The organism is Rhodovulum sp. PH10 (assembly GCF_000293785.1).
Lineage (GTDB): Bacteria > Pseudomonadota > Alphaproteobacteria > Rhizobiales > Xanthobacteraceae > Rhodoplanes.
In genome coordinates, this window is the sequence record NZ_AKZI01000045.1 from 1 (window position 1) to 55304 (window position 55304).

The window sequence follows — 55304 nt, forward strand, 5'->3', positions numbered from 1 at the left end:
CCGTGCCGATGATGCCGAAGCCCTCAAAAAGACGCAACGGTAGTACTAGTCGTGCAAGTCTTCCATTGGCAACGAAATCCGGCAGACCAGCCCTTCCGGCTCGAACACGACTTCCGCCCCACCCGTGTACGAGTATTGGAGGCTCCGCGCGATGACGGTTTGTCCGAAGCCTTGGCGGAGCGGAGGTTCGACGCGAGGGCCACCGCGCTCGCGCCATTCCACGACGAAGCGATCTTCGTCGTCGGGCTGCGCGACCCGCTGCACGAAAACCTTCCCGCCAGTGACGGACAGCGCGCCATACTTCGCGGCGTTGGTGGCGAGCTCGTGGATGACGAGCCCGAAGGCGATCGCCGCCCGCGGAGCCATGAGGCGCCCGAGATCGCGGGTGACGAGCCGACCCGTGACGCCGCCGGTGAAGGGCGCGAGCTCGCTCTGCACGACGTCTTCGATCTTCAGGCTGGTCCAGGAGTTTTCCGCCAGGAGGTTGTGCGTCGCGGCCAGCGCCTCGATGCGTCCGGTGAAGGCCTTGTGAAAGCCTTCCAGCGTGTCTTCGTGGTGCAGCGTCCGGCTCGCGATCGAGAGGACGAGGGTGAGCGTGTTCTTCACCCGGTGGTCGAGCTCGCGCATCAGGAGGAGCTGCCGCTTCTCGGCCTCCTTGCGCTGCGACAGATCCACCATCGTGACGACGCAGCCGCTGATCGCGTCGTTGCCGATCCGAAGCGGTGCCGCGCTCACGAGGAAGTCCTTCACCTTCGGAGCGTTCGGCGCGTAGGCCTCGACGCCCTGCACGGCGGTGCCTCGCGTCGCCATGTACACGATGTCCTCGGCCTGCATGAGCCCCGTCGCATTGGGAAGCTTCAGCGGGACCGCTTCGGCGAATTCCATGCCGAGCGGATCGCCATCGAACACGGCGTGGGCGGCGGCGTTCGCATGGGTGATGACGCCGTCCTTGTCGCAGACCAGCACCGCCTCGTTCGCCGATGCGATGACGGCTCTGGCGGCGCGCTCGCTCTGCTCGGCCGCCTCGGCGCGCACGCGTTCGGTCACGTCGGTGAAGGTGATCGCCACAGCCGGCGTGGTCGAAAGCTGGAAGGTGTTGGCGGCGAGGATGTAGTGAACCGTCTCGCCGTTCCGCTCGAAGTCGACCTGCTTCGAGAGCGCGCCCTGGAACGGCGGCACCAGGAGATGGTCGACGGCCTCCGCGACCTCCACCGGCGCCACGTCCGAGATCAGGCTCCCCCGCACGGAGTTCTGCGTCAGGCCGAGCGCCGAGGTCAGGTTGGCGTTTGCATACAAAATCCTGCCGGACTGGTCGATTGCCGCCGCACCGACATTCATCACCTCCATGAAGGCGTGATAGGCGTCGGCGCCACCGCCGATGTCGAACACCTGCTGGTCGCCCTGCTGGCCGACCACCAGCGCGTCGACATCGCCCTGCCGGATCGCGCGGATCGTGTCCTCGGCTTCCGCCAGGCGCCGCCGGAGCTCGGCGATCTCGTCCAGGCTCATTCGCCCTGAACCTTCAGTGAGACCAGCACTTTTTCGACATCGGAGAGATCCCCTATGATCTTGCGGATGGGAACCGGCAGCTCGCGCACCAGGGTGGGGATCGCAACGATGCTGTGTTCCTTGGCGAGCTTGGGGTTCTGCCTGAGATCGACGACCTCGACCTCGTACTGCCCGGCCAAGCGCTCCTCGGTGATCTTCCGGAGGTTGGCGATGGCGGCGAGAGACTTGGGCGTCTGCCCGGCCACGTAGAGGATGAGCTTCTTCGGAGATGCGGTGTCGGTCATTTCAGTCTCGATCGGTTACCGCCGCTCCGGCTGACGTCCATCTCGTATGCGTCCGTAGCGGCCTGTCGAAGGTAATCGGTTTCGGCCTTGGAGACCCTTGCCAATTCCTTTTCGTCTGCGTCCAGTTCGGCCTGCAGCGCCTCGATCTGCGCCTGGGCCTTGCGCCGGCGCGTTTCGATCATGGCCTTGCTGCGCTCGACCTCGGCAAGCCGCGCGACCTCGGCGCGTCTGGTCTTCGCTTCCTCGAAGCGTCGCGCCGACCCGGTGAGAGCGCCCGTTTCGCCGAGATAGGGCGGCAGGAGCCGAATGCCCGAACTGCTCATGACGAATTCGCGCACCTGGTTGGAATGCGCCGTGCCTCGCGCCTTGAGGAGGTAGAGCTCCCGGTTGAACTCCCCGTTCGCCTCCCGGTTGAGCATCAGGATCCAGCCGTCCATCAGCGAGGAGAGGCCGGCATCGGTGACGATCGCGCCTTCCTGGGAGTGCATCAGGTGGGTGAACATGCTGGAGATCCCACTGGTCTTGAGGAAGTCGACCATTCTCAGAAGCATGGACTGGACCTCTAGCCGGTCGCCACTTTCCATGAAGGCCGAGATCGGGTCGAGGACCACCAGCTGCGGATCGAATTTCTGCACCTCGCGAAGCATGATCGCCAGGTGCATCTCGAGGCTGTAGAATGTCGGGCGCGCCGAGACGAAGCGGATGAGCCCTCTGTCGACGTAGGGTGCGAAGTCCAGCCCGATGGACGCCATGTTGCGAACGATTTGCCCCGGGGCTTCCTCGAACGAGAAATAGATCGCCCGCTCGCCTCGCACCGCAGCGGCGTGGACGAAGCTCGCGGAGAGCGAGGATTTCCCCGACCCCGCGACGCCCGAAACGAGGATCGACGATCCCCTGTGAAAGCCGCCTCCGACAATCATGTCGTCGAGATCGGCGACCCCCGACGGCACACGCTCGTCGAACACCCGATGGTCGAGCCCGAGCGAGCTGACAGGCAGCACCGAAAAGCCGTCCTGGTCGATCAGAAAGGGGTATTCGTTCGTCCCGTGCGCTGTCCCGCGATACTTCACGATGCGCATCCGCCGGGTCGAGATCTGATTGTGCACCCGGTGGTCGAGCAGGATCACGCAGTCGGAGACGTATTCCTCCAGCCCCTGCCGGGTGAGGGTGCCGTCGCCCCGCTCGGCGGTGATGACGGTCGTCATCCCCTTGTTCTTGAGCCAGTCGAACAGGCGGCGGATTTCCGCGCGCAGCACGGCCTGGTTGGTGAATGCGGAAAAGAGGCTTTCGATCGTGTCGAGGACCACCCGCTTCGCGCCGATCGCGTCGATCGCGAGCTCGAGGCGCAGGAAAATGCCTTCGAGGTCGAAGTCGCCGATCTCGGCCACCTCCGACGGATCGATGGCGATGTGCTCCATCGCGAGCAGGTCTCGGTCGATCAGCCCGCCCACGTCGAAGCCGAGCGACGCGACGTTTGCGGCGATGTCGGCCGGCTGTTCCTCGAACGTCACGAAGACACCCGGCTCGTCGTAGTCCCGCGCGCCGTGGACCAGGAAGGTCGTCGCGAAAAGGGTTTTTCCGCAGCCGGCCGATCCGCAGACGAGGGTGGGGCGTCCGCTGGGAACGCCGCCCAGCGTCAGATCGTCGAACCCTTCGATACCGGTGAGCGATTTCGCAATGCCTGAAGAGGAATCCATCTTGTTTCCAAACGAGCCGAGTGACTGCGTCCTACGGCACTGTCGGCACAGCCGCCGGCGTCGAGTGACGGTCGCAGGTCGCGGCCGATTGCGACAGTCGGCTTTTGGCTGTGCTTAAAGGATAACTACCCTCGTTGTCCATGTCGAGATTTCGCCCCCGAGCGGCCACCGACGCAGATGGACGGGCGCGGCGGGGCAGGCACTTTCCCGGCATCACATCGAGATCGCGCTCGATGGAGTCCATCGGCCGATCGTTCGGGATCTCGTCCGCGTGATCACGACGAAGGTCGGATTATGCAGTTCGGAGTAAGCAGTATCGCATAGCGCATGGTCGGCTCGATTGGACCGACAAAGGCGACCGGACCGCCTGGTCTTCGCAAGCGGGTCGGCCGGATGGCTGGCGAATACCATCGAACACCTCGGCATCCAGCCGACGAGCGGCCTCGGTCCCGCCGCTCATCGCTCGAATACCGATGACCACTCATGCGTTCAGAGAGGTGCGTCGGCCAAGCGACGCATCCTGATGGATGCGCCGGGACGGCGATCCGCGATCCAACATATTCGGGCGATCGCCCCCCAAGATGGCTCGATCGTTCATATGCACCGTCACAAATCACCAACCCTTTACGGGAACCCCATTCATTCGTGCTCGAAGATGGCTTTCACAAAAACCCTTTTTTCGCCGGTTCGACGGCGGATGGCTTCGAGTCGGAGCCCTTGTCGGCGTGCAGATGCGGGCGTCCGCCAGCGCCCGAAGCGCATCGGGGCTCGCAGCGACACCGCCGCCACGCGCCGGCAGCGACCTCGATGCCTCCTCGGTGGCGGTCAGCCGCGCCTCGGGCTTCGCGACGTCCTTGCCGCCCTTCCTCGGAATTTCGACGACATGCACCGCCGAGCACCGGTGCATGGACGCCGCGACAGCCCCGTCGCTTCGGCCGCGAACGAGCGATCTCCGCACGGCGCCCGCCAGAGAAAATCATCGTCGCATTCGACCGCCCGACCAACGCGGTGTCGTTTTCTCCGCGCGCGTCTTGAACCGCGGCCGCGGTCGCGCCATCGATGAGGATCGGAGCCGCCGGGACGGCCGGGGATTGCGGAGCGACGGGCTCGGACCGGGCCCCGGGCCCGCGGAAAACGCATTCGAAGCGACAGGAGCCGATCACGATGCAGGGGGCGACCGTCATCGATCTTTCCGCCTACCGGGAGCACCGGCGCGCGACGGCCGCCGCGAAGACTTTCGCCGGCGCGGCACCGACCACGCCGCTGTTCGGCTGGACGATGGTCCCGATCGCTTTCATGGTGATGTGGACGCCGGTCTTGCTGGTGCCGCGCCGCGGTGCCATCGACGATGAATAGGCACGTGCCGTCGGACAGCTGCGACCGCGATCCGCCTGCCGACGACCACGACTCCGCGGCCGAGCTGCCGGCGATCGTCGGTCGCAATCTGCGCCGCCTGCGCACCCGTCGCGGCCATTCGCTCGAGCGCCTCGCGAAGCTCTCGGGCGTCAGCCGCGCCATGCTGGGGCAGATCGAGACCGGCAAGAGCGCCCCGACCATCAGCCTGTTGTGGAAGGTCGCCACCGCGCTCGGCGTGCCGTTCGCCAATCTTCTGGCGCACCAGAACGAGTCCGGCACGATCGTGCTGCGGCGCGACCGCGCGAAAGTCCTCGCATCGAGCGACGGACGGTTCACCTCGCGCGCGCTGTTTCCGTTCGAGAGCGAGCGGCAGGTCGAGTTCTACGAGATCCGGATCGCGCCCTATCACCGCGAGGACGCCCGCGAGCACGCCCCCGGAACTCACGAAAATCTCATCGTGGCGAAGGGCGCCATCGAGATTTTGATCGGCACCGAGCCGCCGCACGCGCTGGCCGAGGGCGATGCCATCCTGTTCGAGGCGGACGTGCCGCACGGCTACCGGAATTTCGGCTCCACCGAGGCGGTGCTGTACCTCGTCATGACCTATGTCGAGACGGTCGGCTGAGAGACCGTTTGGTCCACCGTCCGGTGTCCAGCACCGACAGCGGGAGGCCGGCAGCGTCGGCCTCGCCGTCCGTTCGTTCCGACCGCGCGATCACTTCGCCATCGGCATGCAGCACATCGTCATGCCGCCGCACGCCATCATCATCGGCATGCCGTTGCCCATCATGGTGCACATGGTCTGGCAGCACTGCATGAACATGTCTTTCATGGACGGGTCCATCGGCATCATCTCGCAGGTCATGCCGGTCGGCGTCATCGTGCAGGTCGTCCTGCACATCATCATCGGCATCATGCCGCCCATGCCCGTCATCGGGTTCATCATGGGATTCATTCCCGACATCATGCCCATCGGCATCATCGAGTTCATCATCGGATTCATCATCGGCATCATGCCCATCATCGGCATGTTCATCATCGGCATCGCAGTCGGCATCGTCGGCATCGTCGGCATCGTCATGGTGGCAGTCATCGTCTTGCTCCGGTCGTGTGACGGACCATCTCCGTCGTTCGATCGGAGCCTAGGCCGACGGTACGATGCTGCAAGCGACAAGCCGTGACACCGAACGCTTTCCTCCACTCCACCGACGCATCCGCGAGAGAAACGGACGAGACGCTCGAGATCGCGGAGATCCGTCCGCCATATCGGACGATCGCCTGCCCCATTCCGCCCTTCGACGACGCTCGCAGCGTCGTGCCCGGACGCGAGCCCGCGTCCGGGATACAGCGGCGGCCGGCGTGACGACCAGATTCACCGGAGGCGCGCCCTGCCCCGCGGCACGTATCGTCGCCTGCAGCGCGTCTCGTCGCCGAGTCAGCCCGCCGACGTCGGCCGCGCATCGGTGCGCGCCGGCCCGGCTGCCGACGGATGGCGCGCCGCACGGACCAGATGGAACAACAGCGCCGTCGCGGCGACGTGGATCAGGTCGCGGTCGGCGGCGGCGATCGTCGCGGGCTTGCGCGCGTGGCGGGACGTGGATTCGAAGGTGGTGTCGAGCATCGTCTTGCTCCGGCGCGGGTGGATCGTCTCGGCAACGCCACGACGCGGAGCAAGTTCGGTGCCAATTTCCACGTCGTCCACCGGATGCGATCGTCGATCAGAGGCCCCCGAGCGCAAAATCGAGATCGTCGATCAGATCGTCGGCGTCCTCGAGGCCGATCGAGAGGCGGATCAGCGAAGGGCGAATGCCGCGCGCGAGACGGTTCGACGAATCCCTGGTCGGCCATCCAGGTGTCGTTGAACATCTTCGAGAGATACTTGTTGCCGCTGTCCGGAAACAGCGTGACCACCCGCTTCGGCCGGGTCTGCTCGCGGCAGTAACGCAGCGCGGCGGCGAGCGCCGTGCCGGACGACGAGCCGGCCAGAATGCCCTCGCGTTTCAGAAGCTCGCGCGCGGCGAGGAACGCCTCCCGGTCGGTCACCGTGTAGCCACGCTGCACGCGAGAAAGGTCCGCGTTGGGCGGCACGAAATCCTCGCCGATGCCTTCGACCAGCCAAGCGCCCGGCGTTCGTGGCGTGCGCCCCTCGACCACGTCGATCAGGATCGAGCCGTCGGGATCGGCGAGCACGATCTCGGTCGCCGGCGACGTGCGGGCGAAGAAACGCGACAGGCCGGTGAGCGTCCCGCCCGAGCCGACGCCGCACACCACCGCGTCGAGACGGTGGTCCATCTGCTCGAAGATTTCCGGCGCCGTTCCGGTCTCGTGCGCGAGCGGATTGGCCGGGTTGGCGAACTGGTTCACGTACACGGCGCCGGGCGTCTCGGCGGTGATGCGCTCGGCGAGATCCTGATAATACTCCGGATGCCCCTTGCCGACGTCGGAGCGGGTCATCACCACCTCGGCGCCCAGCGCCTTCAGATGCAGCACCTTCTCGCGGCTCATCTTGTCGGGAATGACCAGGATCAGCCGATAACCTTTCAGCGCGGCGACCAGCGCGAGGCCGAGGCCGGTGTTGCCGGCGGTCGCCTCGACCAGCGTGCCGCCGGCGGTCAGCCGGCCGTCGCGCTCGAACGCTCGGATCATCGCGAGCGCCGGCCGATCCTTGATCGAGCCGCCCGGGTTCTGGCCCTCGAGCTTCGCGAACAGGCGGCACGGACCGGTGTCGAGCCGGGTCAGCTCGACGAGCGGCGTGTCGCCGATCAGCGCGAGCAGTCCCCCGCTCGCCCTGTCGGCGGGTCCGATGCGGACGGCCTCGTTCATCTCGACCTCGGCTGGTTTCTCACGTGATCTGCTTTGCGCGTCCGCAAGCGGCGTGGTCGACGCGATCCCGACCGACGGGTCGTGACGTCGTGACGTCGTGATACCGTGACGTAGCGACATCGAACGTCGCATTCGGCGATCGAGACTGCGGCCACCGCGGACCAGACCAGATACGCTCGCTCGTCCGGATCCTCCGATCCAAAAGCGTTCGATCCGAAATCGTCCGATCATTGAAACGTCTGACCGCCGCGACGGACACGGTCAAGACGCCCTCCTGCATTCGCAACAATGCGTGATCACGCAGGCCGCGCGGTGGCACGATCTACCAAGGCTCGTGCCGAAGACGGAAAGTTTCACCTTTCAGAAAGGCGTCGGTGATGCGCGCTGAAAGCCGCGGTCGATCGCGTCGGCGATGATGTCGCCGCGCAGCGCGCCGCCCGCGCCGGAGACCCGCTCAATCCCGCGAAACAGATTGTCGGCCCGCCGTCGCACGACGGCGGGTCGGCCGCGCCCGCTCTCACGCCAGCGCCAGGAGCCGCACCGGGGCGCCGGTGGCGTCCTTCACCTTGGGCAGCCCGACCACCAGCGTCGCGCCGGAGGCCGGCGCCTGGTCGAGATTGGCGACGTTCTCGAGCCCCCAGCGGCCGGCCGGCAGCCAAATCTTGTGGGTCGGAAAGTCCTGCGACGCACCCTTGTCGAGCGACAGCGTGTCGACCGCGAGGCCGGCGACGTCGCGCTCCTTCAGGAGCCACAGGGCGGCCTCCGGGGCGATGCCGGGGAAATGCATGGTGCCGTCGATGTCGCGGCCGAGAAAGCGGCCGGTATCGCTGGTGGCGAGCTTGCCCCAGCCGGAATGCATCGCGACGCAGCAACCCGCCGGCAGCTTTCCGTGCGCGGCCTCGAAGGCGTCGAGATCGGCGCGCGAGAGGAGATGGTCGGGATCGGCGTCGGCGGCCGCCGTCACGTCGATCACCGCGAGCGGCACCACCAGCGTCTCGACAGGAATCGCCTCCACCGCCGCCGCGTTCTCGGAGAAATGCACCGGCGCGTCGAGATGGGTGCCGGTGTGCTCCACCAGCGTCCAGGTCTTCATGTTGTAGCCGTCCTTGTCGAAGACGGCGCGATCCTCGAACGTGATCGCCGGATCGCCGAGAAAGGTCGGGAAATCGGCCGTCAGCGTGTGGGTGAGGTCGATCACCCGCCGCCCCTCGCCGAGCATCGCCGCCGCCGGCCCCGGCGCCGGCCCGGCGAGCGCGCGACCGGCCGGCGCCACCGCGGTCGCGGCGAACGCCACCGTCCCCGCCCCGGTGCCGCGAAAGAAGCCGCGGCGCGAGACGCCCTCGCGCCGCACCGCTGCCCGCACCGCATCCATGCATCCGGCGACGCACATGCCGTCCTCCCGTGGCCGCTTCACTCGTGTCGATCTGCCTATACTCGAAGTCGTCGGCGGCCACACGAAGGCGGGCATGAAAAACCGGCAGCGGTGCCCTGCGACCGCCGCTGCCGAGCAGCCGGCGAACGGGCGGAGGAACGAACCGGCGGCGACGGCGTTTGCTTTCGGTTTTCCCGAGCACCCGTGCATTCCCGATGATCGACGCGCTCACCACCGCCTCGCCGCCCCTCGCCCCGGACGCACTGCCGAACGCACGAATCGGGGCGAAACGCCGCTGGCACCTGGTGCTGAACGCCCGCTCGGGGGCGAGCGCCGACGGCGCCCTGACCGCTTCCGACCTCGTGACGCGGCTGCGCGCCGCCGGCCTCGATGCCGACACCGGCGACGACCCCGAGGCGACGCTCGCCCAAAAGGTCGAGGCGGCGATCGAAAGCGGGGCGGAGGTGATCGTCGCGGCGGGCGGCGACGGCACCATCACCGCGGTCGCGAGCGCCTTGGTCGGCACCGACCGCACGCTGGCGCTGCTGCCGCTCGGCACCGCCAACCTGCTCGCCCGCGATCTCGGCGTGCCGCTCGACCTCGACGCGGCGATCGCCGCGCTCGCCACGATGGCGCCGAAAAGGATCGATGTCGGCGAGGTGAACGGCACCGTCTTCCTGCACAAGATCGTGCTCGGCTTCGTGCCCGGCCTCGCCGCCGCCCGCGAGCGTCTGCGCGGCCGCGGCTTTTGGGCGTCCTTCGCCTTCCTCCGCCATTTCGTCCGAAGAGTCCGGCGGACGAGGCGGATCAGCGCCCACCTCACCACCGGCGACGGGCGCCGCCGGGTGGTGCGGGCGGCGGCGATCGCGGTGTCGAACAACGCCTACGACGAAGGCGTCGGCCGCTTCTTCTGCCGCTCGCGGCTCGACGGCGGCAGCCTCGGCCTCTACGTGCTGCGGCGACCGGGGCTGTTCACGATGGTGAAGCTCGCCGCCGGCATGCTGGTCGGCCGCTGGCGGCGGAGCGAGGAGCTTTGGGTGGGCGCGGCGAAAAGCGTCGTGCTGCGCAGCCGGCGACGCCGGCTGATGCTGATGATCGACGGTGAGGTTTCGGGCTTCTCGACGCCGCTGAAAGTGCGGATCAGGCCGCAGGCGCTGTCGGTGCTGGCGCCTGCCGCCGGGCCGGATGCGAGCGGATAGCGGCCGTGCGGATCGTCCACCTCTCCGACCTCCATTTCGGCCGGCACGACGCGGAGATCGCCGCCGGGCTCGCCGCCGAGGTGGCCGAGCACGCCCCCGATCTCGTGGTGGTGAGCGGCGACTTCACCCAGATCGGCAGCGCCGCCGAGTTTTCCATGGCGAGCGACTTCCTCCGCACGCTGGGGGCGCCGGTGTTCGCCGTGCCGGGCAACCACGACCTGCCGGCGCGCGACCTGGTGCAGCGCTTCCTCGATCCTTACGCGCGCTATCGCCGCTACATCGCCGAGGAGATCGAGCCGACGCTGGTGCGCGACGGCGTGGCGCTGGTCGGCATCAACACGGCGCGCCGGCTGCGGCTCGGGCTCAACTGGGCGGAAGGCTCGATCGGCCGCGAGCAGCTGCGCCGGGTCGCCGCCCGCTTCGAGGCGGCGCCCAAGCACGCCGTCCGGGTCGTGGTGGCGCACCACCCGCTGCTACAGCCGGACGTCGCGATCTCGATGAAGACGGTGAAGCGTGCCGACCTCGCGCTGAAGACGTTTGCCGCGCTCGGCGTGCGGCTGGTGCTGTCCGGCCACTTCCACCTGTCCTATGTGCGCCGCCACGCGCCGGGCGAGATCGCCACCGCAGTGCCCGCCGGGCCGCGCCGCGCCGCGTGCGGCGAGCTTCTGGTTGTGCAGGCCGCCACCACCATCTCCACCCGCACCCGGCAGGAGCCGAACGCCTTCAACGTGATCGATGTCGGCCGGAGCGTCTCGGTGCGGGTGCGGGAATGGGCCGAGGGCGACTGGCGCACCCGCGAGGCCGGAGTGATGGCCACCGCCTGAGCGCGCGGCAGGTGCGCAGCGCCGGGTTTGCACCGCCGCCGGAGCGTCCCACCCCGTCTCAGGCCGCCCGGACGGTGGCGAGGAAGCGGCCGACCTCGAGCTTGAGCCGATTGCTCTCGCCGGCCAGCGCCTGCGCCGAGACGAGCACCTGCGCCGAGGCCGAGCCGGTCTCGCGGGCGCCGTGATGGACCTCCTCGATGGTGCTCGCCAGCGCCGCGGTGCCGTGCGAGGCCTGCTGGATGTTGCGGGCGATCTCGCCGGTGGCGGCGCCCTGCTGGGCGACCGCCGCGGCGATCGCCGAGGAGATCTCGGCGATGCGGCCGATGGTGGTGCCGATCGCCTCGATCGCCACCACCGAGTCCTGGGTCGCGGACTGCATGCCGGCGATCTGCGCGGCGATGTCGCCGGTCGCCTTGCCGGTCTGCGAGGCGAGCTGCTTAACCTCCTGGGCCACCACCGCAAAACCCTTGCCGGCCTCGCCGGCCCGGGCCGCCTCGATGGTCGCGTTGAGCGCCAACAAGTTGGTCTGCTCGGCGATCGCCTTGATGAGCTGGACGACGTCGCCGATGCGGCCCGCCGCCTCCGAGAGCTGGTCGATCTTGGCGTCGGTCGACCTCGCCTGCTCGACGGCGTCGTGGGCGATCCGGGCCGATTCCTGCACCTGCCGGCCGATCTCGTCGATCGAGGCGGTCATCTCCGTGGTGGCCGAGGCAACGCTCTGGACGTTGGCGGAGGCCTGGCCGGAGGTTTCGGCCGCGCTCGCGACGTGATCCTGCGTCGCCTCCGCCGTGCGGGTCAGCGTGCCGGCGGAGGCCTCGAGCTCGGTCGAGGCGGACGACACCGTCTCGATGATCTCGCCCACCGCCCCCTCGAAGGCGTCGGCGAGCCGCTGCATCTCGCGCCGACGCTCGGCGGCTGCCGCCATGTCGGCGGCCGCCTTGGCCTCCACCTCCTGACGGGCCTTCTCGGCCGCCTTGATCTTGAACGCCTCGACCGCACCGGCGATCTCGCCGACCTCGTCGCCGCGGCCGAGCCCGGCCAGCACCACGTCGAAATTACCGTCCGCCAGCTCGCGCATGCTGCTGGTGAGCCGGCCGAGCGGCCGCGCGATGCGTCGCCACGCCACCAGGAAGCCGGCCGCGCCGACCACGAGCGCGAGCGCGAGCCCGCCGATCGAGAGGCCGAGCGCGAGGCGTGCGTCCGCGGCGAGCGCGTCGGAATGGCGGATGATCTCGGCCAGCGCCGCCGTGCAGACCGCGACCAGCGCATCGAGCGAGGCGTTGGCGGCGTTCAAGAAGTCGAGCTCGGGGACCGGCGAGGCACGCCCCTCGGCCGCCGCCTTCTCGATCTCGGTGCGGATCGCCGCATAGGTCTCGAACCGGCTGCGCTGGGCCTCGCCGATGGCCGCGACCACGGACGGTGCGACGCCGGGACGGGCCGCCAGCGTCCGGGCGACGTTCCAGGCGACGTTGGTCTCGCCGCCGAGCGCCGCACGCTGCTCGCGCGCCTCGGCCGAGAACGCCCGCGCCGTCCTGATCTGCTGGGTGAGGGTGCGCTCCTTGCCGGCATATGCCCGCACGGTCCAGGCCGCTTCCTTGATCTGGACCAGCTCGGCGATCACCGGGTCGAACATCCGGATCTTGTCGGTCAGCGCCGACGACACCCGCTCCAGCTCGGAGCTGAACGCGAGATGCGTCGCGAAATACTCCTTGGCGAGACCGGGCGGGCGCTCGGCGAGCGGCCGGGTGATGGCCGCATCGGCCGTCTTGCGGATGGCTTCGAGATCCGCCGCGCGGCGCCGCAGCTCGCCGACCACGTCGCCGTCGGCACATTTCAGGCTGCCGCAGGCGACGAGCAGCGCCTGCAGTGCCGGGGCCGCCTTGGCGCGCGCCGCCGAGAACTGCGCCGCGAGCTTGGGATCGGCCAGCTTGTCCGCCTGCAGCGCATTGAACATCGTTCCACGCTCGCCGAGCGTGTACTGAATGACGTCGAACAGCTCGCGATTGGCGACCGCGATGTCCTCGATCTGATCGGTGGCGCGGACCTTCTTCCACGCCTCGACCAGCGTCAGCGACGACTGAACGCCCATCACCACGGCGCACAGGCCGAACAACAGGTAGAGAGACGTGGAAATCCTGATGCCACGGCGAGGCGCGGCTGCCGACCTGCTCATCGAGGAAGCTCGCAATGGGCTCCCGGCGCTCCGGCCGAGCGGATCGGCCGACGGGACCGCCGGCGAGCGGATTCGGAAAGGACGACGACTGCGACGCGGCCGTCCATGTCCGGATACATGCCCCCGCTTAACAACAGGTTTTTTCATCGTTTGCCGATGTCCGCGAAAATGCCGTGGCATCGGCCGATGTCGGCGTGAAACGGAGGCCGGCGGGGGTTCGCGCATGGCGACTACGCACGACTACGGAAAGGGGAACCACGACCGCGCCCGATGGGCGCCGGGTCTGGGGGACCGGCGTCGGTGGATCGGCGTTCCCGCGCGGCTTTCCCGGATCGCCTTTCCCGGATCGCCTTTCCTGGACGGCCTTCCTGGACGGCCTTCCTGGACCGGCGGCGATTCCGTGTATAAGGCCGCATGCTCGTGCTCACCGACCTGACCGTCCGCATCGCCGGCCGCCTTTTGATCGACCACGCCTCGGTCCAGATTCCGACCGGCGCGCGGGTCGGGCTCGTGGGCCGCAACGGCACCGGGAAATCGACCCTGTTCCGCACCATCACCGGGGTGCACCCGTCCGAATCCGGCACCGTCTCGACGCCGTCGCGCTCGGTGATCGGCACGCTTCCCCAAGAGGCGCCGAACGGTCCGGAGCCGCTGATCGACCTCGTGCTCGCCGCCCATGTCGAGCGCACCGCGCTGCTCGCCGAGGCCGAGACCGCGACCGACCCGCACAGGATCGCCGAGCTGCACACGCGGCTCGCCGACATCGACGCGCATTCGGCCCCGGCGCGTGCCGCCGCCATCCTGCACGGCCTCGGCTTCTCGCACGACGACCAGCAGCGCCCCGTGTCGGAGTTTTCCGGCGGCTGGCGGATGCGCGTCGCCCTCGCCGCGGTGCTGTTTCGCGAGCCGGAGATCCTGCTGCTCGACGAGCCGACCAACTATCTCGACCTCGAAGGCACGCTGTGGCTGCAGGATCACGTCGCGCGCTATCCGCACACCGTGGTGGTGATCAGCCACGATCGTGATCTGCTCGACCAGGCGGTCGACCAGATTCTCCATCTCGAGAACGGCAAGCTCACGCTCTATCGCGGCAACTACGCGACCTTCGAGCGCACTCGCCGCGAGCGGCTGCTGCTCGACCAGAAGCTCGCCAAGAAGCAGGAGGCGCAGCGCGCCCGGCTCGAGGCGTTCGTCGAGCGGTTCCGCGCCAAGGCGACGAAAGCGCGCCAGGCACAGTCGCGGCTGAAGATGCTGGCGAAGCTCGCGCCGCCGGCGGCCCGCGTCACCGACGAGGTGCGCGAGATCGTGATTCCGACGCCGCAGAAGATGCTGTCGCCGCCGATTCTGGCGCTCGACGACGTGTCGGTCGGCTACGAGGCGGACAAGCCGGTGCTGCGCCGGGTGACGCTGCGGATCGACACCGACGACCGCATCGCGCTTCTGGGCTCCAACGGCAACGGCAAGTCGACGCTGGTGAAACTGATCGCCGGCAAGATCGGCACCATGGGCGGCCGCGTCACCCGTGCCGACAAGCTGTCGATCGGCTATTTCGCCCAGCACCAGCTCGACGAGCTGATCCCCGAGCAGAGCGTCTATCAGCACGTCCGCCGGCTGATGCCGGACGCCCCGGAAGCGGCGGTGCGGGCCAAGGCCGGCGCGATCGGCTTCTCGGCGGCGGCGGCCGACACGGCGGTGGAAAAGCTGTCGGGCGGCGAGAAGGCGCGTCTGCTGCTCGGCCTCGCGACCTTCACCGCGCCGCATCTGGTGCTGCTCGACGAGCCGACCAACCATCTCGACATCGACAGCCGCGCCGCGCTGATCGAGGCGATCAACGAGTTTCCGGGCGCCGTCGTGCTGGTGTCGCACGACCGCCATCTGCTCGACGCCTGCGCCGACCGTTTGTGGCTCGTCGCGAACGGCGGGGTTTCGGCGTTCGACGGCGACATCGACGACTACCGCCGGCTGGTGCTCGCCGGCGAGCCGGCGAAGGAGGAGGACGGCGGCGGCAACGGCAAGGGCCTTTCGCGCACCGACCAGCGCCGGGCGGCCGCCGAGCGCCGCGCCGAGCTCGCCCCGCTCAAGCGAAAGATCGGCAAGGCCGAGCAGGAAATCGCCAAGCTCCACAAGCGGATCGCGACGCTCGACGAAGCGCTCGCCGACCCCGCGCTCTACACCCGAGACCCGGCCAAGGCGGCGAGCCTCGCAAAAGACCGGGCGGCGGCGGCCGAGGCGCTCGCCCGCCACGAGGACGAGTGGCTGACGCTGTCGGCCGAGTACGAGGAGGCGATGGCCGGCTGACCCGGACGAACCGAACCGGTCCGCCGGTCCGCGCCGATCGGGAAATCCGGGCCGAAGCCGGCCGCGGCTCGACAGCGGCGGTCACCGATCGCTGCTATACTGCCGCCATGTCGGACCGTCCCCTTCCCGTCGCCTCCCCTGCCCCCGTGCCGATGCCGGCGGCCAAGTCGCGCGTCACCGCGCGCACGCTGCTGCTCGGCGACCGCATCGACACCACCGGGCTCGAGCGCAGCGACCTGCTCTCGACCACCCCGCTCGCCTTCCGCTCCGGCGCCACCGGCTTCGCGGTGCTGTTCCGCTACGGCGTCTCGGTGCTGGTCGGCCTGTCGCCGATCGAGGAGGACGAGGTGGTGCGGGCGCTCGGGCCGCGCCTGCACGGGCGGTACGACACCACCGAGGACGAATCGACCGTCATCGAGATCACCCCCGACCAGGACGACCAGGTGGTGCCGGGCGGGCCGGTGTCGGTGCGCACGCTGTCGCCCTCGCGGATTTTGGTGATCGCCGACGTGCTCGCCAAGAACGCCGCCCTGTCGCGCGACGAGCGCGAGGTCTCCAAGGTGATCGAGGTGATGGAGCCGTTCGCGGCCGCCCTCGCCCGCACCGGCAAGTCGCCCTCCAACCGGCGAAAGATGCTCGCCACCATCGGCCAGGCGCTGCAGGTGCAGCACCGGCTCGCCGGCCGCGTCGAGATCGAGGACAAGCCCGACATTTTGTGGGACCAGCCGGAGTTCGAGCGGCTGTGGCTGCGGCTCGCCGACGAGTACGAGCTGAAGGAGCGCGCCACCTCGCTCGCGCGCAAGCTGCAGGTGATCGACGAGACCGCCCACGCCATCACCGAGATCATCGACACCGAGCGCAGCGTGCGGCTGGAAATGACCATCGTGTTGTTGATCGTCGTCGAGGTTCTCGTCACCTTCTACGAGTTGTACGTTCGAGGCGGCCACTGACCGGGCCACCGCGACGAAAAGGGAATTGTTGCAATGCCGTTCGAGAGCGACATCGTCGCCGGGGAGGAGCGCTCCCTGACGCTGGTGTCCGGGGAGACCACCAGCTGGACCGACCGGACCATCGTCGACGTGACCTGGACCTGCTTCTTCCTCGGCGACGACGCCGGAACCTACAAGGCCTCGCCGGTGAAGGTCGCGGTCTATCCGCCGAGCCACCGGGTCACCGGGGTCGACATCCAGCTGGTCGAGCGCCACGGCCGGTCCGGAACGGTCGCCCGCAGCGAGACCTTTCGGCTGCAGCCGAACGGCTCGAGCTTCGACTGCGAGTTCGAATGGACCTCGACGGCCGCCGTCCCCGAGCAGGAGCTGTCGGTGCGGCTCCTGACCGACGAGCCAGGCGAGAGCGAGATGCTGCTGAAGGACCCGATCTCCCGCCGCCGCAATTTTCTGGTCGCCTTCGGGCGGTGATGTTTCGGGCGGTGATGCTTCGGCCGGCGACCGGCCGCCTCCCGGCTCGCACGACGGGTGACGGCGGTCGAGACCGCTCGTCCGAAATTCGTCGTCCGAGAATCGTCATCGTGTTCTCGTACCTCCTGGGCGGGCAACCGTCCGTACCGGCACACCGACCCCAGGAGGCGCCATGTTTCCCGTTCCGACGCAGGTCTTTCTCACCCGCGGGGTGGGCGTGCACAAGCAGCCGCTCACCGCCTTCGAGTACGCGCTGCGCGACGCCGACATCGAGCAGCAGAACCTCGTCACCGTCTCCTCGATCCTGCCGCCGCGCTGCCGGCTGATCACCCGCGAGCAGGGCGTGCCGACGCTCGCGCCCGGCGAGATCACCTTCTGCGTGATGGCGCGGACCGAGACCAACGAGCCGGGCCGCCGGATCGCCGCCTCGATCGGCCTCGCCCGGCCGAAGGACCCTTCCGTCTACGGCTACATCTCCGAGCACCACGGGTTCGGCATGACCGAGACCGAGGCCGGCGACTATGCCGAAGACCTCGCCGCCAGCATGCTGGCCTCGACGCTCGGCATCGAGTTCGACCCCGACGCGGCCTGGAACGAGCGCAAGAAGCTCTACGAGACCACCGACCTGATCGTCGACACGCTGTCCTTCACCGCGGCCGCCACCGGCGCCGACGACGGCCGCTGGACCTGCGCGGTCGCCGCCGCGGTGTTCCGCTTCTCTCCCGTCGAGGCCGGCGAATGAGCGGCCCCGCGACCTTCGCGGTGCCGCCGACCTTTTTGGGCATCACCCGGCACGACCGGGAGGCGGCCTATTGCGTCGCCGGCATCCCGCTCGACATCGGCACCACCAACCGGGCGGGCGCCCGCGACGGCGCCGCGGCGATCCGACGGGCGAGCCGCATGCTGGTCGACGGCGCGCACCCGGTCCACTGGGTGGAGCCGGCGCTGATGCCGGTCGCCGACATCGGCGATTTCTCCATCGCGCTCGGCGACATCGCGAAGAGCCTTGCGCTGATCGAGGAGCAGGCGGCGGCGGTCCCGCATCTCGTCGCGCTCGGCGGCGAGCACGGCATCACCTTGCCGCTCCTGCGGGCGCTGGCGAAGCGCCACGGGCCGCTCGCGCTCGTCCATTTCGATGCGCATGTCGACACCTGGCCGGACAATTTCGGCCAAGCCTACGCGCACGGCTCGGTGTTCTTCCACGCCATCGAGGAGAAGCTGATCCAGCCGCTGAAGACCATCCAGATCGGCATCCGTTCGCCGCTCGGCCGCGACGTCCACGACTGGACGGTCGGTAAGGGCGTCACCATCGTCACCGCCGAGGAGGTGCACGAGACGGTGCCCGCGGCGATCGCCCGCCACGTCCGCGACGTGGTCGGCGACGGGCCGGTCTATCTCTCGCTCGACATCGACGTGCTCGACCCGGCTTTCGCCCCCGGCACCGGCACGCCGGAGGTGGGCGGGCTGGCGAGCTGGCAGGTGCAGGGCATTCTCCGCCGGCTCGGCGGGGTCGGCTTCGTCGGCATGGACGTGGTGGAGGTCTCGCCCGCCTATGATCACGCCGAGATCACCGCGCTCGCCGCCGCCACGTTCGCCTGGGAATATCTCGCGCTGCTCGGCCGTGGCGCAGTGACCGCCTGAAGTCCCGCCACGCGACGTGCCCCTTGCGTCCGCCGCTCGGCGGGCGCATGAGAAACCCATGACGTGCATCGACACCGTTCGCGGGCTGTGGTGGCGCCCCTGCCAACAGGGGAGCCTTTTGCGCGCGTTCTGATCGAGACGTCATCGGAAAAAAGATCGCAAGGGCCGCCCCGGACGGGAGCGGCCTTTTTCACGTCCAGGCTCCCTCCGGGCGACCGCAAGAACCCAGGAGCCGAACCCATGGACGACCTCACGCTCGCCGATCCCGCCCCCGGCGAAACGCCTGCCGCCTGCGACATCGAAACCCGCACCGCCCGCCCGACCGACATCGTGCTGACCGGCGACCGCCCGACCGGCCCGCTGCATCTCGGCCATTTCGTCGGCTCGCTGGCGAGCCGGGTCGCGACGCAGGATATCGTGCGCCGGCAATATGTGCTGATCGCCGACATGCAGGCTCTGACCGACAATGCCGGCGAGCCGGCGAAGGTCGCCGCCAACGTGCTCGAGGTCGCGCTCGACTATCTCGCGGTCGGGCTCGATCCCGCCAAGACCACCTTCGTGCTGCAGTCGGGCGTGCCCGAGCTCACCGAGCTGACGACGCTCTATCTCAATCTCGTCTCGGTCGCCCGGCTCGAGCGCAACCCGACCATCAAGGCCGAGATCGAGATGCGCGGCTTCCAGCGCGACCTTCCCGCCGGCTTCCTCTGCTACCCGGCGGCGCAGGCGGCCGACATCACCGCGTTCGACGCCACGCTGGTTCCGGTCGGCGAGGACCAGCTGCCGATGATCGAGCTGTCGAACGAGGTGGTCGCCAAGGTCAACCGGCTCGCCGGCCGCCCGGTCCTGACGCCCGCCCGTGCGCTCCTGTCCGACACCCCGCGCCTGCCCGGCGTCGACGGGCGCAAGGCCTCGAAAAGCCTCGGCAACGCCATCCCGCTCGGCGCGAGCGCGGACGAGATCTCCGCCAAGGTCAAGGCGATGTTCACCGACCCGAACCATTTGCGGGCGGCCGATCCCGGCACCGTCGAGGGCAATGTGGTGTTCGCCCATCTCGACGCCTTCGACCCCGACCGCGAAGGCTTGGCCGAGCTGAAGGCGCACTACCGCCGCGGCGGGCTCGGCGACATGGCGGTCAAGCGCCGGCTCGACGCCGTTTTGCAGGATCTGCTCGGCCCGATCCGGGCGCGGCGGGCGGCCTATGCGAGCGATCCCGGCGAGGTGATGCGGCTGGTGCGCGAGGGCACCGACGCTGCCCGCACGGTCGCCGTGGCCACCAACCGGCGCGTGCGGGGCGTGTTCGGGCTCGCCTGAAGCCGCTACTTCTTCGGCTTCGCGCCCGCCTCGCCGGTCTTCTCCGCGCCGTTCAGCGCGGCGCGGAAGAAGGCCTCGGCATCGCGCCGGAATTTTTCGCGGGAGCCGTCCTCGGAATAGAACATGTGGCCGCCGCGATAGACCTCGAGGGTCGCCCGCGAAGCCTCGCCATAGACCGGAAGCTGCTGCAGGATCAGCTTGTTGGCGAAATAGGGCGTGACCAGGTCGGCGGCCCCGTGGGCGACCATCAGCCGGGTCTTGGGGTCGCTCGCGAGAAAATCGCGCACCTCGTCGACCACCTCCGGCGCGCTGCGCCCGCCGCCCCAGTTCCACTGGCTGCTCACCGCGTCGTTCAGGAGCGCGTAGGGCCGGTCGATCGTCCAGCCGAGCGTGTCGCGATAGAGCTGCGTCATCGCCGCGGTGATCGGCGCCTTGGTGGCGTCGAGCACCGGATCGAGATAGCGCGACCGCGCCGCCGCGGGGGTCGGGTCGTAGGCGGTGACCGCCGCGTCGTAGGCGCTGCCGATCAGGCCACGCTCGCGAAACAGCTCGCGCTGAAAGGTGCGGTTGTCGACCCGCCCGGCGAGCCGGCGCACCAGCGCCGGATCGAGCCCGGTCAAGGCCGCGACCTTGTCGGACATCCGCGCCACGGCTTCCGCGTCGCGCTCGCCGCGCAACAGGTCGGCGAGATAGTCGCCGGTCGCATAATGCTCGGCCTCGGCGAGCGCCTTCTCGTCGAACGCGTGCCGCGCCTCGAGCGCCGCCGCCGCCATCGAGGGCAGATGCATCACCCATCCCATCGGCGCATGGTCGCGCTTGGCGAGCGTGGTGAAATCGAGCACCGGCGAGATCAGCACCATGCCGCGCACGCCGATCCCCTCCTCGCGGGCGAGCGCGCGGGCGATCATCGGCACGCGAAAGCCGCCATAGCTCTCGCCGACCAGGAATTTGGGCGAGCGCTCGCGGCCGTTCTTCACGATCCATTTGCGCACCGCGACGGCGAGCGCATCGGCGTCGCCCTCGATCGACCAGAACCGCTCGCGCACCTTGTCGCCGCCGACGATCCGGCTGTAGCCGGTGCCGGGCGGATCGACGAAGACGAGGTCGGTGAAATCGAGCCAGCTTTCGCCGTTCGGCACCAGCACCGGGGGCGTGGAGGCGGTGGCGCCGGCGAGCGGCAGCCGCCAGGGACCGACCGCGCCGATGTTCAGATAGGCCGAGGCCGCCCCCGGCCCGCCATTGAAGAGAAAGGTCACCGGGCGGCTCGCCGGGTCGCCCATCGTGTAGGCGACGAAGCCGACCTCCGCGCGCAGGTCGCCGCTCTCGGCATCGAGGAGCGGGATCGAGCCGGCGGTCGCCCGAAACTTCACCGCCCGGCCGCCGATGGTGACCGTTTGGTCGGTCGTGACGTCGGCCGGCAGTTTTTTCGGGTCCGCCGCGGCGTCGTCCTTCTTCTTTGCCGCGTCGTCGTCCGCTGCCTTGGTCGCATCGGCCTTGGTCGTATCGGCTTTGGGCGCATCCCCTTTGGGCGCGGCGGCCGAAACCTCGGCGGCGGTCGAAGGACCGGCGTGCCGCCCGCCGGCGTGCTGGGCAAGACCGGCGGCGGGGAGAAGCACCAGCGCGAGCAGCGCCGCGCCGGCCGTCAGCGCCGGGCGGCACATCGACGGCGACGTCCTGGAGGACGTGTAGGCATCAGGAGGCATCGGAACCTGTCCGGTCTGTTGCGGCGCGGGAAAAAAAGGCGGCCGCCGGGGATGGTCGCGGCGGACAGCGCTGCGCCGGGGTGGCTCACGGGCAGCGACGTCGCGTGCAAAACGTCGCGGGGCGCGCAAAATTCACGAGCGGCGGTGCGATCCGCGGCGTGCCGGCTTGTCGGAGGTGCCGGCATCGGGCAGCCGCTCGATCGAGGTGAGCCGGCCGCTGGTGAAGCGGTAGATGCCGGCCTGCTCGTGGTTGGTGTAGGTCATCACCACGGTCCGGTCGCCACCCGGATTGCGTCCGATCTCGGTCGAGCCCGCCGGTCCGAGGATTTGGACGACCTGGCATTCCGTCATGTCGAGGCCGACGCCGCGCGTCAGCATCAGGCCGTCCGCCGACGGCTCGGGAGCCGGCGCCGGCTCGCCGCCGCCGGAGCAGGCGCCCTGCGGATCGACCAGATCGGCCGGCGTCACCGGCTTGCGGGTGTTGACCTGGCTCTTGGCGAACTCGTCGTTGCGCGGCGGCACGATCGAGCGCCAGGACGGCACCAGGTTCACCTGGGCGGGATCGACCATCATCGAGCCGCCGCAGCCGCCGAGGCCGAGCGCCACCAGGGCGACCGCCACCGATGCCGTCGTGGTGATTCTGGTGCGGTGAAGAATGCGATCGAGCCGCATGAGGGGTCCTTCCCCGGAAATACCCGTGCGGCCGGCCCGCCGGCCGCCGCCTGTTCGTCGCGTCGTCCGCTCCCGGCGCCGCCCGGTGGCCGCGCCGGCCGAGGGTCGCCCCTGCCGGCTGTCGAGCCGCCCGGTCGTCGCAACCCGTCGCCCCCGCGGCGATCCGCCGGACGGCGGAGAATGCCGCACCGCAGGCGCGGTACCACGCCGTGGGCGACGCCCCATCCCCGGCGAGGCCGGCGCCTGATCACCACCTTTTTACGTCACCAAGATGGCGGCGTCGACCGGGCCCGGCGGCGCTGCCCACAGGCTGCGCCGGCCGCTCTCAGCCGCGTTTCTGCCAGCGCCCCCTTTCGTCGCACTGCCAGTATGTTACCGCAAATCCCTCGGCCTTTTTCTCACGCCACAGGACGCGCGCGTCGGCGACCGCCTCCTCGTCCTCGCCGTCGAACATCACGACGATCCGCGCATAGCTCGCGGCGTCCGGCGGCGCCGGCGCCCGGTCGATCAGGAAGCGCACCGAGGCGCCGTTGGGGTTCCCCTCGTCGACCGTCAGCACGATCGGATGCTTGTCGGCGAGCCCGTCGCGGGCGGTGCCGTGCGGCAGGAAGCCGTCCTCGCGAAAAGTCCACAGATGCGCGTCGAGCGCCTCGACCCGCTCCTCGGAGGCGGTCTGCACCACCACCCGCCAGCCGCGCTCGAGCGACTTTTCCAGAAGCGTCGGCAGCACCCGCTCGAGCGGCTGCCGCTGCAGATGGTAAAAGAGAAGCTCCGTCATCACTCACATCCACGGACCCGAGGTCCGGCCGCCGGAGCCGGACGATAGCCGGACGTCGCAGCGCGCGCGAGAGGGACCTGTGGTTGTGGCAGGACACGTCGACGGTTATGTTTCGGGGATGGAGAAAAAGCGCGAGGCAGCCGCGATGTCGTCCCATGGCGAGCCGACGAGCCGCGACCGCCAGTCGCTCGAGGGCTTCGTGCGGTTGGAGCTACAGGTCCGGCCGGACGACGCACCGCTGCTGCGCGACCTCGCCCGTGCGCTCGCCGATCCCGCCCGCGCGACCGACACACGCCACTTTCTGCATCGGCAACTCGGCACCGCGACGACGGGCGACACGCTGAAGGCGCTGCTCGCCGCCGCCCCGGCCGATCTAGACCTCGACCGGGACCGCGGTCTCGACCGTGGTCTCGATCTCGGCCGCGACGTCGTGCTGTGAGCTACCTGATCGACACCAACATCGTCTCGGAGATCCGCAAGGGCGAGCGCTGCGATCCACGCGTCGCCGCGTGGTGGGCAGGCATCGACGGCACCGACCTCCATCTCAGTGTTTTGGTGCTGGGCGAGATCCGCAAGGGAATCGAGCGGGCGCGCCGAACCGATCCGATCCGGGCGGAGGTGTTCGAGCGGTGGCTCGCCGCGGTCGAGGAGCACTTTGCCGGCCGCATTCTGCCGATCGACCGACGAGTCGCCGACGAATGGGGACGGATGATCGCCATCCGCCCCGTCCCGACCGTCGACGCCCTTTTGGCGGCGAGCGCAAAAGTGCACGGGATGACGCTCGTCACCCGCAACCTCCGCGACGTCGCAGACCTCGGGGCGAGCGTGCTCGACCCGTTCGATCTCCCGACGCCGCCGGAGAGCGGTTGACGCTCACCCTTCGTAACAATCGGCCACCAACCGGTCGAGCAGCCGCACGCCCCAGCCAGAGCTCCAGCTCTTGTTGAGGTCGGTCTGCGGCGAGCCGAGCGCGGTGCCGGCGATGTCGAGGTGAGCCCACACGGCATCGCCCACGTGGCGCTTGAGGAACTGCGCCGCGGTGATCGCGCCGCCGTGCCGGCCGCCGGAGTTCTTCATGTCGGCGAACTTCGAGTCGATCAGCTTGTCGTAGGCCGGGCCGAGCGGCATCCGCCACACTTTTTCCGCGGTCGCCTCGCCGGCCTTCACGAGATTGGCGGCCAGCGTGTCGTCGTTGGTGAACAGGCCGGCATGCTCCTGGCCGAGCGCCACCATGATGGCACCGGTCAGCGTCGCGAGGTCGATCACCGCCTTCGGCTTGAACTTGGTGATGGTATGGTGGAGCACGTCGCCGAGCACCAGCCGCCCCTCGGCGTCGGTGTTGACGATCTCGACCGTCTGCCCGGACATGGTGGTGACGATGTCGCCCGGCCGCTGGGCGTTGCCGTCCGGCATGTTCTCGACGAGCCCGATCACGCCGACGGCGTTGACCTTGGCCTTGCGGGCGGCGAGCGCATGCAGCAGCCCGGTGACGCAGGCGGCGCCCGCCATGTCGCCCTTCATGTCCTCCATGCCCTGCGACGGCTTGATCGAGATGCCGCCCGAATCGAAGCACACCCCCTTGCCGACGAAGGCGATCGGCGCCTCGCTCTTCTTGCCGCCGTTCCAGCGCATGACGACCACCCGGCTCTCGTGGGCGGACCCCTGCCCGACCGCCAGCAGCGCGGTCATCCCGAGCCGCTTCAGCGCCCGCTCGTCGAGCACCTCGACATTCACCCCGAGATCCCGCAGCGCCGCCGCCCGCTTGGCGAAGGCCTCGGGAAACAGCACGTTCGGCGGCTCGTTGACGAGATCGCGGGCGAGCACCACGCCGTCCGCCACCGCCTCGCGGGCAACCGCCGCGCGGCGCGCCGCCGCCGGGTCGTCCACCGCCACCGTGAGGGCGAGCGCCTTCGGGGCCTCCTCGCCCTCCTTGCGCTTGGTCTTGTAGCGGTCGAAGGCATAGGCGCGCAGCCGCGCCCCGAGCACGAGGTCGGCTGCCGCCTCCGGCGTCATCGGGCCGGCCGGCAGCTCGGCGAGCATGGTCACCTCGCCGCCCGCCGCGGCGAGCTTGCCGAGCGCGACGCCGCCGAGCCGCACCGAATCGTTCGGCGACGTCTCCTTCGGCGTGCCGGTTCCCACCACCCGCAGCCGGTCGACCTCGAGATCGGCCGGGGCCACCAGGTCGAGCACGCTGCCGAGCTTGCCCTTGAAGCGCTCCGCCGCGGCGGCGCGGGTCACCTGGGCGGCGGCCTTGCCGAGAATCTTGCGCGTCCGGGTCCCGAATCGCAGCCCGTCGTCGCAGAACACGACCAGAACGCCCTTCCTCGGCGGCGCGACCGTCGCGAACTTCGCCCGGAAACTCTCAGCCATACTCGAATGTCCTCTCGTGTTGCGCGCGAACCTTTGCGCAAAGGTGGCGCCGATCGTGCGCGATTCTGTGGCCCCGTGGTCACGCCGGCCGTAATTCCCGTGCGGGCGTAGTGACCGAAGGCCCAATCCTTGGCATAGCATCGGAGGGTGCGCCGGTCATACTCCGTTAACCAGACCGACGCGCCGCGAGGCGGGAGTACCGCGGATGGCCTTTTTGTGGACAGATCGGCCCGCCAAGTTGTCGTATCTTGGGGACGATGCCCCCGGAGTCGCCGGCATGGCGACCGGACGGGGGCGGGACGGACGGCTCGGGGGAGCCGGGGGACCAGGGGGAATGGCGGACTCGACCGGCGACGCCGGTTCCATCATGGTGTTCGGAGATCGGACCGGCGGGGCCATCGCCTCCGCGCCGGCCGGTGTGGCGTGGCCCAGGCCGCGGACCTGAGAGTGCAGGGATGATCGGGGGACGACTCGCACGCTATTTCGGTCGGCGCTTTCTGAGCGCCTCCTTGACCGTGTTCGTCGGCGTGTTCGGGCTCGTCGTCCTGGTCGACTATATCGAGCTGATGCGCCGCTCGGCCGGCGAGGCGAACGCCACCGCCCTGCTCGCCGCCGGCATCTCGCTCACCCGCGTGCCGCAGATCATGGAGCGCATCCTGCCGTTCGCCGTGCTGGTGGGCGCGATGATGTGCTACCTCAATCTGTCCCGCCGCCTCGAGCTGGTGGTCGCCCGCTCCGCCGGCATGTCGGCTTGGCAGTTCGTGACGCCGGCGGTGGTGGTCGCGCTCGGCATCGGCGCCTTCGCCACCATGGTCTACAACCCGGTCGCCGCGGCGCTGCAGGAGCAGTCCAAGCGGCTCGAGGATCAGGCCTTCAACAACGCCCAGCAATCGAGCCTGCAGGCCACCGGCACCGGCTTCTGGGTGCGCCAGAAGAGCGTCGACGGCCAGTCGATCGTCAATGCCGCGACCAGCGCCGACCAGGGCGTGCGGCTCGGCGGCGTCACCGTCTTCATGTACGATCACACCGGCCGCTTCGTGGAGCGGGTGGAGGCCAAGGCCGCCGTGCTCGAGGAAGGCCACTGGCGCCTGATCGAGGCCCGCCGCTACCCGGTCGACGCACCCCCGCAGGTGCTGCCGACCTACCAGATCCAGACCAACCTGACGCTCGCCCAGGTGCGCGAAACCTTTGCGACGCCGGAGACCGTGTCGTTCTGGGATCTGCCGTTCTTCATCGAGATGGCCGAGCATGCGGGGCTCGCCGCCGCCGGTTACCGGCTGCAGTATCAGAAGCTGATCTCGCGGCCGGCCCTGCTCGCCGCCATGGTGCTGGTCGCCGCCGCCTTCTCGCTGCGCTTCTTCCGCTTCGGCGGGGTGCAGAAGATGGTGCTCGCCGGCGTGCTCGCCGGATTTTCGCTCTACGTGCTCTCGAAGGTCACGGAAGATCTCAGCAAGGCCGAGCTTCTGAACCCGGTGGTCGCCGCCTGGCTGCCGGTGACGATCGGCGTGCTCACCGGTCTCGTGCCGCTGCTCTACCAGGAGGACGGCTGATGCCGGTGCGTCGGATCACGTCCTCGCGTGGCGGGGTGCTGAAACGTCTGTCGACGGCGCTCGCCGTGACCACCATGCTGGGCGGCGCACTGGCGCTCGGCCTCGGCGTGCGCCCGGCGGACGCCCAGACGCTCGACTTCCGCTCGCAGATCCGCCCGACCCCGCCCGCCCGGACGGCGCCGACCGGCGATCCGCAGATGCTCGTCCAGGCCTCCGAGATCCAGTACGACTACAACAACGAGCGGGTGATCGCCTCCGGCAGCGTGCAGATCTACTACAAGGGCTCGACGATCGAGGCCGACAAGGTCGTCTACGACCAGAAGACCAAGCACCTGCAGGCCGAGGGCAATGTCCGCCTGACCGAGCCGGACGGCCGCATCACCTACGGCGATCTGATCGACCTGACGGACGATTACCGTGACGGCTTCATCGATTCCCTGAGGATCGAGACGCCCGACCAAACGCGCTTCGCAGCGGCCCGCGGCAAGCGCACCGGCGGCAACTACACGGTGTTCGAGAGCGGCGTCTACACCGCCTGCGAGGCCTGCAAGGAGCACCCCGAGAAGCCGCCGCTGTGGCAGGTGAAGGCCGCCCGCATCATCCACGACCAGACCGAGAAGATGGTCTATTTCGAGGATGCGCGGATCGAGTTCTTCGGCGTGCCGCTCGCCTACATGCCCTATTTCGCCGCGCCCGATCCGTCGGTGAAGCGCAAGAGCGGCTTCCTGATGCCGCTCGCCACCACCAGCTCGGTCTACGGCTACGGCATCGAGACGCCCTACTACTTCGCCCTCGCCCCGAACTACGACCTCACCGTCGCGCCGCGGGTGATGACCAAGCAGGGCCTGTTGATGCAGGGCGAGTGGCGCCACCGCCTGGAGGACGGCTACTACACCATCCGCGCGTCCGGCATCCCGCAGGCCGACAAGGACTATTTCATCGACGACCGGGGCACCCCGAACGCCGGCTATCGCGACTTCCGCGGCAGCGTCGAGGCGACCGGACGGTTCAACCTGTCGCCGAAATGGACCTGGGGCTTCGACGGCGTGCTCGTCTCCGACGAGAAGTACTTCAGCGACTACAAGGTCCGCTCGCTGCAGAGCACCACCGGCAACGAGTATTTCAGCAACCTCACCGAGGGCGTCTCGCAGCTGTTCCTCTCCGGGCGCGGCGACCGCAGCTTCTTCGACATCCGGGCGATCCACTTCTACGGCTACTCGACCTCCGACGTGCAGGCCACCCTGCCGGTGGTCCATCCGGTGATGGACTACAGCGCGGTGGTCGACCAGCCGGTGTTCGGCGGCGAGCTGAGCTACAAGGCGAACCTCACCAGCCTGTCGCGCGAGACCGCAGAATTCGACGCGATCAACAGCATCGGCTGCGCCTCGCTGACCGCCGACACCGCCAAGAACTGCATTCTGCGCGGCGTGCCCGGCACCTATTCGCGCTTCTCGGCGCAGGTCGACTGGCGCTCCCGCTACGTCGATTCGTTCGGCCAGGTGTTCATCCCGTTCGCTTCGGTGCGAGCGGACGCCAAGCGGATCAATATCGACGACGACACCGGCGTCCAGAACTTCATCCAGACGGGCGAGTCGAACGACGTCCAGGTGATGCCGACGATCGGCCTGGAATACCGCTTTCCGCTGATCTCGGTGCATTCCTGGGGCACCCAGACGCTGGAGCCGATCGCCCAGGTGATCGCCCGGCCGAACGAGACCCATATCGGCGCGATGCCGAACGAGGACGCGCAGAGCCTGGTGTTCGACGATTCGAACCTGTTCCGGGTCGACAAGTTCTCCGGCTGGGACCGCGTGGAAGGCGGCGGACGCGCAAACGTCGGCGTGCAGTACACCGCCCAGGTGAACGGGGCCGGCTCGGTCAACATGCTGTTCGGCCAGTCCTATCACCTGTTCGGCACGAACTCCTTCGCGGTCGGCGACCTGACCAATACCGGCCTCGACAGCGGCCTCGACAAGGACACGTCGGACTATGTCGCCCGCTTCGCCTACGCGCCGAACCGCATCTACAGCCTGATCACCCGCTACCGCTTCGACGAGGACGACTTCACGCTGCAGCGCCTCGAGGTGGAGGGCCGCGCGGCGTTCGACCGCTGGAACGTGTCGGTGCTGTACGGCGACTACGCGGCGCAGCCGGAGCTCGGCTTCCTCGATCGCCGCCAGGGCATTCTCGGCTCGGGCTCGGTCAAGGTCGCGCAGAACTGGGTGTTCAACGGCGCCGCCCGCTACGACATCATCAACGACAAGATCAGCCAGACCCGCGTCGGGCTGGGCTATATCGACGACTGCTTCCTGATCGGGCTGAACTACATCACCGACTACGACTACACCGGCAGCGACACGACCAACCACACGGTGATGCTGCAGGTGGGGCTGCGGACGCTGGGCAGCACGTCGGGCGGGGGCAGCGGCCTCTCGGCCGACGGGAGTCAATAATTCGCCCCTTTCGGCGGCTAGGGCTGCCGACCCGTGGGCGGATCGCACTGCCCGGCCGCGCCCGGACGGCGAACGGGACGGTGACGAGGGGATTCTCGACAAACGAAGGTGTCATGGTTCTTCGCGCACGAACGACGACGAGCGCACGGGCGACGATCGGTGCACGGCTGGCGACCACGCTGGGTGCGGCGGCAATCGCTCTCGGATGTCTGATCGCCGGGCCGTCGGTGCGGCCGGCGGCGGCGCAGAACGTGGTGGTGATGGTGAACGGCACGCCGATCACCAGCTACGACATCGAGCAGCGCGCCCGCCTGCAGCAGCTCGTCTCGCACAAGTCGGCCGACCGCAACACGATCCTCGAGGAGCTGATCGACGAGCACCTGAAGATCCAGGCGGGCAGCCGCTACAAGGTCGGGATCGACGACGGCGACGTGAACTCGTCCTATCGCGACATGGCGAGCCGCATGAACCTGTCGCCCGACCAGCTCACCGCGACGCTCGGCCGCGGCGGGGTGTCCGACCGCACGCTCAAGTCGAAGATCCGCGCCGACCTCGTCTGGCAGCAGATCGTGCGGGGAAAATTCCAATCGTCGTTCCAGTTCCGCGACAAGGACATCATCGCCGCCGCCGAATCGAAGCGGAAGGACGACCAGCCGATCGCCGCCAAGATCTCCGGCTACGAATACGTGCTGCGGCCGATCCTGTTCGTCGTCCCGCAAGGGGCGAGCGCGTCGGTGGTCGAGGCCAAGCGCCGCCAGGCCGAGGCGCTGCGCGCCCGCTTCGAGGACTGCGAGCGCGGCCTGCCGCTCGCCCGCCAGCTCCGCAACGTCGCGGTGCGCAGCCAGATTCTCAAGAACTCCACCGAGCTGCCCGACCCGCTTCGCGACATGCTCGACCGCACCGGGGTCGGCAAGCTCACCGGCCCGGAGACCACCCCGAACGGCATCCAGATGTTCGCGGTGTGCGCCCGCCACGAGGTCAAGCTCGACGACCCGGCGCTGAAGAAGGTGCGCCAGGAGATGTTCGTCGAGACCTTCGAGGAGCGCTCGAAGCAGTTCCTCAAGGAGCTTCGCAGCCAGGCGATGATCGAGCGGAAATGACCGACCGCCCCGCCCCGCTCGCGCTCACGCTGGGCGAGCCGGCGGGCATCGGACCGGACGTCGCGCTCGCCGCGTGGCTGAACCGCGGGGCCGCGACCCCGCCCTTCCTGCTGCTCGGCGACCCGATCTTTCTCCAGCGTCGCGCGAAAACGCTCGGGCTCGACGTGCCGATCGCGGTGGTAGCGCCGAGCGAGGCGTCGTCCGCCTTCTCCCGCTTCCTGCCGGTGGTCGATCTCGGCCTGCCGGTGACAACCGCCCCCGGCCGGCCCGACGCGTCGAGCGCGCCGGCGGCGATCGCGGCGATCGACCGGGCGGTAGCGCTGACGATGGCGGGCGAGGCTGCGGCCGTCGTCACCTGCCCGATCGCCAAGCACGTGCTCACCGCCGCCGGCTTTCCCGATCCCGGCCACACCGAGTATCTCGCGAGGCTCGCGGCGCGCCGCACCGGAAAACCGGCGACGCCGGTGATGATGCTGTGGTCGCCCGAGCTCGCGGTGGTGCCGGTGACGATCCACATCGCGATCGCCGCGGTGCCGGCCGCTCTCACCACGGACCTGATCGTCGAGACGGGGCGGCTTCTCGACCGCGATCTGCGCCGACGATTCGGCCTCGCAAAGCCGCGCATCGCGGTGGCCGGGCTCGATCCGCATGCCGGCGAGAGCGGCACCATCGGCACCGCCGACCGCGACGTGGTGACGCCGGCGGTCACCGCGCTGGTGACGGAGGGCATCGTCGCCCGCGGGCCGCTGCCGGCCGACACCCTGTTTCACGACGCAGCGCGCAAGACCTACGACGCGGCGCTGTGCATGTATCACGACCAGGCGCTGATCCCGATCAAGATGATCGCCTTCGACCATGCGGTGAACGTCACGCTCGGGCTGCCGTTCGTGCGCACCTCGCCCGACCACGGCACCGCCTTCGAGCTCGCCGGCACCGGGCGGGCCGACCCGTCGAGCCTGATCGCCGCGCTCGGCCTCGCCGGCCGGCTCGCCGCGGCCGACGCCGCCGCCAAGGGCGCCGGATCCGCCGGGACGGCCGGATGAGCGCGCTCGACGAGCTGCCGCCCTTGCGCGACGTGATCCGCCGGCACGAGCTGTCGGCGCGAAAGTCGCTCGGCCAGAATTTCCTGCTCGACCTCAATCTCACCGGAAAGATCGCCCGCGCGGCCGGGCCGCTCGACGGCGTCACGGTGGTGGAGGTCGGTCCGGGTCCGGGCGGGCTGACGCGGGCGCTGCTCGCGGAAGGCGCGCGGGTGATCGCGGTCGAGCGCGACGCACGGGCGCTCGATGCGCTGGCGGAGATTTCCGAACGGGTGCCGGGAAGACTCGAGGTGGTGGCGGGCGACGCGCTGGCGCTCGACCTGTCCGCGCTGGCCGCCCGGGCGGGTGGCGGCGGGCCGGTGCGAGTGGTCGCCAACCTGCCCTACAACATCGCGACGCCGCTCCTGATCGGCTGGCTGTCGGCGGAGCCGTGGCCGCCCTGGTACGACGCGCTGGTGCTGATGTTCCAGCGCGAGGTCGCCGAGCGGATCGTCGCGACGCCCGGCAACAAGGTCTATGGCCGCCTCGCGGTGCTGTCGCAGTGGCGCAGCGAGCCGAAGATCCTGTTCGACATCGCGCCGTCGGCCTTCGTGCCGCCGCCCAAGGTCACCTCCTCGGTGGTCCGGCTGGTGCCTCGTGCAAAACCCCTGCCCTGCCCGCAGCCGGCGCTCGAGCGGGTGACGGCGGCCGCCTTCGGCCAGCGGCGAAAGATGCTGCGGCAGAGCCTCAAGATGCTGGTGGCCGATCCGACGCCGCTGTTCGAGGCGACCGGCATCGCGCCGACCGCGCGGGCGGAGGAGATTTCGGTCGCCGGCTTCGTCGCGCTCGCCAATGCGTTGGCCGATGCCGTGCGTGGAAAGCCGGTTCCGGCCGCGCTCCCGCAGCCCTGATTTCTCCCCGATCGGGCCTTCGAATTTCCCCGTCTCCTCCCTGAAAAACCACCGGACCCGGATTTAAACGGGTGTTTGAAAGAAAGAGGTCGGCGATCGGGGGAGACGCCATGACCCGTTCCGGGATCGACACGTTCGCGGCCGTCCGCACGAGCACGGAGGGCGGCCGGCGAAGACCCACCAGCGGCGCCGTCGCGCGGGCGAAAATCCTGCCGCAGCCACGCGGGCTCGCCGGGCCGGTGCCGGCGCTGCCGACAGGGGCGGCGACGGAAGCGGCGGCCGAAGCCGCGGCGCGCACCGTCGCCGGCTGCACCTGCCTCGGCCGGCGGCTCGCCGCCCAACTGAGAGCGCTGGTCGACAAGCTGACCGATCCGTACCGGCCGGAGCTGCACTATATGCGCGGGCCCGGCCCGAAATGGCGGGCCAAGCACGGCATTCCGGAGCCCGGATCCGTGCCGCTCGATTGATCCGCGTCAATGGCCCGTCGCGTGCCACGTGCAGCATGGCGGGCGGGCCATTTTTCGTGAGCGGATCAATCCATGTCTTTTCCGAAAGCGCTTCGCGGACCGGCGGTCGCCATTCTTGTCCTCGCCGGCAGCGGCGGACCGGGATTCTCCGCCGACAGCGGCTGGTGGCTGGTGCTCGGCTCGATCGCCACGCCCGACCACCGCTTCACCGACGACACGCTCGCCGCGGCGCGCGGAATCGAGCGTGACGCACGCCGCTGCGGCGTCACCGCCTTCTGGGATTTTTCCAGCAAGTTTTCCGGTTTTGCCCGCGGCTACACGGTCGTCGTGGCGGAGCAGCCGTTCGGCTCCCGGTCGCGCGCCGAGCGCGCCCTCGCGAGGGCGCGGGCGTGCGTTCCGGACGCCTATCTGAAGCGGGGTCGCTACGCCGGCGAGTGACCGCGGCCGGCCGCGCGGGTGTCGCTAAGGCGCGAGCGCCGTCACGGTGCGAGCGCCTTCAGCTCGTCGAGCAGCGAGCCGACGAAACCGTCCATGTCGGTGCCGTGCACCCGCTTGAGCCGCTCGGCGGTGAGGATCGAGCGCAGGCGGAGAAAGCTCTTGTCGAGGTCGCGGTTCACCAGCACGTAGTCGTATTCCGACCAGTGGGCGATTTCTTCCGCCGCGTTGCGCAGCCGCTTGACGATGATCTCTTCGGAATCTTCGGCGCGCCGCTCGAGCCGGGCCTTCAGCTCGGCCGCCGACGGCGGCAGCACGAACACGCTGACCACGTCCTTGCGCATCGTCTCGAACAGCTGGCGGGTGCCCTGCCAGTCGATGTCGAACAAGACGTCGCGACCCTCCGAGAGCGCCGTCTCGACCGCCTCGCGCGGCGTGCCGTAGCAGTTGCCGTGCACTTCCGCCCATTCGAGCAGCTGGCCGGAATCGCGCATGATCTCGAACTGGCGCATCGAGATGAAATGGTAATGCACCCCCTCGATCTCGCTCGCCCGGCGCGCCCGCGTCGTCACCGACACCGACAAAGTGATGCGCTCCTCGGTCTCGATCAGGTTGCGGGTCAGCGTCGTCTTGCCGGCGCCAGAGGGCGACGACACCACCAGCATGATGCCGCGGCGTCCGATCGCCCGGTCGTCCGCAGGCTCGATCCGCCCCGCCATCCCCTTCACTCCAAGTTCTGCACCTGCTCGCGGAACTGCTCCACCACGCTCTTCAGCTCGAGGCCGACGCCGGTCAGCTCCAGATCGTTCGACTTGGCGCACAGCGTGTTGGCCTCGCGGTTGAGCTCCTGCGAGAGAAAATCGAGCCGGCGGCCGACCGGGCCGCCCTTGGCGATCAGCGATTTCGCCTGCGCGACATGGGCGACGAGGCGGTCCAGCTCCTCGCGCACGTCGGCCTTGGCGGCCATCAGGATCGCCTCCTGGTGAAGGCGGTCGGGGTCGAACCGCTCGGCGGTCTCGAGCAGCGCCGCCACCTGGTCGGCGAGCTTTTGGCGGATCGCCGCGGGCTTGCGGCCCGGCGCCGCCTCGGCGCGCGCGACCAGCGCCGCGATCTCGTCGAGCCGCTGCCCGAGCAGTTTTCCGAGCGCCTCGCCCTCGTGGCGGCGCATCGCCTGCAGTCCGGCCAGCGCGGCGGCGAAGCTGTCGACCAACGCCGCCTCGGCGGCGCTCCGCTCCTCCTCGCTCTCGTCGGCCTCGACGACCTCGACCACGCCCTTGAGGCCGAGAATGCCGTCGAGCCGCGGCGGCTCGGCCGACACCCGGCCGGCGAGGTTTTCGAGCGTCGCCAGCACCGCCGACAGTACCGCCTCGTTGACCCGCACCACCGGCTGGGTGCCCGAGCGGTCGACCGTGAGATTGCAGTAGACGGTGCCGCGGGCGAGCCCTTCGGCCGCCTTCGCCCGCACCGGCGCCTCGACCGCGTCCCAGCCGGGCGGCAGCCGCAGGCGGACGTCCAACCCCTTGGCGTTGACCGACTTGATCTCCCACGCGAACGCGTACGGCCCGCTGGTGCCGTGGCTGCGGGCGAAACCGGTCATGCTGCAAAGGGCCATCGTGCGCTCGCTGGCTCGGGTCTGGCGACCCGCCGAAGGACGGACGGCCCGATGCCGCCCACCCCCGCCACATAGAAGACGCACCGAGTCCCGGCAAGTCACCGGAACGCCGGCCGGCGGTGCACCGGTCGCGGATCGGCCGGCAGGGTTTTTCGCCGGACGGTGAGCCCGGCGGTGCCGCGGGACGGGATCAGCGGGCGCGGGTGGATCCGTTGCCGCGGTCGGAGCGGCGGGCGGGCGTGGTCGAGGCGGTGTCCTCGGCGTCGTCGGCCGCAGGCGTCGCCCCCGGGCTCGCTTGGGCGCCGTCGCGCTGCGACTGCTCGAGCGCCCGCAGCTTCGCGACGTTCCGCTGGTGCTGGGAGAAGTTTTCCGCGAAGGCGTGGCCGCCCGAGCCGTCGGCGACGAAATAGAGCTCGCGCGTGCGGGCCGGGTTGGCGGCGGCTTCGAGCGCGGCGCGGCCGGGATTGGCGATCGGCCCCGGCGGCAGCCCGTCGATCACATAGGTGTTGTAGGGCGTCGGCTGCTCGATCTCGCTCTTCATGATCGGCCGGCCGAGCGTGCCCTTGCCGCCCACCAGGCCGTAGATGATGGTCGGGTCGGACTGCAGCCGCATGCGCTGCTTGAGCCGGTTGACGAACACCGCGGCGATCCGGGTGCGCTCCTCCGGGATGCCGGTCTCCTTCTCGATGATCGAGGCGAGCACGACGAGCTGGTCGGGCGTGCGCAGCGGCAGGTCCGCCACGCGGCGCTCCCACACGTCCTGCAGCACGGAGCGCTGCGCCTGCTGCATCCGCTTGATCACCTGGTCGCGCGAGGTGCCGCGCACCACCTTGTAGGTCTCCGGCAGCAGCGACCCTTCGCGGGGAATCTCGCGGATGTTGCCGGCGAGAAAATCGGTCTCGAGCAGCTTGGCGACGATCTGCTCGGAGGTGAGGCCCTCGGCGAGGGTGAGCGAGTGCTGGACGACCTTGCCGTCCTTCAGCGTGCCGATCACGTCCTCGAGCGTCGCCTGCTTCTGGAACATGTACTCGCCGGATTTCAGGTCGTCGCGCGCCTTCTGGACCAGCACCGCGCCGACGAAGGTCAGCGGCTGGTCGATCACGCCCTCCGAGACCAGCAGGTCCGCGATGTCCCGGAGGCCGAGGCCGCGCGGCACCAGCACCACCTTGTCCTCGGCCAGCGGTCCCGGCGTGGTCAGCCGGCTGTTGCCGACCCACAGCACGCCGCCGATCACGATCGTGACCAGCACGAGCAGCGTGAAGATCGCATTGCCGACCACCACCACCGGGTGGCGGGCCTTGTCGGAGCGGCGGCGCACCGGCGGCGGCACCCGCTCGGGCTCCAGCGCGGTGCGCGGGCTTCTCGGGGCGATGCGGCGCGGCTCCGGCGGTGGCGGGGCTCCGGCGCCCGTGTCGTTGTCGTTGTTCGTCATGGCGTCGTCCGCTCCGGACCGGCCGCCGCACGGGAATGCGGCGATCGGGGTTCGCGTTGGTCGTCGCAGCGTCGGCGGTCGCGGGCCGTGCGCCCGGCACCCGACCCCGCCAGAACGGCGGGAGCGGCGGCACGCCGAGTCGGTCCCGGCGGCTCGACCACTTCCCCCGACAATATGGCCATTTTATCGGCTCCGCGAGCGCCCGCCCGACGCCCCGGACCCGGCCGGTGGCCGGGTGCCCGAAGCGGGATGCGGCGTTGCGCGCAGCCGCGCCGGCAGGACGCCGTGCGACGACACGCGGCCGGGCGGCCCGTCCGGTGCGGACGGGCGCCGGAAAAAAGCCCCGCGGCCGAGGCGCCGCGGCCGTTCGATCACTGAACGGTGCGGCGGAAGACCAGCGAGGCGTTGGTGCCGCCGAACCCGAACGAGTTCGACAGCGCAATGTCGATGTCACGCTTCTTCGCCTGGTGCGGCACCAGGTCGATCGGCGTGTCGACGGAAGGATTGTCGAGATTGATGGTGGGCGGCGCGATGCCGTCCCGCATGGCGAGGATCGAGAAGATCGCCTCCACCGCCCCGGCGGCGCCGAGCAGATGCCCGGTCGAGGACTTCGTCGACGACATCGACACGTGCGCCGCGTCGTTGCCGATCACCCGCTGCACCGCCGAAAGCTCGATCTCGTCGCCGAGCGGCGTCGAGGTGCCGTGCGCGTTGACGTAGTCGATGTCGGCCGCGGAGATGCCGGCGCGCTTGATCGCCATCGTCATGCAGCGATAGGCGCCGTCGCCGTCCTCGGTCGGAGCGGTGATGTGATAGGCGTCGCCGGTCAGGCCGTAGCCGATCAGCTCGGCGTAGATCTTGGCTCCTCGCGCGCGAGCGTGCTCGAGCTCCTCCAGCACGACGACGCCGGCGCCCTCGCCCATCACGAAGCCGTCGCGATCGCGGTCGTAGGGGCGCGAGGCCTTGGTCGGCTCGTCGTTGAAGCCGGTGGAGAGCGCGCGGCAGGCCGAGAAACCGGCGAGCGCGATGCGGCAGATCGGCGATTCGGCGCCACCCGCCACCATCACGTCGGCGTCGCCCAGCATCACGAGCCGGGCGGCGTCGCCGATCGCGTGCGCGCCGGTCGAGCAGGCCGTCACCACCGCGTGGTTCGGACCCTTCAGGCCGTGGGCGATCGAGACGTAGCCGGAGGCGAGATTGATCAGCCGGCCGGGAATGAAGAACGGCGACACCCGGCGGGCGCCGCGCTCCTTCAGGACGATCGCCGTCTCGGCGATGCCCTCGAGGCCGCCGATGCCGGAGCCGATCATCACGCCGGTGCGGATCTGCTCGTCGTAGGTGGCGGGCTTCCAGCCCGAATCGGCGAGCGCCTGTCCGGCCGCCGACATCGCATAGACGATGAAGTCGTCGACCTTGCGCTGCTCCTTCGGCTCCATCCACTGATCGGCATTGAAGGTGCCGTCGGAGCCGTCGCCGCGCGGCACCATGCAGGCGATCTTCGCCGGCAGGTCGGACACGTCGAACTTCTCGACCTTGCGGGCCCCGCTCTCGCCCGCAAGAAGCCGTTGCCAGGACGTGTCGACGCCGCATCCCAGCGGCGTCACCATGCCCAATCCCGTGACGACTACACGCCTCATGACCAATGTCCCGCACCGGCCGATGCGCCGCGATCCGTCACACCCGAACCCGAGCGATCGAACGGCCAGTCGCCGTCACCGGCTGCGGTGCCGAACAGGTTACGGCACCGTTGGACAGTGCGGCCCGCCCGATCGGCACCGGGACGAAACCCGATGCGATGCGACCGGCGGGACCAACGATACGCGGCGTGAGCCTCAGGCGGGACGGGCCGCAGGACCGGATGGCCCTGCGGCCGGCAGCGTCGGAAAATTCAGCTCTTGGCGTTCTTCTCGAGAAACTTCACCGCGTCGCCGACCGTCAGGATGGTCTCCGCCGCGTCGTCCGGAATCTCGCAGCCGAACTCCTCCTCGAACGCCATCACGAGCTCGACAGTGTCGAGGCTGTCGGCGCCGAGATCGTCGATGAAGCTCGCGGTCTCGGTCACCTTGTCCGGCTCGACCCCAAGATGCTCCACGACAATCTTTTTGACCCGTTCGCCAATGTCACTCATTGCCAACCTCGTGCTTTCGGCATCATGCCCCTGCGTTCGCTGAATCACGAACATCGTCGGGGCGACCTCGTCTTGATGGACGCCGTGAACGCTCATCCGGTCAAGGGGTTCGTGCCGTCGCCCCAGCCCCGTTGCATTTGTTTCGTCCAGCCCGACCGATCGGTTACCATACTTCCTCAGGCTTGACCAGAAGGCCCGGCACGACCTTCCACGACCCTTGGAACGTTCGAAAAAACCCAATCAGATCATGACCATGCCGCCATTGACGTGAATCGTCTGGCCGGTCGTGTAGGCGGCCTCGTCGGAGGCCAGATAAACCACTGCGGCGGCGATCTCCTCGCCCGAGCCGAGCCGCCCGGCCGGCACTCGCGCCAGCACCGTCTCGCGCTGCTTGTCGTTGAGCACGTCGGTCATCGCGGTGGCGATGAAGCCGGGCGCCACGCAGTTCACCGTGATGCCGCGGGTCGCGACCTCCTGGGCGAGCGCCTTGGTCATGCCGGCGAGCCCGGCCTTGGCAGCGGCGTAATTGCCCTGCCCGGGATTGCCGGTGGCGCCGACCACCGAGGTGATCGAGACGATTCGGCCCTGTCGCCGCTTCATCATTCCGCGCAGCGCCGCGCGCATCAGCACGAAGGCGGCGGTGAGATCTACCGCCAGCACGTCGTCCCACTCGGCATCCTTCATGCGCATGAAGAGATTGTCGCGGGTGAGCCCGGCATTGTTGATCAGGATGTCGAGCGAGCCCATCGCGGCTTCCGCCTTGGGAACCAGCGCCTCGACCTCGGCTCGCACCGACAGGTCGCACGGCACCTGATGGACCCGCTCGCCGAGCTCGGCGGCGAGCGCCTCGAGCTTGTCCGTCTTGGTGCCCGACAGCGCGACCGTCGCACCGCGTGCGTGAAGGGCGCGGGCGATCGCCCCGCCGATGCCGCCGGTCGCACCGGTGACGAGGGCGTTTTTTCCCGTCAGATCGAACATCATGCCGCCCCTTGCTGCAGTGCCGTGCGAGCGGCGACGAAGGCCGCGACGTCGGCCGGCGTGCCGACCGCGCTGCCGGTCGCGCCCGCAGCGATCCGCTTGACGAGGCCCGACAAAACCTTGCCGGCGCCGATCTCGTAGAAGGTGTCGACGCCGTCGGCCGCCATGAAGGCGATCGACTCGCGCCAGCGCACCGTGCCGGTGACCTGAGCGACCAGCGATTCGACGATCTCGGCCGGCGTCGTGATCGGCGCGGCGCGCACATTGGCGACCAGCGGCACCACCGGCGCCTTCACCGCGACGGCGGCGAGCGCCTCGGCCATCGCAGCGGCGGCCGGCTCCATCAGGGTGCAGTGGAAGGGGGCGGACACCGGCAGGAGCATCGCCCGCTTGGCGCCGCGGCCCTTGGCGATCTCCACCGCCCGCTCGACCGCCGCCTTGTCGCCGGACACCACCACTTGGCCGCCGCCATTGTCGTTCGCCGCCTGGCAGACGGCGCCCTCGGCGGCTTGGGTGGCGACCTCGGCGGCCGCGTCGAACTCGAGCCCGATCAGCGCCGCCATCGCTCCGACCCCGACCGGCACCGCCTTCTGCATCGCCTGCCCGCGGATGCGCAAGAGCCGCGCGGTGTCGGCGACCGACAGCGCGCCGGCGGCGGCGAGCGCGGAATATTCGCCGAGCGAATGGCCGGCGACGAAGCGCGCGTCACGGGCGAGGTCGACCCCCGCCTCGGTCTCCAGCACCCGCAGGGCGGCGAGCGAGACCGCCATCAAGGCCGGCTGCGCGTTCTCGGTCAAAGTGAGCGTTTCGCCCGGACCCTCGAACATCAATGAAGAAAGCGATTGCCCGAGCGCGTCGTCGACCTCCTCGAACACCGCCCGCGCGACCGAAAAATCACCGGCCAGGGCCTTGCCCATGCCCACGGCCTGGCTGCCCTGGCCCGGAAACACGAATGCGACCGTCATGACGTACCGTCCCCTTTGACATCGCCGCGACACACACCGGGCACGCCGTGTCAGTCAAGTGGGACGGACCCTTATGCGGCGATACTGCCGGTGATGGCGCACACGGACGGCATACACACGCGTCGATTGCGCCATTGACGGGCATCGCCGAAACACCCATTTTGCGGGGTGTTCCGACCAGGGCATTTCCCCTCGTCGGCGCGGGAGACTGCCGTGGCTGCAAACGACGTCCACGATCGAATTCTCGAAGACATTTTTGCCGCAGCGAATCGTGGCGAGGCGGAGCCGCGTCCCTTCGCCAGCGAGACGTTCCGGACCGCCCTGCGGGCCGCCGATCACGAATTTCAGAAGGCCGTCGAGCACTCGAGAGCACACGGTGCCCCCGCCAGACGAGACGACAGCGCGAGCTGAAGACCCCGACGACTATTACAATCGGACTTTCGAGAAGCTGTCGGAAACCCCGAGTGGCCCGCTGACCGGAGCGATCGCCTACGCCTTGTACAAGAACGCCAAGCGGGAATGGATGCGGGCGTTTCGCGCGACCCACGGCCGCCGCCCGACCGACGACGAGTATCGGTCGCACTCGGCGTCTCAGACCGACGCCATCTCGCTGCCTACGTCGCCCAGGCGGACCAGATTCTCGGCACTTACGCGCAGACGGTGATCCGCGAGGAGCGGCCGAAAATCCTTCAGGAGGTGCTGGAGGGCAGTTTCTCCCGATCGTTCTGGCCGTCCTTCTGGGCCTCCGTCGCCTTCACCGCGGTCCTCCTCACGGTCGCACTGATCGCCGCCCTGCTCGGCTTCGGCCTGCCGATCCAGATCGCCGTTCCCGCCCACCCGTCCCGAGTGGTTTCATCCGCGTCTCCCCCGCTTGCGTTTCCCGGCAAAATCCGGGATAAGCCGCGCTTCGGCTCGGCTTCGGCCGGGGGCTGAACGGACGGTCGTGCCCGCAGGCGTCCACGTGGCGGCGGCGGTGACGGCAGGATCCTTCGCGGATCCGGTGTCCGGTGTTCCCGCCTTCTGAAGCTTTCGCGCCTTTCCCGAAGGGCACGAGGGGCTTTGCGCCGGAGCGGCCGTCACGAACGAGGAAAGGCACTCATGCCGTTGTACGAGCACGTGTACCTCGCGCGCCAGGATCTCTCGGCGCAACAGGTCGAAGAGCTGACGACCCAATACAAGGGCGTCATCGAGCAGATGGGCGGCTCCGTCACCAAGGTGGAGTCGTGGGGCGTCAAGACGCTCACCTATCGCATCAACAAGAACCGCAAGGCGCACTTCACGCTCCTCAACATCGACGCCCCGGCGGCGGCGGTGACCGAGGTCGAGCGCCAGCAGCGCATCAACGAGGACGTGCTGCGCTCGCTCACCATCAAGGTGCACGAGCTGGAGGAAGGCCCCTCGGCGATGATGCGCAAGTCGGACCGCGACGACCGCGATCGCGACCGCCGCCCGGGCGATCGTGGTGACCGCGGCGATCGCGGCGACCGTCGTCCGCGCGACCGTGATTCGCGTCCGCCGCGCGAGGACCGCAACGTCGAAGCCACCGCCAGCGAGGAGTGAGCACCATGGCCATGTCTCCCGCCGGCGCCCGCCGGCCGTTCTTCCGTCGCCGCAAGACCTGCCCGTTCTCCGGCGCCAACGCCCCGAAGATCGACTACAAGGACGTACGCCTGCTGCAGCGCTACATCTCCGAGCGCGGCAAGATCGTCCCGAGCCGCATCACCGCGGTGTCGGCGCTCAAGCAGCGCGAGCTCGCCCGGGCGATCAAGCGCGCGCGCTTCCTCGGGCTGCTGCCCTACGTGATCCGCTGATCGCGGCACACTGAACGACGAGCGACCGGCCGCCGTGGCGGCCGGCATCACCGGGTTGGGGCGGACGGGCGAACTCGCCGGCGATCCGCCTCTAACCGCTCGACGAGCGGGACAGCGAGCATGGTGCAGTTCTTCACGGTCGGCCTCGGGGCCGGAGCGGTCGCGGCCGTCACCTTCTCGGTGCTGGCGTCGGGCTCCTCGATCGCGCTTCTGCTGTTCTATCTGGCGCCGCTGCCGGTGATGATCGCGGCGCTCGGCTGGAGCCACTGGACCGGCCTTCTGGCCGCGCTGTCCGGCACGCTCGCCGTCTCGTTCGGCTTCAATCTTCCCGTCGTCCTCGTCTTCCTGGTCGGCATCGCGCTGCCGGCGTGGTGGCTCGGCTATCTGGCGCTGCTCGCGCGGCCGGCCGCGGCGGGCGCCGCGACGATCGCCGCCGGCCCGGCGCTCGACTGGTATCCGCCCGGCCGGCTGGTGCTGTGGGCCGCCCTGCTCGGCGCGCTTCTGGTGGCGCTCGCGGTGCCGGCGTTCGGCATCGATCCGGACGGCGTGCGGGCGACGCTGAAGACCGGCTTCGAGCGGATGATCCGCCAAAACACCGGCACTCCGGCCGACGCGCCGCTGGTGCTGCCGGGCGTCACCGATCCCGAGCGGGTGCTCGATGCGCTCGCCGCCGCGCTGCCGCCGGCGCTCGCCTCGCTGGTCACCGTCACCCTCTTGTTCAATCTGTGGCTCGCCGGCCGCGCGGTGAGCGTGTCCGGCCGGCTGCCGCGGCCGTGGCCGGTGCTGTCCGCGCTGAGGCTGCCGATGGCGAGCCCGGTGCTGCTGGCGCTTTCGGTCGCCGGCTCGTTCCTGCCGGGCTTCGCCGGGCTCGCCGCCGGCCTGCTCGCCGCCACGCTGTCGATCGCCTTCGCGGCGCTCGGCCTCGCCGTGCTGCACGCGCTCGCCGCCCCGATGAAGGGCCGCGTGCTGGTGCTGTCGGTGCTCTATGCCGGCATTCTGCTGCTCGGCTGGCCGATCCTGGCGGTGACGCTGGTCGGCCTCGCCGATTCGCTGATCGATCTGCGCGGGCGTGTCGCCCGCGACCGCCGCGGCGGGCCTCCGCCCGGCGCCCCACCCCGTCATCCCGCCAACGACCCCGAATAACGATCCCGAACGAGGAGACCACCGCAATGCAAGTGATTCTGTTGGAGCGTGTCGGCAAGCACGGCCAGATGGGCGACGTCATCCGCGTGCGCGACGGCTTCGCCCGCAACTTCCTGCTGCCGCAGGGCAAGGCGCTGCGCGCCACCAAGGAGAACCTCGAGAAGTTCGAGGGCATGAAGGTGCAGCTCGAGGCGCGCAACCTGGAGCGCAAGGCCGAGGCCGAGAAGGTCGGCACCCGGCTCGACGGCCAGACCTTCACCGTGCTGCGCCAGGCGGCCGACAGCGGCCAGCTCTACGGCTCGGTGACCACCCGCGACATCGCCCACATGCTGGTCGACGCCGGCTTCACGGTCGATCGCAGCCAGGTCGCGATCAACGCCCCGATCAAGGTGGTCGGCGCCCACAAGGTGCCGCTCGCGCTGCACCCCGACCTCGAGATCGTCATCACCCTCAACGTCGCGCGCAACGCCGACGAGGCCGAGCGCATCGCCCGCGGCGAGGACGTGACGGCGCGCCGCGACTTCGACGAGGAGGAGGCGGAAGCCGAGGTCGAGGCGATGTTCGCGACCTCCGAGGAGGACGTCGAGGACGAGGCCCCGGCCGCCGAGGAGCCCGCCGAGGAGGCCTGATCCTCCCGGCAGCCGGCAGGCCGAAGTGCGGCGCCGGACGAGACACACGAAAAGGGCCGCGGCGTTTTCCGCGGCCCTTTTTTTTCCTCGTCTCGTCCTCTCGCGCCGGATCGGCGTGTCGCCCTCGGCCCTGCGTCCCGAGCGGCGATCAGCCCGGCGTGCCGCCGCCCTCGTCCGGTCCGCCCTCGTCCGGTGCGGCGTCCGACGGCGTGGACCCGGCCTTCCCGGCGTCCGCATAGACTTTTGCCGGGTCGAACACCCGCTCGGCGCGCTTGAAGCTCAGCACCAGCGTGTGGCCCGCCGGCTCGCCGAGCGAGACCGCGCGGTAGAAGCACGAGGCGCGGCCGGTGTGGCAGACGCCGGGCGCGGTCTGCTCGACCTCGAGCAAGATCGCGTCCTGGTCGCAGTCGACCTTCATCTGGACGATGCGCAGCACGTGGCCGGAACTCTCGCCCTTCTTCCACAGCGATTTGCGCGAGCGGCTGTAGAACCAAGCCTCGCGGGTCTCGATCGAGCGGGCGAGCGCCTCGGGATTCATCCAGGCGAACATCAGCACGCCGCCCGACCAGGCGTCGGCGACGATCGCCGGGATGAGCCCGGCTTCGTCGAATTTCGGGCAGAAAACACGACCTTCCTCGATCTGCTCGGCCGAGCCCCGGGGTGCGAAAACGGTGTCCATCGACAAAAAAGTCCGGCGAGCGTCTTGCCGGATCGGCGCGGCGGGCGCCGATCGCGCCGGCTGCCCCCTCGCCAAGGGGCGGCCGCGGCGGTGGAAAGAGGCGGATGCGCGCAGCGGAGAGGTCAGCGGTCGCCGCTGCGAACCAGATTGAGGAAGCGCGCCTGCTCGCGCGGATCGTCGCGGAAGACGCCGGTGAACTGGGTGGTGATGGTGCGGCTGCCGGCCTTGGCGACGCCGCGCAAGGCCATGCAGCTGTGCTCGGCCTCCATCATCAGGGCGACGCCGCGCGGCTTCAGCACCCGGTCGATGGTCGTGACGATCTGCGAGGAGAGCCGCTCCTGGGTCTGCAATCTTTTCGCGAAGATGTCGATCAGCCGGCCGATCTTCGACAGGCCGACCACCCGCTCGACCGGCAGGTAGCCGACATGCGCGCGACCGACGAAGGGCATGATGTGATGCTCGCAATGCGAGCTGAACGGGATGTCGCGTACCAGCACGATGTCGTCGTAGGTGTCGATCTCCGAAAAAGTGCGCTCGAGCTGCTCCTCGGGCCGCTGGTCGTAGCCGGAAAAAAGCTCGTCATAGGCGGCGACCATGCGGCGCGGCGTGTCGAGCAGCCCTTCGCGGGAGGGATCGTCGCCGAGATAGGCGATCAGCAGGCGCACCGCCTCTTCGGCCTCGCGGCGCGACGGGCGCTTCGGCTTCGCCGCGCCGTCGGCTGCGAGCGGCCGCAGCGCGGACGCTGCGGAGGGAGCGGTGGCGGCGCCCCCGTCGGACTGGACGAGGGTGGGGGTCTTGGTCGGCTTGTCCATCGCGAGCGATGCTCCGTTCGGCCGGATTATCCCAAACAAACGTCCGGCACGAGATCCACGGACCGCACGTCGCGCGTTCCGACGGCTCTCGTCCGAGGGAACGAATGGACGGCGACTTCTTTCCCGGCCCCTTCGATGTGGGATCGAATGCGCCGTGTGCAAGCGACCCTCGCCCGACCCGGCCGACATCCTATATGACGGGATATAGTCCCGCTCGGGGGGCGAGGCAATCGCGCCGCCCCCGCGCCCACCGAGGCAGATCGCATCGAGCCATGCTGAACGACGTGTACAATCGCCGGATCCTCGAGCTCGCGGGCAACATCCCGCGGCTCGGCCGGCTGCCCGATCCCGACGCCACCGCCACCGCCCATTCGCGGCTGTGCGGCTCGACCGTCACCGTCGACCTCAAGATGGAGGGCGACGTGGTGACCGACTTCGCCCATGTCGTGAAGGCGTGCGCGCTCGGCCAGGCGTCATCGGCGATCATGGCGAGCCACGTGGTGGGCGCCCATGCCGACGAGCTGCGCGCTCTGCGCGAGACCGTGCGCCGGATGCTGAAGGAGAACGGCCCGCCGCCGGACGGCCGCTGGGCCGACGTCGCGGTGCTGGAGCCGGTGCGCGATTTCAAGGCACGCCACGCCTCCACGCTGCTCACCTTCGATGCGGTGGTGCAGGCGATCGACGAGATTCTTGCCAATCGCGGCGAGCCGCCCGCCTCTCCGGCGCCGACGGCCGCCTCGGCCTGAGCGAGCGATCCGCCCGGCGAAAAGAGAACGGCCCGCCGAGGCGGGCCGTCCGTGCCGTGAGCGAGACGGGATCGCCGGAGGGTCAGCGCCCCGGCTCGAGCAGCGCGTGGGCGTCGCGGGTGACCGGCGCGCGGCTGCCGCAGCTCGCCTGGAGCTGGCCGAAATAGCGGGCGATCCCCGCATTGCCGATGCGGATCTGGGTGGCCGGCGAGCCGACGCCGCTCGCCTGCACCGAGATCGAGTGGCTCGCATTGTCGGCGAACGCCTGCACCAGCCCGGCCGGCACGGTGGCGACCGCAAACGTCTCCAGCGCCCCGCCGTCCTCGCCGATCCGCGACGAGACCAGCCGGAACGGCACGTCCGCCTGCTCGATCCACAGCCGCACCGTCTCGATCGCCGCGTCGCCGCCGGTGCGCGACGTGCTGCGCCGCTCGGAATAGCTGAGGGCATAGGTGCCGGCGGTGTCGCCGCATTCGAGCGTGAGGTCGAAGCTGCCGAGCCGCTCGCCCTCGACGGTGAGCGGATGGCGGCGCACCAGCAGCGTGCCGGCGCGGCCGTCGATCAGCGTCCAGCCGCGCTCGCCGCCCCGCCCCACCCGGCCGGGGCCGAGCGCCACCGGCGTCGCCGCCGCCGCGGTGCGGTCGGAGGCGACCGTCTGGGCGGAGGCGTCGAGATGCGCGCGCTGCATCTCGGCGCGGGTGAGCTGGCGCATCGGCTCCCACGGCGGGATGCGCAGCGCGATCTCGATCAGCTCGGCGCCGCCGCCCATGTCGGCCGTGTAGCGGACGATCGAGCCGATGTCGCGCTGGACCAGCACGAGATCCTCGGCCGAGTAGCTCGCCGCCACCGCGTCGTCGCGGCGGTCGCCGAGCCAGATCTGGTGCACCAGCACGCGCGAGCGCGGCGGCACCGCGCGATGCACGCCGCCGAGCAGCACGAAGGCGCACATCGACTCGCAGCTCGCCGGCGCGATGCCGGCCGGCGCCCCGGCGGCGCCGCGATCGGCGCGGCCGACCGTGGTGTCGAGCCCGAGCCGGCGGATGGCGCGGCCGAAGGCGAGCGCGCCGAGCACCGAGCCGCCGTCGGAATCGAGCACAACCGTCGCATTCGCGACACGATTGTCGGTGGCGAACGTCTCGAACCTCTGCGGCGTGTCGGCGGTGATCATGCCGGAGGCGAACAGAAGCGGCCGGCACGCGCCGGAGGTCGACCCGGCGTCACAACCGGACGCGGCGGCCTGCATGGAAAATTGCATCGGCAGCGCACGGGGGTTGGCCGGCAACTCCGGGGTCGCCGCCACCACTGGAAAAGCGCAGACGGCGAGCACGAGGCCGCCGAGCCAGGACCGAGTCATCGAAGTTCCCCGTGCTGCCAGTTCGCAACGCGCCTTCTACTTACGATTAACCTTTTATTTACCTTTTATTGTTGGGCTTTTCGCCAGCTCGATCAGGCCATGAGACGGCGGCATGACACAACTGTGATGATTACGTACGCAGTTGTAAGTCGCAAGCGGCACTTTTGCGGCGAAATTAGGCAACCTTGCCGCGCACCGCCCTGCACGCCGTCGGCGAGCCTTTTCCTCCCTTTCGCGAGGAATTATGTAGCAAGGACGATGCCAGTCACCCGACATATCGCTGCTGCGAGTCGCCTACCGCGCTTTTTCGGCGTGGGTGTGATCCGGCTGTATCGCCTCGTGCTGTCGCCGTGGGTCGGCACGCAGTGCCGGCATCTGCCGACCTGCTCGGCCTATGGCGAGGAGGCGATCACGCGGTTCGGGCTGTGGGCGGGCGGCTGGATGACGCTGGCGCGGTTCTGCCGCTGCCATCCGCTCGGCACTCGTGGGCTCGACTTCGTGCCGGTCGTGGTGCCGGCGGAGGCGCGCTGGTTCCTGCCGTGGCGCTACGGGCGCTGGCGCGGCACCGACCCGACGCCGCCCGAAAGGCCGGCTTCTCGCGGCGATCAGTGCGACGGCGAGAGCGCCGCGACGGCGCCGTCGGAGGCGGCCGACGCTTCCTCGCGCCGGGCGGCGTCCAGCCGGCCGAGCTGAGACACCGCGACCGGCGAGCCGAGGGCGGCGGCGCGGCGATACCAGGCCCGCGCCTGCGCGGGATCCGGGGTCGCGGCGAGATCGAGGCGCGGCAGCAGGTCGGGATCGAAGGTGGCGCCGATCAGCAGCGCCGCTCGGGCGTCGCCGCCGCGGCTCGCGCGCTGCAGCAGCAGCCGCCCGGCATCGAGATCGCCGTCGAGCAGAAAATCCTGGCCACGGGCGAGCAGAAGCTCGGCCTCGTCGCGGTCGATCCCGGCAGCGAACGGCGCCGCGGCGGCCTCCTGGGCCGGGGTCCCCTGCCCGGTCGTATCGGCGATGCCGACGGACTCGTCCGTCGACGAGGCGGCAGACGAGTCTGCGGACTTTTCGGCGGACGCGTCCGCCGAGACGATCGCCGGGCTGCCCCAGCGCACCGCCGTGGTCGCCCGGTCGAGCACCAAGCCGGCGGCATCGCGCAGCGACACGTGCAGCGTCATCGGGCCGATGAAGCCCGGCGGCGGCACGATCTCCGCACTCGCGAGCGCGCTCCGCGAGAGCTGCCAGCGGCCGCTCTCGCCTTCGGTGCCACCGGTGAAGACCGCGCCGGTCGAGACCGCGCCGGTGAAGACCGCGCCGGTGACGATCGCACCGGGCGCGACACCCTCGACCACCACCCCGTCGGCCTGCCCCTTCGGCACGGCGAGGCCGACGCCGAGCGGCACCCGCTCGCCGGGCGCGACGCGCCGGCTCTCGAGCACCACCAGCCGCGGCTGGGCCGTGACGAGCGCCCGCCGGGCGCCGGGCGCACCGAAAAAGGCCATCGCCGCCGCCACCGTCGCGACCGCAACGACCAGCGTCGCCCCGCGCGCAAACCGGCGCAGCGCCGGACGCGCCGGAGCGGTTTGCGGCGCCGGCTCGGGCACGGTCTCGACGGCGAGGCGGAGCGCCGGGACGGACGACGACGTGGACAAACTCACCGGAAGCGCCGGTCCCGCGGCGACCTTGCCGGCGATGTCGGGCTCTCGGGCCGACATCTGGACACGCGACATCGGAGCGGACTGCGCCCGGGGCACGGGCAGCGGTGTGGTCGGCACCAGTGTCGCGGGCACGAGTGTCGCCGGCACCAGTGTCGTCGGCACCAGTGTCGTCGGCTCGGCGACCGGCAGCAGCGAGGCCGGAAGCAGCGAGGCCGGAAGCAGGGAAGCCGGAAGAACCGGGGCCGGACGAGCGCTCGGAGGACGCGTCCTCGGCGATGTCGCCGACGCCGGTGCCGGACGGGGCGGCGCCACGAGGGCGAGCCCGGAATCGCCGGGCCTCGGCGCGCCGAAGGCGAGCGCCGCCAGCGTCGGCGCGACGCGCGACAGCGCGCGGGCGGCCTCGGCGTCGACCTCCCCGTCGAACGGGCGTCGATCGAACAGGGGGCGAGCGAGCGGACGGATTTCGTCCGGCGTGGCCGGCGAAAGGATTTCGGAAACGGCGAGGAGCTCGGGGATCGACGAGGCGTCGCACACCGAGGCGTCGCACACCGAGGCGTCGCGCGCCGTGGAGAAGGCCGCAGCGGCCGCCGGCGCTTCGACGCCGTCACTGACACATCGCCAGCGATCCCGCTGCAGGCCTTCAGCCATGACGCGCTTCCCGCGCCGCGAGCGACTCAGAACGAACGACCTCGCGGCGAACGTTGCACGCACGTCGTATGATCACCGGCTTCGCGCGAACTCACGACGCCGACGCTACGCCTGACTTTCACGGCGTCGTCGCGACGATGGTCCGGTCGGGGTGCCGAATCCGTGCGCTGATCCCCATCCCTACACGGGAAGTTGACGAGTCAATTTGTCGTCATTGTGGTCGATCTCGAGACTTCGTTAAGAATTTTATGAATTGTCGACCGGCTTCTTCTTCGATTCGTCGCCGCGCTCACCGCCTCCGGCGACCGCCGCGTTCACGGGCTGCGCCACCGCCTTGCGTCGACGCGCTCCCCTGCTGTATCCACGGCCGTCCGAAAAAATCCGCTTACCTGCGTTCGTAGGCAGCGAGTGAGCAACAGGAGCTGAAGAATGGTCGCCCTGACCTTTCCCGACGGCGCGCGTCGGGAGTTCGAAAACGGCATCACCGGTCTCGACATCGCCAAGGGCATCTCGCCCTCGCTCGCCAAGCGCACCGTCGCGATGGCGCTCGACGGCGTGCTCGCCGACCTCGCCGACCCGATCACCACCGACGCAAAAATCGAGTTCGTCTCGCGCGACGACCCGCGCGCGCTCGAGCTGATCCGCCACGACGCCGCCCACGTGATGGCGGAAGCCGTGCAGAGCCTGTGGCCCGGCACGCAAGTGACGATCGGCCCGGTGATCCAGAACGGCTTCTATTACGACTTCTTCCGCAACGAGCCGTTCACGCCCGACGACTTCGCCGCGATCGAGAAGAAGATGAAGGAGATCGTCGCGCGCGACAAACCCTTCACCAAGGAGATCTGGACCCGCGACGAGGCCAAGAAGGTCTTTCACGAGAAGGGCGAGGGCTTCAAGGTCGAGCTGGTCGACGCGATCCCCGAGGATCAGACCATCCGCATCTACAAGCAGGGCGACTGGTTCGACCTGTGCCGCGGCCCGCACATGACCTCGACCGGCAAGATCGGCACCGCCTTCAAGCTGATGAAGGTCGCGGGCGCTTATTGGCGCGGCGACAGCAACAATCCGATGCTGACCCGCATCTACGGCACCGCCTGGGCCAAGCAGGAGGACCTCGACGCCTATCTGCACCAGATCGAGGAGGCCGAGAAGCGCGACCACCGCAAGCTCGGGCGCGAGCTCGACCTCTTCCACTTCCAGGAGGAAGGTCCCGGCGTCGTGTTCTGGCACGCCAAGGGCTGGTCGATGTTCCAGTCGGTGATCGCCTATATGCGTCGTCGGCTCGCCGCCGACTACGACGAGGTCAACGCCCCGCAGATGCTCGACAAGGTCCTGTGGGAGACCTCCGGTCACTGGGAGTGGTACCGCGAAAACATGTTCGCGGCGCAGTCGGCCGGCGACGAGGCGGAGGACAAGCGCTGGTTCGCTATCAAGCCGATGAACTGCCCCGGCCACGTGATGATCTTCAAGCACGGGCTGAAGAGCTATCGTGACCTGCCGATCCGGCTCGCCGAGTTCGGCGTGGTGCACCGCTACGAGCCGTCCGGCGCGATGCACGGGCTGATGCGCGTGCGCGGCTTCACCCAGGACGACGCACACATCTTCTGCAACGAGGATCAGCTCGCCGAGGAGTGCCTGAAGATCAACGACCTGATCCTCTCCACCTATGCCGACTTCGGCTTTTCCGGCGATCTCACCGTGAAGCTGTCGACGAGGCCGGAGAAGCGGGTCGGGTCGGACGCCTCGTGGGATCACGCGGAAGCGGTGATGTCGCGCGTGCTCGAGCAGATCGCCGAGCAGTCGGGCGGCAAGATCAAGACCGCCGTCAATCCCGGCGAAGGCGCGTTCTACGGGCCGAAATTCGAGTACGTCCTGCGCGACGCGATCGGCCGCGACTGGCAGTGCGGCACCACCCAGGTGGACTTCAACCTGCCGGAGCGGTTCGGCGCGTTCTATATCGACGCCGACGGCGCCAAGAAGACGCCGGTGATGGTGCATCGCGCGATCTGCGGCTCGATGGAGCGCTTCCTCGGCATTCTGATCGAGCACCATGCGGGGCACTTTCCGCTGTGGCTCGCGCCGGTGCAGGCGGTGGTGGCGACCATCACCTCGGACGGCGACGATTATGCCAAGGAGGTCGCCGCAAAGGCGCGGCGCGCGGGGCTGCGGGTCGAGCTCGATCTCAGGAACGAGAAGATCAACTACAAGGTCCGCGAGCACTCGCTGGCAAAGGTGCCGGTGCTGCTGGTGGTCGGCAAGAAGGAGGCGGCGGAGCGCACCGTCTCGATCCGCCGGCTCGGCAGCGACCGCCAGCAGGTGACGCCGCTCGACGCCGCACTCGCCGCGATGGTCGAGGAGGCGGTGCCGCCGGACCTGAAGCGCGCCGCCGCCGAGGACGCCGCGGCGGCGTGAGACGAACGGCGACAGAGCTCGACCTCGTCCGGAGGAGCACTCCGCAGGAGTGCGTCTCGAAGGACGAGGTCGTCGTCTCCCGCCGTCGGCACGAATCTCGTCGATTGCTTCGACGGAAAAACCCTCGCGCTACGGCGCGAGGGTTTTGACGTAAGCCGCGAGGTCGGCGGCCTCGGCGCGGGTCAGATTCATGCTCGGCATCTTCGGATGCGGATCGAGCAGAAACAGCGCGAGATCGCCGGCGTCGAACCCTTTTCGCGAAGCGATCGAGGCGAAGGGAGCGGCCTCGGAGGTCGGCTGCACCTGATCGGCCGCCACCACGTGGCAGGGCGCGCACCAGCGCCGCGCCAGCAGGGCGCCGTGCTCCGCATCCGCCTCGGCGGCGGCTGCGAGAGAAGTACCACCGGCGAGCATCGCGACGAGCGGCAGCACCCGGCAGAACACCGGCACGGCGCGGCCGGGGCGCCGGAACGGCAGGGGCCGAGCCCCCGCACGCACACTCGAAAACGACTCGGTCATGCGCGATCCCCATCCGCAACGCCCGTCAGGATCGCGCGAAACGCCACGCGTGTCGCGTGAAATTCGCGGTCGTATCGCGGAAAAACCGGCCGAGGCGACGACGCGCGCGCCGGCGCACGCATGCCGGAAAGAGAACGGCTGAAAGAGAATGCCTGGAGCGGAGGGATCGGGGACGAGTCCCCCGGGACGAGTCCTTTGGGACGAGTCCCCCGGGGACGAGTCCCCCTCAGCGGGCGACCACCTCGACCTCGCCGTCGACGCCGGTGACGACGTTGAAGTTGCGCTCGAAGGTGCGGCCGTCGTTGCGGGCGATCGCGCGGTAGTCGCCCTCGGCCAGCACGACGCGCGGGAAGGCGCCGACCGACTCCTTGATCACGTCGCCGCCCGGCGTCAGCACCGTCCAGCTGGTGTTGGCGAGCGCCTCGCCGCCGTCGTCGGTGACGAGCTTCAGGGTGATCACGGCGGCGCGGTGGGTCACCGTCACGTCGGTGAGCTTGCCGACATGCACCTGGATGTCGGAGCGCACCACGGCGTTCGAGTCGCCGTAGTTGGAGACGATGTGGTAGGTGCCCTCGGGCAGCACGACGACGTCGCCGGTGAGGACGTCCTCGGCGACCTTCTGCTTCTCGCCCGGATCGAACTGGCTGCCGCGGAAGACGTCGAAGCTGATCTGGCCCTTGGGAATGCGGGCGTCGCCGACGCGGCCCTCGAGCCGCAGGCCGCCGGCCGGGATGTCGAACGTCTCGTGCAGCGGCACGTCGCCGAGATGCACCGTCCTGGCGGCGCTGGCGAGGCCGAAGCTCGCATGCACCACGTAGTCGCCGGGCGGCAGCTGCAGCACCGGGCTCGCGGTGCGCTCCTCGCGCAGCGGGCGGAAGCTGCCGGTGACGTCCGGCCGGACCGGGTAGACCCGCCAGACGATGCCGCCGGTGATCGACGGGCTCTCGGCGCCGTAGCGGGCCGACAGCGACAGCGCGGTCTCGCGCGGCGCGGCCGGGCCGATGGTGGTGGTGGAGCCGGGCTGCTCGATCGCCGGCATGCCGCTCTGGTCGGGCGTCGGCGCATAGGGCACCGGGGTCGAGGGCGGCAGCAGGCTCTGCAGCACCGGGGCCGGCGGGGTCGGCGGCAGGTCGCCGGGCGGGACGAAGCGGGCGGCACCGGGCGGCGGCGCATGCGGCGAGGGCGGTGGCGGCGGGGACGGCGACAGAAGCCCGCCGAACGGCAGCGAGTTCACGAAGCGCTGCATCGCCCCGACGATCGCCTGCTCGGGCCGGTTCTGGGCGAAGCTCTGGTCGGGTGCCAGCACCAGGAGAAGCGCGAGCACCGCCGCGGCGAGCCGGACCACTGCGGGAAGAGCCGCGCGGAACCGAGCGAGCGAAGGAGGCGCGGACGAAGGAGGCGCGGACGAAGGAGGCGCGGCCGAAAGACCGCGGGACGTCGCGCAGGGGCGAGCCGTCGCCGCATGCCGCGCCGACCAACCCGACCTCGTTCCCTCTCGGATCGAGCCACCCCCTGCCCTGATCATGCCGGACACATACGCGTGGCTTTGGGGCATTTTCAAGCCGAGGTAACTCTTTATCCGGTGCTTCCCGTATGCTAGCGCCCTGCCCGTCACGGATTTTCCGCGCTCGCGCGCGTCGTTCCGGAGGTTTTCATGACCGATACGCTCGCCCTGTTGAAAACGCGCCGCTCGGTGAAGCCCGAGCAGCTGAGCGGCCCGGCGCCCGGCGCCGACGACATCGCCACCATGCTGGCGATCGCCGCGCGGGTGCCCGACCACGGCAAGCTCGCGCCCTGGCGCTTCATCCTGTTCGAGGGCGACCATCGCGAGGAGGCCGGGGCGGCGATCGCCTCCGCCTATGCGGCCAAGAACCCCGAGGCGACCGGCGACGACCTGGTGCGCGAGACCGGCCGGCTCGCCCGCGCGCCGCTGGTGATCGCGGTGGTGAGCCGGGTGACGAAGCACCCGAAGATCCCGGAATGGGAGCAGGTGCTGTCGGCCGGGGCCGCCGCGATGAACCTGCTGATCGCCGCCAATGCGCTCGGCTACAAGGCCTCGTGGATCACCGAGTGGTACGCCTACGACAAGCAGGTGATGCGGGCGTTCGGGCTCGACGAGGACGAGAAGTTCGCGGGTTTCGTGCATATCGGCCGGCACGACGGCACGGTGGAGGACCGCACCCGCCCGGTGCTGGACGACCTCGTCACCCGCTTCGAGGCGTGACGGGCGCGCCCGTCTTCCGCCCGCCCACGACAGGAGATTTGCTGCGGGAGCGTCACGGCACCGCAGCAAATTTTCTCCCGACACGCTCGACAGAAGAAGAGTGTATTCGCCGAGACGTTTTGTCCGAGAATTCTGTTTTCGCCACGGCCGTGCGTATCCGCCCCCGATTTTGGGAGGCCGGATCTCGCATCGAAAGACGT

55 protein-coding genes are annotated in these 55304 nt (G+C 69.6%); 30 read left to right on the forward strand and 25 right to left on the reverse strand.

The window, feature by feature from the left end; genetic code table 11:
• Positions 1-45 precede the first annotated feature (45 nt).
• The 3 genes from A33M_RS08680 to kaiC all read right to left on the reverse strand — a co-directional run bounded on the left by A33M_RS08680 (position 46) and on the right by kaiC (position 3490).
• On the reverse strand, positions 46-1389 hold the full coding sequence (locus A33M_RS08680; protein WP_237718325.1) for a sensor histidine kinase: 1344 nt from the start codon (positions 1387-1389) through the stop codon (positions 46-48).
• Positions 1390-1505: 116 nt separating this feature from the next.
• Positions 1506-1793 (reverse strand): circadian clock KaiB family protein, encoded by a 288-nt coding sequence (locus A33M_RS08685; RefSeq protein ID WP_008385880.1) that lies wholly within the window; start codon positions 1791-1793, stop codon positions 1506-1508.
• Positions 1790-3490 (reverse strand): circadian clock protein KaiC, encoded by a 1701-nt coding sequence (gene kaiC, locus A33M_RS08690; RefSeq protein WP_008385882.1) that lies wholly within the window; start codon positions 3488-3490, stop codon positions 1790-1792. The genes A33M_RS08685 and kaiC overlap by 4 nt, the downstream gene beginning before the upstream one ends.
• A 1164-nt stretch (positions 3491-4654) precedes the next feature.
• On the opposite strand from kaiC, the gene A33M_RS08695 reads away from it, so the two are divergent.
• The 3 genes from A33M_RS08695 (at position 4655) to A33M_RS24400 (ending at position 6027) form a co-directional block, all read left to right on the forward strand.
• Positions 4655-4846, forward strand: a complete 192-nt coding sequence (locus A33M_RS08695) for a hypothetical protein (RefSeq protein WP_008385884.1) — start codon at positions 4655-4657, stop codon at positions 4844-4846.
• A gap of 4 nt (positions 4847-4850) precedes the next feature.
• Entirely contained in the window at positions 4851-5471 is a 621-nt protein-coding gene (locus A33M_RS08700; protein WP_008385886.1) for a helix-turn-helix domain-containing protein, read from the forward strand.
• A 205-nt stretch (positions 5472-5676) separates the two neighbouring features.
• On the forward strand, positions 5677-6027 hold the full coding sequence (locus A33M_RS24400) for a hypothetical protein (protein WP_192814097.1): 351 nt from the start codon (positions 5677-5679) through the stop codon (positions 6025-6027).
• A gap of 254 nt (positions 6028-6281) precedes the next feature.
• Here the strand turns inward: A33M_RS24400 and A33M_RS08710 are convergent, their stop codons facing one another.
• The 4 genes from A33M_RS08710 to A33M_RS08720 all read right to left on the reverse strand — a co-directional run bounded on the left by A33M_RS08710 (position 6282) and on the right by A33M_RS08720 (position 9059).
• The gene (locus A33M_RS08710; RefSeq protein ID WP_040619828.1) at positions 6282-6467 is read right to left on the reverse strand and encodes a hypothetical protein; all 186 of its coding nucleotides are present in this window, start codon (positions 6465-6467) and stop codon (positions 6282-6284) included.
• The gene (locus tag A33M_RS24865) at positions 6389-7669 is read right to left on the reverse strand and encodes a PLP-dependent cysteine synthase family protein (protein WP_443212813.1); all 1281 of its coding nucleotides are present in this window, start codon (positions 7667-7669) and stop codon (positions 6389-6391) included. The genes A33M_RS08710 and A33M_RS24865 overlap by 79 nt, the downstream gene beginning before the upstream one ends.
• Positions 7670-8029: 360 nt before the next feature.
• Positions 8030-8161 carry a hypothetical protein gene (locus A33M_RS25225; protein WP_008385892.1) on the reverse strand — a complete coding sequence of 44 codons (132 nt, stop codon included), beginning with the start codon at positions 8159-8161 and terminating at the stop codon, positions 8030-8032.
• A gap of 25 nt (positions 8162-8186) precedes the next feature.
• A complete protein-coding gene (locus tag A33M_RS08720) occupies positions 8187-9059 on the reverse strand; it encodes a cyclase family protein (protein WP_008385894.1) in 873 nt (290 codons plus the stop codon).
• Between the two features lie 197 nt (positions 9060-9256).
• Here A33M_RS08720 and A33M_RS08725 point away from each other — a divergent pair, with 197 nt between their 5' ends.
• Together A33M_RS08725 and A33M_RS08730 are read left to right on the forward strand one after the other, a co-directional pair.
• Positions 9257-10240, forward strand: a complete 984-nt coding sequence (locus tag A33M_RS08725; protein WP_008385897.1) for a diacylglycerol/lipid kinase family protein — start codon at positions 9257-9259, stop codon at positions 10238-10240.
• A gap of 5 nt (positions 10241-10245) precedes the next feature.
• A complete protein-coding gene (locus A33M_RS08730) occupies positions 10246-11064 on the forward strand; it encodes a metallophosphoesterase family protein (protein ID WP_008385899.1) in 819 nt (272 codons plus the stop codon).
• Between the two features lie 58 nt (positions 11065-11122).
• Here A33M_RS08730 and A33M_RS08735 read toward each other — a convergent pair whose 3' ends face one another.
• The gene (locus A33M_RS08735; RefSeq protein WP_237718327.1) at positions 11123-13237 is read right to left on the reverse strand and encodes a methyl-accepting chemotaxis protein; all 2115 of its coding nucleotides are present in this window, start codon (positions 13235-13237) and stop codon (positions 11123-11125) included.
• Positions 13238-13651: 414 nt separating this feature from the next.
• Between A33M_RS08735 and A33M_RS08740 the strand changes: the two genes are divergently transcribed.
• From A33M_RS08740 to trpS, 6 genes are all read left to right on the forward strand, one after another.
• On the forward strand, positions 13652-15535 hold the full coding sequence (locus tag A33M_RS08740; RefSeq protein ID WP_008385903.1) for an ABC-F family ATP-binding cassette domain-containing protein: 1884 nt from the start codon (positions 13652-13654) through the stop codon (positions 15533-15535).
• 107 nt (positions 15536-15642) lie between these two features.
• On the forward strand, positions 15643-16485 hold the full coding sequence (locus A33M_RS08745; RefSeq protein ID WP_083850381.1) for an RMD1 family protein: 843 nt from the start codon (positions 15643-15645) through the stop codon (positions 16483-16485).
• A 33-nt stretch (positions 16486-16518) separates the two neighbouring features.
• Positions 16519-16953 carry a hypothetical protein gene (locus tag A33M_RS08750; protein ID WP_008385906.1) on the forward strand — a complete coding sequence of 145 codons (435 nt, stop codon included), beginning with the start codon at positions 16519-16521 and terminating at the stop codon, positions 16951-16953.
• A 172-nt stretch (positions 16954-17125) separates the two neighbouring features.
• On the forward strand, positions 17126-17695 hold the full coding sequence (locus A33M_RS08755) for a pyruvoyl-dependent arginine decarboxylase (RefSeq protein WP_008385907.1): 570 nt from the start codon (positions 17126-17128) through the stop codon (positions 17693-17695).
• The gene (gene speB, locus A33M_RS08760; protein ID WP_008385910.1) at positions 17692-18594 is read left to right on the forward strand and encodes an agmatinase; all 903 of its coding nucleotides are present in this window, start codon (positions 17692-17694) and stop codon (positions 18592-18594) included. The genes A33M_RS08755 and speB overlap by 4 nt, the downstream gene beginning before the upstream one ends.
• A 240-nt stretch (positions 18595-18834) precedes the next feature.
• Positions 18835-19905 carry a tryptophan--tRNA ligase gene (gene trpS / locus A33M_RS08765; protein WP_008385911.1) on the forward strand — a complete coding sequence of 357 codons (1071 nt, stop codon included), beginning with the start codon at positions 18835-18837 and terminating at the stop codon, positions 19903-19905.
• Between the two features lie 5 nt (positions 19906-19910).
• Here the strand turns inward: trpS and A33M_RS08770 are convergent, their stop codons facing one another.
• The 3 genes from A33M_RS08770 to A33M_RS08780 all read right to left on the reverse strand — a co-directional run bounded on the left by A33M_RS08770 (position 19911) and on the right by A33M_RS08780 (position 23058).
• Entirely contained in the window at positions 19911-21608 is a 1698-nt protein-coding gene (locus A33M_RS08770; protein WP_008385913.1) for a S10 family peptidase, read from the reverse strand.
• A 132-nt stretch (positions 21609-21740) separates the two neighbouring features.
• Positions 21741-22280 (reverse strand): hypothetical protein, encoded by a 540-nt coding sequence (locus A33M_RS22275; protein ID WP_008385915.1) that lies wholly within the window; start codon positions 22278-22280, stop codon positions 21741-21743.
• Positions 22281-22605: 325 nt separating this feature from the next.
• Complete coding sequence (locus A33M_RS08780; RefSeq protein WP_008385917.1) at positions 22606-23058, reverse strand: DNA polymerase III subunit chi; 453 nt, start codon at positions 23056-23058, stop codon at positions 22606-22608.
• A gap of 145 nt (positions 23059-23203) precedes the next feature.
• Between A33M_RS08780 and A33M_RS08785 the strand changes: the two genes are divergently transcribed.
• The gene (locus A33M_RS08785) at positions 23204-23497 is read left to right on the forward strand and encodes a hypothetical protein (RefSeq protein ID WP_008385919.1); all 294 of its coding nucleotides are present in this window, start codon (positions 23204-23206) and stop codon (positions 23495-23497) included.
• Positions 23494-23928, forward strand: a complete 435-nt coding sequence (locus tag A33M_RS08790; protein ID WP_008385920.1) for a type II toxin-antitoxin system VapC family toxin — start codon at positions 23494-23496, stop codon at positions 23926-23928. The genes A33M_RS08785 and A33M_RS08790 overlap by 4 nt, the downstream gene beginning before the upstream one ends.
• Before the next feature lie 3 nt (positions 23929-23931).
• Here A33M_RS08790 and A33M_RS08795 read toward each other — a convergent pair whose 3' ends face one another.
• Positions 23932-25428: a leucyl aminopeptidase gene (locus A33M_RS08795; protein ID WP_008385922.1), complete on the reverse strand. Its 1497-nt coding sequence runs from the start codon at positions 25426-25428 to the stop codon at positions 23932-23934.
• A gap of 455 nt (positions 25429-25883) precedes the next feature.
• Between A33M_RS08795 and lptG the strand changes: the two genes are divergently transcribed.
• From lptG to A33M_RS08830, 7 genes are all read left to right on the forward strand, one after another.
• Positions 25884-26978 carry an LPS export ABC transporter permease LptG gene (gene lptG, locus A33M_RS08800; protein ID WP_008385925.1) on the forward strand — a complete coding sequence of 365 codons (1095 nt, stop codon included), beginning with the start codon at positions 25884-25886 and terminating at the stop codon, positions 26976-26978.
• Complete coding sequence (locus tag A33M_RS08805) at positions 26978-29431, forward strand: LPS-assembly protein LptD (RefSeq protein ID WP_008385927.1); 2454 nt, start codon at positions 26978-26980, stop codon at positions 29429-29431. Before lptG ends, A33M_RS08805 begins: the two co-directional genes overlap by 1 nt.
• A gap of 113 nt (positions 29432-29544) precedes the next feature.
• Positions 29545-30531, forward strand: coding sequence for a peptidylprolyl isomerase (locus A33M_RS08810; protein ID WP_008385928.1), 987 nt, complete (start codon positions 29545-29547; stop codon positions 30529-30531).
• Positions 30528-31574, forward strand: coding sequence for a 4-hydroxythreonine-4-phosphate dehydrogenase PdxA (gene pdxA / locus A33M_RS08815; RefSeq protein ID WP_008385930.1), 1047 nt, complete (start codon positions 30528-30530; stop codon positions 31572-31574). The genes A33M_RS08810 and pdxA overlap by 4 nt, the downstream gene beginning before the upstream one ends.
• Positions 31571-32461 (forward strand): 16S rRNA (adenine(1518)-N(6)/adenine(1519)-N(6))-dimethyltransferase RsmA, encoded by an 891-nt coding sequence (gene rsmA / locus A33M_RS08820; RefSeq protein WP_008385931.1) that lies wholly within the window; start codon positions 31571-31573, stop codon positions 32459-32461. The genes pdxA and rsmA overlap by 4 nt, the downstream gene beginning before the upstream one ends.
• Positions 32462-32571: 110 nt before the next feature.
• The gene (locus tag A33M_RS08825) at positions 32572-32928 is read left to right on the forward strand and encodes a hypothetical protein (protein WP_008385933.1); all 357 of its coding nucleotides are present in this window, start codon (positions 32572-32574) and stop codon (positions 32926-32928) included.
• Between the two features lie 72 nt (positions 32929-33000).
• Entirely contained in the window at positions 33001-33366 is a 366-nt protein-coding gene (locus A33M_RS08830) for a hypothetical protein (RefSeq protein WP_008385935.1), read from the forward strand.
• A gap of 41 nt (positions 33367-33407) precedes the next feature.
• Here A33M_RS08830 and gmk read toward each other — a convergent pair whose 3' ends face one another.
• The 7 genes from gmk to fabD form a co-directional block, all read right to left on the reverse strand.
• The gene (gene gmk / locus A33M_RS08835; protein ID WP_443212836.1) at positions 33408-34046 is read right to left on the reverse strand and encodes a guanylate kinase; all 639 of its coding nucleotides are present in this window, start codon (positions 34044-34046) and stop codon (positions 33408-33410) included.
• Between the two features lie 41 nt (positions 34047-34087).
• Positions 34088-34975 (reverse strand): YicC/YloC family endoribonuclease, encoded by an 888-nt coding sequence (locus A33M_RS08840; protein ID WP_040619833.1) that lies wholly within the window; start codon positions 34973-34975, stop codon positions 34088-34090.
• A gap of 190 nt (positions 34976-35165) precedes the next feature.
• A complete protein-coding gene (gene mltG, locus A33M_RS08845) occupies positions 35166-36407 on the reverse strand; it encodes an endolytic transglycosylase MltG (protein WP_008385941.1) in 1242 nt (413 codons plus the stop codon).
• A gap of 371 nt (positions 36408-36778) precedes the next feature.
• Complete coding sequence (gene fabF / locus A33M_RS08850) at positions 36779-38044, reverse strand: beta-ketoacyl-ACP synthase II (protein ID WP_040619835.1); 1266 nt, start codon at positions 38042-38044, stop codon at positions 36779-36781.
• 251 nt (positions 38045-38295) lie between these two features.
• Positions 38296-38535: an acyl carrier protein gene (locus tag A33M_RS08855; RefSeq protein ID WP_008385950.1), complete on the reverse strand. Its 240-nt coding sequence runs from the start codon at positions 38533-38535 to the stop codon at positions 38296-38298.
• Positions 38536-38775: 240 nt separating this feature from the next.
• On the reverse strand, positions 38776-39513 hold the full coding sequence (gene fabG, locus A33M_RS08860; protein ID WP_040619865.1) for a 3-oxoacyl-[acyl-carrier-protein] reductase: 738 nt from the start codon (positions 39511-39513) through the stop codon (positions 38776-38778).
• Positions 39513-40478 carry an ACP S-malonyltransferase gene (fabD, locus tag A33M_RS08865; protein ID WP_008385954.1) on the reverse strand — a complete coding sequence of 322 codons (966 nt, stop codon included), beginning with the start codon at positions 40476-40478 and terminating at the stop codon, positions 39513-39515. The genes fabG and fabD overlap by 1 nt, the downstream gene beginning before the upstream one ends.
• A 519-nt stretch (positions 40479-40997) precedes the next feature.
• On the opposite strand from fabD, the gene A33M_RS08870 reads away from it, so the two are divergent.
• The 5 genes from A33M_RS08870 (at position 40998) to rplI (ending at position 44061) form a co-directional block, all read left to right on the forward strand.
• Positions 40998-41411, forward strand: coding sequence for a hypothetical protein (locus A33M_RS08870; RefSeq protein ID WP_008385955.1), 414 nt, complete (start codon positions 40998-41000; stop codon positions 41409-41411).
• A gap of 165 nt (positions 41412-41576) precedes the next feature.
• Positions 41577-42038, forward strand: a complete 462-nt coding sequence (gene rpsF / locus A33M_RS08875) for a 30S ribosomal protein S6 (RefSeq protein ID WP_008385957.1) — start codon at positions 41577-41579, stop codon at positions 42036-42038.
• Between the two features lie 5 nt (positions 42039-42043).
• A complete protein-coding gene (rpsR, locus tag A33M_RS08880) occupies positions 42044-42289 on the forward strand; it encodes a 30S ribosomal protein S18 (protein WP_008385959.1) in 246 nt (81 codons plus the stop codon).
• Positions 42290-42409: 120 nt separating this feature from the next.
• Positions 42410-43432, forward strand: coding sequence for a hypothetical protein (locus tag A33M_RS08885; protein WP_008385961.1), 1023 nt, complete (start codon positions 42410-42412; stop codon positions 43430-43432).
• 26 nt (positions 43433-43458) lie between these two features.
• Positions 43459-44061, forward strand: coding sequence for a 50S ribosomal protein L9 (gene rplI / locus A33M_RS08890; protein WP_008385964.1), 603 nt, complete (start codon positions 43459-43461; stop codon positions 44059-44061).
• Between the two features lie 148 nt (positions 44062-44209).
• Here the strand turns inward: rplI and hisI are convergent, their stop codons facing one another.
• Together hisI and folE are read right to left on the reverse strand one after the other, a co-directional pair.
• The gene (hisI, locus tag A33M_RS08895) at positions 44210-44740 is read right to left on the reverse strand and encodes a phosphoribosyl-AMP cyclohydrolase (protein ID WP_083850382.1); all 531 of its coding nucleotides are present in this window, start codon (positions 44738-44740) and stop codon (positions 44210-44212) included.
• 122 nt (positions 44741-44862) lie between these two features.
• Positions 44863-45552 (reverse strand): GTP cyclohydrolase I FolE, encoded by a 690-nt coding sequence (gene folE / locus A33M_RS08900; protein WP_008385969.1) that lies wholly within the window; start codon positions 45550-45552, stop codon positions 44863-44865.
• A gap of 272 nt (positions 45553-45824) precedes the next feature.
• Between folE and A33M_RS08905 the strand changes: the two genes are divergently transcribed.
• On the forward strand, positions 45825-46298 hold the full coding sequence (locus tag A33M_RS08905) for an iron-sulfur cluster assembly scaffold protein (protein WP_040619837.1): 474 nt from the start codon (positions 45825-45827) through the stop codon (positions 46296-46298).
• An 82-nt stretch (positions 46299-46380) separates the two neighbouring features.
• Here the strand turns inward: A33M_RS08905 and A33M_RS22280 are convergent, their stop codons facing one another.
• Entirely contained in the window at positions 46381-47652 is a 1272-nt protein-coding gene (locus A33M_RS22280) for a hypothetical protein (RefSeq protein WP_052026971.1), read from the reverse strand.
• 318 nt (positions 47653-47970) lie between these two features.
• On the opposite strand from A33M_RS22280, the gene yidD reads away from it, so the two are divergent.
• Entirely contained in the window at positions 47971-48345 is a 375-nt protein-coding gene (gene yidD / locus A33M_RS25300) for a membrane protein insertion efficiency factor YidD (RefSeq protein WP_337460004.1), read from the forward strand.
• Here yidD and A33M_RS23810 read toward each other — a convergent pair.
• Positions 48258-49301: a hypothetical protein gene (locus A33M_RS23810; protein WP_157223391.1), complete on the reverse strand. Its 1044-nt coding sequence runs from the start codon at positions 49299-49301 to the stop codon at positions 48258-48260. The two genes, yidD and A33M_RS23810, sit on opposite strands and share 88 nt — an antisense overlap.
• Here A33M_RS23810 and A33M_RS23815 point away from each other — a divergent pair.
• Complete coding sequence (locus A33M_RS23815; RefSeq protein ID WP_157223392.1) at positions 49288-50064, forward strand: hypothetical protein; 777 nt, start codon at positions 49288-49290, stop codon at positions 50062-50064. The two genes, A33M_RS23810 and A33M_RS23815, sit on opposite strands and share 14 nt — an antisense overlap.
• Before the next feature lie 314 nt (positions 50065-50378).
• Positions 50379-52361: a threonine--tRNA ligase gene (gene thrS / locus A33M_RS08920; protein ID WP_008385984.1), complete on the forward strand. Its 1983-nt coding sequence runs from the start codon at positions 50379-50381 to the stop codon at positions 52359-52361.
• Positions 52362-52490: 129 nt separating this feature from the next.
• On the opposite strand, the gene A33M_RS08925 is transcribed toward thrS, so the two are convergent.
• Together A33M_RS08925 and A33M_RS08930 are read right to left on the reverse strand one after the other, a co-directional pair.
• Entirely contained in the window at positions 52491-52880 is a 390-nt protein-coding gene (locus tag A33M_RS08925; RefSeq protein WP_202801832.1) for a cytochrome c, read from the reverse strand.
• 226 nt (positions 52881-53106) lie between these two features.
• Positions 53107-54225 (reverse strand): hypothetical protein, encoded by a 1119-nt coding sequence (locus A33M_RS08930; protein WP_008385989.1) that lies wholly within the window; start codon positions 54223-54225, stop codon positions 53107-53109.
• 309 nt (positions 54226-54534) lie between these two features.
• Between A33M_RS08930 and A33M_RS08935 the strand changes: the two genes are divergently transcribed.
• Positions 54535-55104 carry a nitroreductase family protein gene (locus A33M_RS08935; RefSeq protein WP_008385991.1) on the forward strand — a complete coding sequence of 190 codons (570 nt, stop codon included), beginning with the start codon at positions 54535-54537 and terminating at the stop codon, positions 55102-55104.
• Positions 55105-55304 lie beyond the last annotated feature (200 nt).

Bases quoted from the DNA above. Each gene is read 5' to 3' on its own strand.
- A33M_RS08810 (WP_008385928.1), top strand. From the start codon at position 29,545: ATGGTTCTTCGCGCACGAACGACGACGAGCGCACGGGCGACGATCGGT.
- A33M_RS08830 (WP_008385935.1), top strand. From the start codon at position 33,001: ATGTCTTTTCCGAAAGCGCTTCGCGGACCGGCGGTCGCCATTCTTGTC.
- fabD (WP_008385954.1), bottom strand. From the start codon at position 40,478: ATGACGGTCGCATTCGTGTTTCCGGGCCAGGGCAGCCAGGCCGTGGGC.
- rplI (WP_008385964.1), top strand. From the start codon at position 43,459: ATGCAAGTGATTCTGTTGGAGCGTGTCGGCAAGCACGGCCAGATGGGC.
- A33M_RS08935 (WP_008385991.1), top strand. From the start codon at position 54,535: ATGACCGATACGCTCGCCCTGTTGAAAACGCGCCGCTCGGTGAAGCCC.
- A33M_RS08695 (WP_008385884.1), top strand. From the start codon at position 4,655: ATGCAGGGGGCGACCGTCATCGATCTTTCCGCCTACCGGGAGCACCGG.
- kaiC (WP_008385882.1), bottom strand. From the start codon at position 3,490: ATGGATTCCTCTTCAGGCATTGCGAAATCGCTCACCGGTATCGAAGGG.
- A33M_RS22275 (WP_008385915.1), bottom strand. From the start codon at position 22,280: ATGCGGCTCGATCGCATTCTTCACCGCACCAGAATCACCACGACGGCA.
- rpsF (WP_008385957.1), top strand. From the start codon at position 41,577: ATGCCGTTGTACGAGCACGTGTACCTCGCGCGCCAGGATCTCTCGGCG.
- A33M_RS08745 (WP_083850381.1), top strand. From the start codon at position 15,643: ATGTCGGACCGTCCCCTTCCCGTCGCCTCCCCTGCCCCCGTGCCGATG.
- trpS (WP_008385911.1), top strand. From the start codon at position 18,835: ATGGACGACCTCACGCTCGCCGATCCCGCCCCCGGCGAAACGCCTGCC.
- A33M_RS08885 (WP_008385961.1), top strand. From the start codon at position 42,410: ATGGTGCAGTTCTTCACGGTCGGCCTCGGGGCCGGAGCGGTCGCGGCC.
- A33M_RS22280 (WP_052026971.1), bottom strand. From the start codon at position 47,652: ATGACTCGGTCCTGGCTCGGCGGCCTCGTGCTCGCCGTCTGCGCTTTT.
- A33M_RS08825 (WP_008385933.1), top strand. From the start codon at position 32,572: ATGACCCGTTCCGGGATCGACACGTTCGCGGCCGTCCGCACGAGCACG.
- A33M_RS08905 (WP_040619837.1), top strand. From the start codon at position 45,825: ATGCTGAACGACGTGTACAATCGCCGGATCCTCGAGCTCGCGGGCAAC.
- folE (WP_008385969.1), bottom strand. From the start codon at position 45,552: ATGGACAAGCCGACCAAGACCCCCACCCTCGTCCAGTCCGACGGGGGC.
- A33M_RS08740 (WP_008385903.1), top strand. From the start codon at position 13,652: ATGCTCGTGCTCACCGACCTGACCGTCCGCATCGCCGGCCGCCTTTTG.
- A33M_RS08685 (WP_008385880.1), bottom strand. From the start codon at position 1,793: ATGACCGACACCGCATCTCCGAAGAAGCTCATCCTCTACGTGGCCGGG.
- A33M_RS24865 (WP_443212813.1), bottom strand. From the start codon at position 7,669: ATGAACGAGGCCGTCCGCATCGGACCCGCCGACAGGGCGAGCGGGGGA.
- rsmA (WP_008385931.1), top strand. From the start codon at position 31,571: ATGAGCGCGCTCGACGAGCTGCCGCCCTTGCGCGACGTGATCCGCCGG.
- A33M_RS08720 (WP_008385894.1), bottom strand. From the start codon at position 9,059: ATGTGCGTCGCCGGATGCATGGATGCGGTGCGGGCAGCGGTGCGGCGC.
- lptG (WP_008385925.1), top strand. From the start codon at position 25,884: ATGATCGGGGGACGACTCGCACGCTATTTCGGTCGGCGCTTTCTGAGC.
- A33M_RS08710 (WP_040619828.1), bottom strand. From the start codon at position 6,467: ATGCTCGACACCACCTTCGAATCCACGTCCCGCCACGCGCGCAAGCCC.
- hisI (WP_083850382.1), bottom strand. From the start codon at position 44,740: ATGGACACCGTTTTCGCACCCCGGGGCTCGGCCGAGCAGATCGAGGAA.
- A33M_RS08855 (WP_008385950.1), bottom strand. From the start codon at position 38,535: ATGAGTGACATTGGCGAACGGGTCAAAAAGATTGTCGTGGAGCATCTT.
- A33M_RS08750 (WP_008385906.1), top strand. From the start codon at position 16,519: ATGCCGTTCGAGAGCGACATCGTCGCCGGGGAGGAGCGCTCCCTGACG.
- A33M_RS08925 (WP_202801832.1), bottom strand. From the start codon at position 52,880: ATGACCGAGTCGTTTTCGAGTGTGCGTGCGGGGGCTCGGCCCCTGCCG.
- A33M_RS08725 (WP_008385897.1), top strand. From the start codon at position 9,257: ATGATCGACGCGCTCACCACCGCCTCGCCGCCCCTCGCCCCGGACGCA.
- mltG (WP_008385941.1), bottom strand. From the start codon at position 36,407: ATGACGAACAACGACAACGACACGGGCGCCGGAGCCCCGCCACCGCCG.
- A33M_RS08770 (WP_008385913.1), bottom strand. From the start codon at position 21,608: ATGCCTCCTGATGCCTACACGTCCTCCAGGACGTCGCCGTCGATGTGC.
- speB (WP_008385910.1), top strand. From the start codon at position 17,692: ATGAGCGGCCCCGCGACCTTCGCGGTGCCGCCGACCTTTTTGGGCATC.
- A33M_RS08780 (WP_008385917.1), bottom strand. From the start codon at position 23,058: ATGACGGAGCTTCTCTTTTACCATCTGCAGCGGCAGCCGCTCGAGCGG.
- A33M_RS08805 (WP_008385927.1), top strand. From the start codon at position 26,978: ATGCCGGTGCGTCGGATCACGTCCTCGCGTGGCGGGGTGCTGAAACGT.
- thrS (WP_008385984.1), top strand. From the start codon at position 50,379: ATGGTCGCCCTGACCTTTCCCGACGGCGCGCGTCGGGAGTTCGAAAAC.
- A33M_RS24400 (WP_192814097.1), top strand. From the start codon at position 5,677: ATGGACGGGTCCATCGGCATCATCTCGCAGGTCATGCCGGTCGGCGTC.
- fabF (WP_040619835.1), bottom strand. From the start codon at position 38,044: ATGAGGCGTGTAGTCGTCACGGGATTGGGCATGGTGACGCCGCTGGGA.
- A33M_RS08755 (WP_008385907.1), top strand. From the start codon at position 17,126: ATGTTTCCCGTTCCGACGCAGGTCTTTCTCACCCGCGGGGTGGGCGTG.
- A33M_RS08735 (WP_237718327.1), bottom strand. From the start codon at position 13,237: ATGAGCAGGTCGGCAGCCGCGCCTCGCCGTGGCATCAGGATTTCCACG.
- A33M_RS08795 (WP_008385922.1), bottom strand. From the start codon at position 25,428: ATGGCTGAGAGTTTCCGGGCGAAGTTCGCGACGGTCGCGCCGCCGAGG.
- A33M_RS08870 (WP_008385955.1), top strand. From the start codon at position 40,998: ATGGATGCGGGCGTTTCGCGCGACCCACGGCCGCCGCCCGACCGACGA.
- A33M_RS08840 (WP_040619833.1), bottom strand. From the start codon at position 34,975: ATGGCCCTTTGCAGCATGACCGGTTTCGCCCGCAGCCACGGCACCAGC.
- A33M_RS08785 (WP_008385919.1), top strand. From the start codon at position 23,204: ATGTCGTCCCATGGCGAGCCGACGAGCCGCGACCGCCAGTCGCTCGAG.
- pdxA (WP_008385930.1), top strand. From the start codon at position 30,528: ATGACCGACCGCCCCGCCCCGCTCGCGCTCACGCTGGGCGAGCCGGCG.
- rpsR (WP_008385959.1), top strand. From the start codon at position 42,044: ATGGCCATGTCTCCCGCCGGCGCCCGCCGGCCGTTCTTCCGTCGCCGC.
- fabG (WP_040619865.1), bottom strand. From the start codon at position 39,513: ATGTTCGATCTGACGGGAAAAAACGCCCTCGTCACCGGTGCGACCGGC.